The 57671-nt window shown below is 62.6% G+C and carries 50 protein-coding genes and 1 pseudogene (2 of these 51 running past the window's edge); 28 read left to right on the top strand and 23 right to left on the bottom strand.

The features are described 5' to 3' along the window. Window positions 1-758, top strand: partial view of an aminotransferase class V-fold PLP-dependent enzyme gene (locus M5B96_RS14000; protein ID WP_248797247.1) — the 3' portion only. The gene continues 427 nt to the left of window position 1, outside the view; 758 of the gene's 1185 nt are visible here — the last part of the coding sequence; the start codon falls outside the window, past its left edge; its stop codon occupies window positions 756-758. 141 nt (window positions 759-899) lie between these two features. On the opposite strand, the gene M5B96_RS13995 is transcribed toward M5B96_RS14000, so the two are convergent. Genes M5B96_RS13995 through zwf form a run of 3 tightly spaced genes read right to left on the bottom strand, consistent with a single transcriptional unit; the run spans window position 900 to window position 3752 of the window. After that, complete coding sequence (locus tag M5B96_RS13995; RefSeq protein WP_248797246.1) at window positions 900-1565, bottom strand: bifunctional 4-hydroxy-2-oxoglutarate aldolase/2-dehydro-3-deoxy-phosphogluconate aldolase; 666 nt, start codon at window positions 1563-1565, stop codon at window positions 900-902. A 17-nt stretch (window positions 1566-1582) separates the two neighbouring features. Beyond that, window positions 1583-2296 carry a 6-phosphogluconolactonase gene (gene pgl, locus M5B96_RS13990; RefSeq protein WP_248797245.1) on the bottom strand — a complete coding sequence of 238 codons (714 nt, stop codon included), beginning with the start codon at window positions 2294-2296 and terminating at the stop codon, window positions 1583-1585. Further along, window positions 2283-3752 (bottom strand): glucose-6-phosphate dehydrogenase, encoded by a 1470-nt coding sequence (gene zwf, locus M5B96_RS13985; RefSeq protein ID WP_248797244.1) that lies wholly within the window; start codon window positions 3750-3752, stop codon window positions 2283-2285. The genes pgl and zwf overlap by 14 nt, the downstream gene beginning before the upstream one ends. Before the next feature lie 226 nt (window positions 3753-3978). Here zwf and M5B96_RS13980 point away from each other — a divergent pair, with 226 nt between their 5' ends. Next, window positions 3979-4839, top strand: coding sequence for a MurR/RpiR family transcriptional regulator (locus M5B96_RS13980; protein ID WP_191487487.1), 861 nt, complete (start codon window positions 3979-3981; stop codon window positions 4837-4839). Between the two features lie 45 nt (window positions 4840-4884). On the opposite strand, the gene M5B96_RS13975 is transcribed toward M5B96_RS13980, so the two are convergent. The 7 genes from M5B96_RS13975 to M5B96_RS13945 form a co-directional block, all read right to left on the bottom strand. Next, complete coding sequence (locus tag M5B96_RS13975; protein WP_248797243.1) at window positions 4885-5739, bottom strand: D-hexose-6-phosphate mutarotase; 855 nt, start codon at window positions 5737-5739, stop codon at window positions 4885-4887. Window positions 5740-5999: 260 nt separating this feature from the next. Continuing rightward, window positions 6000-7349, bottom strand: a complete 1350-nt coding sequence (locus tag M5B96_RS13970; protein ID WP_248797242.1) for a carbohydrate porin — start codon at window positions 7347-7349, stop codon at window positions 6000-6002. A gap of 162 nt (window positions 7350-7511) precedes the next feature. After that, window positions 7512-8672, bottom strand: coding sequence for an ABC transporter ATP-binding protein (locus M5B96_RS13965; RefSeq protein ID WP_248797241.1), 1161 nt, complete (start codon window positions 8670-8672; stop codon window positions 7512-7514). A 2-nt stretch (window positions 8673-8674) separates the two neighbouring features. Further along, window positions 8675-9520, bottom strand: coding sequence for a carbohydrate ABC transporter permease (locus tag M5B96_RS13960; protein WP_248797240.1), 846 nt, complete (start codon window positions 9518-9520; stop codon window positions 8675-8677). Beyond that, window positions 9513-10421, bottom strand: a complete 909-nt coding sequence (locus tag M5B96_RS13955) for a carbohydrate ABC transporter permease (protein WP_248797239.1) — start codon at window positions 10419-10421, stop codon at window positions 9513-9515. The genes M5B96_RS13960 and M5B96_RS13955 overlap by 8 nt, the downstream gene beginning before the upstream one ends. An 83-nt stretch (window positions 10422-10504) precedes the next feature. After that, window positions 10505-11791, bottom strand: a complete 1287-nt coding sequence (locus M5B96_RS13950) for an ABC transporter substrate-binding protein (protein ID WP_248797238.1) — start codon at window positions 11789-11791, stop codon at window positions 10505-10507. A gap of 105 nt (window positions 11792-11896) precedes the next feature. Further along, on the bottom strand, window positions 11897-13180 hold the full coding sequence (locus M5B96_RS13945; protein ID WP_248797237.1) for an AGE family epimerase/isomerase: 1284 nt from the start codon (window positions 13178-13180) through the stop codon (window positions 11897-11899). A gap of 483 nt (window positions 13181-13663) precedes the next feature. Here M5B96_RS13945 and M5B96_RS13940 point away from each other — a divergent pair, with 483 nt between their 5' ends. Then, complete coding sequence (locus M5B96_RS13940; RefSeq protein ID WP_248797236.1) at window positions 13664-14308, top strand: AP2/ERF family transcription factor; 645 nt, start codon at window positions 13664-13666, stop codon at window positions 14306-14308. On the opposite strand, the gene M5B96_RS13935 is transcribed toward M5B96_RS13940, so the two are convergent. The 4 genes from M5B96_RS13935 to edd all read right to left on the bottom strand — a co-directional run bounded on the left by M5B96_RS13935 (window position 14277) and on the right by edd (window position 19577). Then, a complete protein-coding gene (locus M5B96_RS13935) occupies window positions 14277-15737 on the bottom strand; it encodes a sensor histidine kinase (RefSeq protein ID WP_248797235.1) in 1461 nt (486 codons plus the stop codon). The genes M5B96_RS13940 and M5B96_RS13935 overlap by 32 nt on opposite strands. After that, the gene (locus M5B96_RS13930) at window positions 15727-16458 is read right to left on the bottom strand and encodes a response regulator (RefSeq protein WP_248797234.1); all 732 of its coding nucleotides are present in this window, start codon (window positions 16456-16458) and stop codon (window positions 15727-15729) included. Before M5B96_RS13930 ends, M5B96_RS13935 begins: the two co-directional genes overlap by 11 nt. Before the next feature lie 318 nt (window positions 16459-16776). Then, on the bottom strand, window positions 16777-17754 hold the full coding sequence (locus M5B96_RS13925; RefSeq protein ID WP_248797233.1) for a glucokinase: 978 nt from the start codon (window positions 17752-17754) through the stop codon (window positions 16777-16779). Continuing rightward, window positions 17751-19577 carry a phosphogluconate dehydratase gene (gene edd / locus M5B96_RS13920; RefSeq protein ID WP_248797232.1) on the bottom strand — a complete coding sequence of 609 codons (1827 nt, stop codon included), beginning with the start codon at window positions 19575-19577 and terminating at the stop codon, window positions 17751-17753. Before edd ends, M5B96_RS13925 begins: the two co-directional genes overlap by 4 nt. Before the next feature lie 212 nt (window positions 19578-19789). Here edd and gap point away from each other — a divergent pair, with 212 nt between their 5' ends. Beyond that, on the top strand, window positions 19790-20791 hold the full coding sequence (gap, locus tag M5B96_RS13915; RefSeq protein WP_103494206.1) for a type I glyceraldehyde-3-phosphate dehydrogenase: 1002 nt from the start codon (window positions 19790-19792) through the stop codon (window positions 20789-20791). A 35-nt stretch (window positions 20792-20826) separates the two neighbouring features. Further along, complete coding sequence (locus M5B96_RS13910; RefSeq protein WP_100944170.1) at window positions 20827-21291, top strand: methylglyoxal synthase; 465 nt, start codon at window positions 20827-20829, stop codon at window positions 21289-21291. A gap of 563 nt (window positions 21292-21854) precedes the next feature. Here M5B96_RS13910 and M5B96_RS13905 read toward each other — a convergent pair. Beyond that, on the bottom strand, window positions 21855-22289 hold the full coding sequence (locus M5B96_RS13905) for a hypothetical protein (protein ID WP_248797231.1): 435 nt from the start codon (window positions 22287-22289) through the stop codon (window positions 21855-21857). 282 nt (window positions 22290-22571) lie between these two features. On the opposite strand from M5B96_RS13905, the gene M5B96_RS13900 reads away from it, so the two are divergent. The 18 genes from M5B96_RS13900 to M5B96_RS13815 all read left to right on the top strand — a co-directional run bounded on the left by M5B96_RS13900 (window position 22572) and on the right by M5B96_RS13815 (window position 45178). Then, on the top strand, window positions 22572-23090 hold the full coding sequence (locus tag M5B96_RS13900) for an RNA polymerase sigma factor (RefSeq protein WP_248797230.1): 519 nt from the start codon (window positions 22572-22574) through the stop codon (window positions 23088-23090). A 109-nt stretch (window positions 23091-23199) separates the two neighbouring features. Beyond that, window positions 23200-24165 carry a FecR family protein gene (locus tag M5B96_RS13895; RefSeq protein ID WP_412548606.1) on the top strand — a complete coding sequence of 322 codons (966 nt, stop codon included), beginning with the start codon at window positions 23200-23202 and terminating at the stop codon, window positions 24163-24165. A 172-nt stretch (window positions 24166-24337) separates the two neighbouring features. Continuing rightward, window positions 24338-26869, top strand: a complete 2532-nt coding sequence (locus M5B96_RS13890) for a TonB-dependent receptor (RefSeq protein ID WP_263859576.1) — start codon at window positions 24338-24340, stop codon at window positions 26867-26869. Window positions 26870-26982: 113 nt separating this feature from the next. Next, window positions 26983-27591 carry a biliverdin-producing heme oxygenase gene (locus M5B96_RS13885; protein ID WP_248797229.1) on the top strand — a complete coding sequence of 203 codons (609 nt, stop codon included), beginning with the start codon at window positions 26983-26985 and terminating at the stop codon, window positions 27589-27591. A 372-nt stretch (window positions 27592-27963) separates the two neighbouring features. Beyond that, window positions 27964-28371 carry a YbaN family protein gene (locus tag M5B96_RS13880; protein ID WP_248797328.1) on the top strand — a complete coding sequence of 136 codons (408 nt, stop codon included), beginning with the start codon at window positions 27964-27966 and terminating at the stop codon, window positions 28369-28371. A 121-nt stretch (window positions 28372-28492) separates the two neighbouring features. Next, complete coding sequence (locus tag M5B96_RS13875; protein ID WP_248797228.1) at window positions 28493-29845, top strand: CoA transferase; 1353 nt, start codon at window positions 28493-28495, stop codon at window positions 29843-29845. 663 nt (window positions 29846-30508) lie between these two features. Further along, complete coding sequence (gene arcD, locus M5B96_RS13870) at window positions 30509-31936, top strand: arginine-ornithine antiporter (RefSeq protein ID WP_248797227.1); 1428 nt, start codon at window positions 30509-30511, stop codon at window positions 31934-31936. 35 nt (window positions 31937-31971) lie between these two features. Further along, a complete protein-coding gene (gene arcA / locus M5B96_RS13865; RefSeq protein WP_248797226.1) occupies window positions 31972-33228 on the top strand; it encodes an arginine deiminase in 1257 nt (418 codons plus the stop codon). A gap of 76 nt (window positions 33229-33304) precedes the next feature. Next, a complete protein-coding gene (locus tag M5B96_RS13860; protein ID WP_248797225.1) occupies window positions 33305-34315 on the top strand; it encodes an ornithine carbamoyltransferase in 1011 nt (336 codons plus the stop codon). Between the two features lie 229 nt (window positions 34316-34544). Beyond that, window positions 34545-35474: a carbamate kinase gene (gene arcC / locus M5B96_RS13855; RefSeq protein WP_248797224.1), complete on the top strand. Its 930-nt coding sequence runs from the start codon at window positions 34545-34547 to the stop codon at window positions 35472-35474. Window positions 35475-35529: 55 nt separating this feature from the next. Continuing rightward, entirely contained in the window at window positions 35530-35889 is a 360-nt protein-coding gene (locus M5B96_RS13850; RefSeq protein WP_248797223.1) for a DUF5064 family protein, read from the top strand. Between the two features lie 113 nt (window positions 35890-36002). Further along, the gene (locus tag M5B96_RS13845) at window positions 36003-37511 is read left to right on the top strand and encodes a sigma-54-dependent transcriptional regulator (protein ID WP_248797222.1); all 1509 of its coding nucleotides are present in this window, start codon (window positions 36003-36005) and stop codon (window positions 37509-37511) included. A 395-nt stretch (window positions 37512-37906) separates the two neighbouring features. Further along, window positions 37907-38284, top strand: coding sequence for a glycine cleavage system protein GcvH (gene gcvH / locus M5B96_RS13840; protein ID WP_248797221.1), 378 nt, complete (start codon window positions 37907-37909; stop codon window positions 38282-38284). A 9-nt stretch (window positions 38285-38293) separates the two neighbouring features. Further along, window positions 38294-41143 carry an aminomethyl-transferring glycine dehydrogenase gene (gene gcvP, locus M5B96_RS13835; protein ID WP_248797220.1) on the top strand — a complete coding sequence of 950 codons (2850 nt, stop codon included), beginning with the start codon at window positions 38294-38296 and terminating at the stop codon, window positions 41141-41143. A 237-nt stretch (window positions 41144-41380) separates the two neighbouring features. Continuing rightward, window positions 41381-42757 carry an L-serine ammonia-lyase gene (locus M5B96_RS13830; protein WP_248797219.1) on the top strand — a complete coding sequence of 459 codons (1377 nt, stop codon included), beginning with the start codon at window positions 41381-41383 and terminating at the stop codon, window positions 42755-42757. 57 nt (window positions 42758-42814) lie between these two features. Beyond that, window positions 42815-43939: a glycine cleavage system aminomethyltransferase GcvT gene (gene gcvT, locus M5B96_RS13825; protein ID WP_248797218.1), complete on the top strand. Its 1125-nt coding sequence runs from the start codon at window positions 42815-42817 to the stop codon at window positions 43937-43939. A gap of 425 nt (window positions 43940-44364) precedes the next feature. Then, window positions 44365-44577 (top strand): cold-shock protein, encoded by a 213-nt coding sequence (locus M5B96_RS13820; RefSeq protein ID WP_007977299.1) that lies wholly within the window; start codon window positions 44365-44367, stop codon window positions 44575-44577. Window positions 44578-44692: 115 nt separating this feature from the next. Then, a complete protein-coding gene (locus M5B96_RS13815; RefSeq protein WP_248797217.1) occupies window positions 44693-45178 on the top strand; it encodes an RDD family protein in 486 nt (161 codons plus the stop codon). 63 nt (window positions 45179-45241) lie between these two features. Here the strand turns inward: M5B96_RS13815 and M5B96_RS13810 are convergent, their stop codons facing one another. From M5B96_RS13810 to rpoE, 4 genes are all read right to left on the bottom strand, one after another. Further along, the gene (locus M5B96_RS13810) at window positions 45242-46675 is read right to left on the bottom strand and encodes a DegQ family serine endoprotease (protein ID WP_248797216.1); all 1434 of its coding nucleotides are present in this window, start codon (window positions 46673-46675) and stop codon (window positions 45242-45244) included. Window positions 46676-46881: 206 nt separating this feature from the next. Beyond that, on the bottom strand, window positions 46882-47859 hold the full coding sequence (locus M5B96_RS13805) for a MucB/RseB C-terminal domain-containing protein (RefSeq protein ID WP_248797215.1): 978 nt from the start codon (window positions 47857-47859) through the stop codon (window positions 46882-46884). A gap of 8 nt (window positions 47860-47867) precedes the next feature. Continuing rightward, entirely contained in the window at window positions 47868-48461 is a 594-nt protein-coding gene (locus M5B96_RS13800; RefSeq protein WP_248797214.1) for a sigma-E factor negative regulatory protein, read from the bottom strand. A gap of 31 nt (window positions 48462-48492) precedes the next feature. After that, window positions 48493-49074 carry an RNA polymerase sigma factor RpoE gene (gene rpoE / locus M5B96_RS13795; RefSeq protein ID WP_017127586.1) on the bottom strand — a complete coding sequence of 194 codons (582 nt, stop codon included), beginning with the start codon at window positions 49072-49074 and terminating at the stop codon, window positions 48493-48495. A gap of 541 nt (window positions 49075-49615) precedes the next feature. Here rpoE and nadB point away from each other — a divergent pair. Then, a complete protein-coding gene (gene nadB, locus M5B96_RS13790; RefSeq protein ID WP_248797213.1) occupies window positions 49616-51232 on the top strand; it encodes an L-aspartate oxidase in 1617 nt (538 codons plus the stop codon). On the opposite strand, the gene M5B96_RS13785 is transcribed toward nadB, so the two are convergent. Then, window positions 51201-51653 carry a protein YgfX gene (locus M5B96_RS13785; protein ID WP_248797212.1) on the bottom strand — a complete coding sequence of 151 codons (453 nt, stop codon included), beginning with the start codon at window positions 51651-51653 and terminating at the stop codon, window positions 51201-51203. The two genes, nadB and M5B96_RS13785, sit on opposite strands and share 32 nt — an antisense overlap. Next, window positions 51637-51891, bottom strand: a complete 255-nt coding sequence (locus tag M5B96_RS13780) for a succinate dehydrogenase assembly factor 2 (RefSeq protein ID WP_100944438.1) — start codon at window positions 51889-51891, stop codon at window positions 51637-51639. The genes M5B96_RS13785 and M5B96_RS13780 overlap by 17 nt, the downstream gene beginning before the upstream one ends. 150 nt (window positions 51892-52041) lie before the next feature. Here M5B96_RS13780 and M5B96_RS13775 point away from each other — a divergent pair, with 150 nt between their 5' ends. Beyond that, window positions 52042-52983, top strand: coding sequence for a YgfZ/GcvT domain-containing protein (locus M5B96_RS13775; protein ID WP_248797211.1), 942 nt, complete (start codon window positions 52042-52044; stop codon window positions 52981-52983). A gap of 23 nt (window positions 52984-53006) precedes the next feature. Further along, window positions 53007-53828 carry an HDOD domain-containing protein gene (locus tag M5B96_RS13770; protein WP_248797210.1) on the top strand — a complete coding sequence of 274 codons (822 nt, stop codon included), beginning with the start codon at window positions 53007-53009 and terminating at the stop codon, window positions 53826-53828. Between the two features lie 153 nt (window positions 53829-53981). On the opposite strand, the gene M5B96_RS13765 is transcribed toward M5B96_RS13770, so the two are convergent. Together M5B96_RS13765 and M5B96_RS13760 are read right to left on the bottom strand one after the other, a co-directional pair. Then, complete coding sequence (locus M5B96_RS13765; RefSeq protein ID WP_248797209.1) at window positions 53982-55382, bottom strand: sensor histidine kinase; 1401 nt, start codon at window positions 55380-55382, stop codon at window positions 53982-53984. Further along, window positions 55375-56046, bottom strand: coding sequence for a response regulator (locus M5B96_RS13760; protein ID WP_248797208.1), 672 nt, complete (start codon window positions 56044-56046; stop codon window positions 55375-55377). Before M5B96_RS13760 ends, M5B96_RS13765 begins: the two co-directional genes overlap by 8 nt. A gap of 247 nt (window positions 56047-56293) precedes the next feature. Here M5B96_RS13760 and M5B96_RS13755 point away from each other — a divergent pair, with 247 nt between their 5' ends. Together M5B96_RS13755 and M5B96_RS13745 are read left to right on the top strand one after the other, a co-directional pair. After that, on the top strand, window positions 56294-57271 hold the full coding sequence (locus tag M5B96_RS13755; RefSeq protein ID WP_248797207.1) for a Bug family tripartite tricarboxylate transporter substrate binding protein: 978 nt from the start codon (window positions 56294-56296) through the stop codon (window positions 57269-57271). A 184-nt stretch (window positions 57272-57455) separates the two neighbouring features. Next, window positions 57456-57671 (top strand): annotated as a pseudogene (locus M5B96_RS13745) (tripartite tricarboxylate transporter permease); its annotated part runs 528 nt beyond the window's last position; the annotation flags it as partial.

The following is a 57671-nucleotide window of genomic DNA, read 5'->3' as shown; positions in this document are numbered from 1 at the left end:
GCCATCCGTTCCCGGTGAGCTTCGCCAGCCTGGTGAGTACCTATCAGGAAGCCTTCGAGCGTTATCCCCGGCTGAAGCTGATGGCCCTGACCTACGTCACCCATCGCAGCGGGCTGGTGATGCCGGTGCAGGCCATCGCGGCCGCCGCCCGCAAACACGGGGTGGATGTGATCCTCGACGGCGCCCATGCCCTGGGCCAGATCGATTTCAACCTCGAAGCGCTGGGTATCCTGTTCGCCGGCTTCAACCTGCAGAAATGGATGGGCGCGCCCCTGAGCCTCGGTTTTATCTATATCGATCCGACGCGCCTGGCGGATATCGACCCGGACATGGGCGAGGCGCGCTACCCGCTCAGCGATATCCGCGCCCGCGCGCCCTATGGCACGCCGAATATCCCGGCCTGGATGACCTTGCCCCTGGTCTTCGAGGAACATCGGGCACTCGGCGGCTCGGCGGCCAAGGGCGCACGCCTCAATCACCTGCGGGATATCTGGGTGAGCGCGGCACGCGGGATGCCGGGTATCGAGGTGCTGACTCCGGATGATCCACGGCTGTATTGCGGCATCACCTCGCTGCGCTTTCGGCATGAGCCGGATCAGCAGCGAATGGTCGACCGACTCTTGGCGCAGTACAACCTGTTTACCGTGGTCCGCGAGGGCACGGCCCATGGCAATTGCATCCGGGTCACGCCGGGGTTGGCCAACACGGCCGAAGACCTCAAGCTGCTGGCGCGGGCGCTGGGCGAATTGAGTCGCTGAATGGCCCGCTGCGCGCGAAGGGACCGGCACAAACACCCCGACCTTCGGAGCGGAAGACTTTTCATCGGGCAAAAAAAAACGGCGCGCCGACCAAGCGCACCGTAAAGCCGTAGAACACACAACGAATTCAGTAACGCGCCATCAGTCCAGCAGGGCCAGCGCCTCGGCGGTGCACTCCTGGATCCGCGCCCAGTCGCCGTTCTTGATCCACTCGGGATCGAGCATCCAGCTACCGCCCACGCACATCACGTTTTTCAACGCCATGTAGCTCTTGATATTGGCCGGGCCGACGCCGCCAGTCGGGCAGAATTTCACTTCGCCGAACGGACCGCCCAGGGCCTTGATCGCCGCCACGCCGCCACTGACTTCCGCCGGGAACAGCTTGAAGCGACGATAGCCCAGGCCATAGCCCTCCATGATCCCCGAGGCATTGCTGATGCCGGGCAGCAACGGAATCGGGCTGTCGACGCTGGCTTCCAGCAGGTCGCGGGTAATACCCGGGGTGACGATGAACTGCGAACCCGCCGCCTCCGCCGCCGCCAGCATCTGCCGATCGAGCACGGTGCCGGCGCCGGTCACCAGTTCCGGACGCTGCTCGCGCAGGATCTGGATGGCCTTGAGGCCGAACTGCGAGCGCAAGGTCACTTCCAGCGCGGTCAGGCCGCCGGCGGCCAGGGCATCGGCCAGCGGCAGGACATCCTGCTCGCGGGCAATGGTGATCACCGGAAGAATCCGTGCACGGGCGCAGAGCTCATCGATCAGGACGACCTTGTCTGCCATGGAGACGGTCGGGGCATTTTTTGTCATAGCAGCGGATCCTTGACTCATGGGCACCAGTAGATATTCAGGGTAGGTTGCAAGAAAGCGCGAATCGGCATGGCGGCGAGGTCATCGCCGGCCAATGCGGCATTCAGGGTGTTCAGCTTCGACTGGCCGGAAATCGCCAGTACGGTAAAGGCCGCCGAAGCCAGCAAGGCCCGGCTCATGCTCAAGCGCTGGTGCGGCACGGTCGGTGCCAGCATCGGCCAGATCCGCCGGTTGCCATCCACTTGCAGGGCCGCCGCCAGGTTCGGGCTGCCAGGGAACAGCGAGGCGGTATGACCGTCGTCGCCCATGCCCAGCACCAGCACGTCGATAGCCGGCAGTTCGGCGAGCAGTTGATCGGCCTGTTCGGCCGCCGCTTCCAGGTTCGCCGCGACACTGTACAGGCCGATAAAGCGCGCCTTGGCCGCCGGGCCCTGGAGCAGGTAGCGCTTGAGCAGGCCGGCATTGCTGTCAGCGTGCTCCACCGGCACCCAGCGCTCGTCGGCGAGGCTGACGACCACACGCGACCAGTCCAGCTCCTGTTTCACCAGGCTCTGGAAGAACGCCACCGGGCTGCGCCCGCCGGACACCACCAGGGTCGCCACGCCACGCGCGGCAATCGCCGCCCGCAGTTGCCCGGCCACGGCTTGCGCCTGACCCTCAGCCAGCAGCGCCGGGCTGCGGAACTCGTGCGCCTGCACGCCCTGGGGCAGTTTCAATTCAGATATCGCCATACCACGACCTCCCGTCCCGTGTGATCAGTGCAATGGAACTCATCGGTCCCCAGGACCCGGCCGCGTACGGCTTGGGCGCATCGCCGGATTTCTTCCAACCGGCGATCAGCTGGTCACACCACTTCCACGCGGCTTCGATTTCATCTTTACGGACAAACAGGTTCTGGTTGCCGTGCATCACTTCCAGCAGCAGACGCTCGTAGGCGTCCGGAATCCGCGCACTGCGATAGGTGTCGGAGAAATTCAGTTGCAGCGGCCCGCTGCGCAGTTGCATGCCCTTGTCCAGGCCCTGCTCCTTGGTCATCACCCGCAGGGAAATACCTTCGTCCGGTTGCAGGCGGATGATCAGCTTGTTGCTGATCTGCAGGCGCTGCTCGGGGGCGAAGATATAGTGCGACGGTTCCTTGAAGTGGATGACGATCTGCGACAACTTCTGCGGCATGCGCTTGCCGGTCCGCAGGTAGAACGGCACGCCGGCCCAGCGCCAGTTGCGGATATCGGCGCGCAGGGCGACGAAGGTCTCGGTGTCGCTCTGGGTGTTGGAGTTTTCCTCCTCCAGGTAACCCGGCACCGAATGCCCCTCGCTGTGCCCGGCGATGTACTGGCCGCGCACCACCTGGGTGGTCAGGCCTTCCGGGCTGATCGGCGCCAGGGCCTTGAGCACCTTGACCTTCTCGTCACGGATGCTGTCGGCCGACAGATCGGCCGGCGGGTCCATGGCGATCAGGCAAAGCAGCTGCAGCAGGTGATTCTGGATCATGTCCCGCAGTTGGCCGGCCTTGTCGAAGTAGCCCCAGCGGCCTTCGATACCGACCTTCTCGGCCACGGTGATTTCCACGTGGGAGATGTAGTTCTGGTTCCACTGGGTCTCGAACAGGCTGTTGGCGAAACGCAGGGCGATCAGGTTCTGCACCGTCTCCTTGCCCAGGTAGTGGTCGATGCGATAGGTGCGGTTTTCCGGGAAGAACCGCGCCACGGCGTCGTTGACCTTGCGCGACGACTCAAGGTCCGAACCTATGGGTTTTTCCAGCACCACCCGGGTGTTGTCCGCCAGGCCGACCTTGGCCAGGTTCTCGCAGATCGCGCCATAGACCGAGGCCGGCGTGGCGAAATAAGCGATCAGGCACTGCGCGGTACCGGCCTGCTCGGCCAGGGCGACATAGTCGTCGGGCTTGAGGAAGTCGACATGCAGGTAGCTCAGGCGCGCGAGGAAACGTTCAAGCACGACTTCGTCGATTTCCCGGTCCTCGACAAAGACCCGCAGTTCTTCTTCGATGGTCGCCAGGTGCTCGGCATTGCTGCCAGGCTCGCGGGCCAACGCCAGGATGCGCGTGTTTTCATGCAGCAGGCCCGCGCCATCGAGGTGATACAAAGCAGGAAACAGCTTGCGAAGCGCCAGGTCGCCCAGGGCGCCAAACAAGGCAAAGGTGCACGGTTCAACCGTTATCGAAGGCATGATGTTTGTTCTTTTATCAAGTTAAACGATAAATACCTTTTTTCGAGGCATCACTCAAGGAAAAATGTAGTAATAACCACAACATTTTATCAATATAATGATTCCGAGTGGTGGTCATCACACGCCATCAGTAGGATAGGCCACCGCCAGGAGCCGCCCAAGGGCATTGTTCCGGGCCTTGCAGAACCCAAGTTGCCTCGAATCAAGGAATCACCAAATGGACCGCGTGCGAAATCTCCTGGAGCAGATCCAGGGCCGCCTCGAAGACCTGAACAAGGCCGAGCGCAAAGTCGCCGAAGTCATCCTGCTCAACCCGCAGCAGGCGACCCGTTTCAGCATCGCCGCCCTGGCGCAGGCGGCCTCGGTCAGCGAGCCGACAGTCAACCGCTTCTGCCGTTCGTTCGGTGTCAGCGGTTATCCCGAACTCAAGTTGCAACTGGCCCAGAGCCTGGCCAGTGGCGCGGCCTATGTCAGCCGGGCGGTGGAAGCCGACGACAATCCCGAGGCTTACACGCAAAAGATCTTCGGCAGCGCCATCGCCTCCCTGGACAGCGCCTGCCAGGCCCTGGACCCGAACCTGATCAGCCGCGCCGTCGACCTGCTGATCCAGGCCCGGCAGATCCACTTCTTCGGCCTGGGCGCTTCGGCACCGGTGGCCCTGGATGCCCAGCACAAATTCTTCCGCTTCAACCTGGCGGTCACCGCCCACGCCGATGTACTGATGCAGCGGATGCTCGCTTCGGTGGCCCACACGGGTGAGCTGTTCGTGATCATTTCCTATACCGGGCGCACCCGCGAGCTGGTGGAAGTGGCACGCATCGCCCGGGAGAACGGTGCTTCGGTGCTGGGGTTGACGGCGGCGGGTTCGCCGCTGGCCAAGGCCAGTACCCTGAGCCTGAATATTCCGCTGCCGGAAGACACCGACATCTACATGCCGATGACCTCGCGGATCATCCAGTTGACGGTATTGGACGTGCTGGCCACCGGCATGACCCTGCGCCGTGGCGTGGATTTCCAGCCGCACCTGCGCAAGATCAAGGAGAGCCTCAACGCCAGTCGCTATCCGGTGGGCGACGAGTTCAACTGAGCCTCTGAGTGAGGTGAAACGCTGATATCGCCTTCGCGGGCAAGCTCAAATACTGGCCCGCGCCTGCAAACTCAGATGCGCCCGCTCCCCGGGCGCCAGGCACAGGCTGTCGGTGCCGCCACTGGCGGCCTCGACACAGACAAAACCCATCACTTCGTTCCAGCTCACCCCCAGCAACGGCCGGTGCCCCGGATGCCAGACCACGGTGTCGGCGCTGTCGCCGGTGTCGATGCACAGTTCGCGCTGCCAGGCATGATCCTTGAGCTGCAATTCCCCCTCATGCTGGAATACCCGCTGGCACCCGCCATCAACCCGCAACTCGCCTTCCTGCCGGCACGCCTGGCGATTCAACTGGTCATAACCCTCCGCGCCGTCGAGCCCGGACAGCGCTATCTCACCGACATCGCCAATACGCCAATAGGCGTGCAATGCATGGCTCAACTGGCACGGCTCGCTGTCCTGATGCTCGGTGCTCAGGCGCAGGTCCATGCTGTCGCCCAGGCGCGCATGCAGGTCGACCTGCCAGTCGCAGAGCTGCAAACGCCAGTGCAGGCTGACGCCCTCCTCGTCACTGCTGCTTTCCAGCAGTTTCCAGTCGATCAGCCGTGCCCAGCCATGGGACGGCCAAGCGTTTTCGCTCGGATGCCGGCCATACCAGGGCCAGCATACCGGCACCCCGCCGCGAATCGCCCCGACCTGTGGCCATTTGGCCGCGCACCACAACCAGGGCTTCTGCCCGCTCGGCTGGAAATGCAGCAACTGCGCGCCCTGGCGACTGAACACCGCCTGGCACAAGGGATGGTCGATCACCAGCACTTCACGCTGCTGAAAGCGCTCCCACTGGAACACCGGCTGTTCGCGCCGGGATTTGAAAAAGCGTTGTAGCGGTTGCTCATGCATGTGCCGCGAATCCTGAAAAACGTTTGCCGTATCCATGTGACTGTGGGAACGGTGCTTGCCCGCGAAGCTTTTGGCGGCCCCAAGGGCCCCTTCACGGCGGTGCGGCGATCCGACAAGCCCTGCTCCTACAGGTTACGTAGCGTCTGCGAAAGAGCATTGCTCTGGCGCTTCGCCCTTGCCCCGCACCCAAAAAAAAGCGGACGGTCTGGTGGACCATCCGCAAGATGCGCACATAGAGAGAGAGCTTATCAGTCGAAGCCTTAGAAGACCGACTGAATTTTCAGACCAGCGACCACAGCATTGTCGACTTGATCCACGCCACCCGGGTGGGTGATGTATTGCAGGTTGGGGCGTACGGTCAGCCAGTTGGTGACGTGGAAGCCGTAGTTGATCTCGGTGTTGTACTCGGTGTTGCGCAGCGGCGTGTACAGCGGGTTGTTGTAGTCGTTGACGCCAATGGCATCGTTTTCCAACTCGGCGTTTTTCCTCACGTCCTGATTGACATGGATACGGCCGAAACCGATCCCGACGTCATCCTTCGGACGAGCATCGAACGGCCCCTTGTACACAAACATCACCGACTGGTAGTTGTCGACGACGTTGGTGGCCTTGTCGTGGAAGGTCGCGTTGGCGGCGATGTTCAGACCGCGGGAAGCGTCGCCGTTGTGGCTGGTGAGTTGCTGCTGCGCCACGAACCAGTAACCGTGCTTGCTGTCGTGAACACGATAAGGGGCCCCTGTCGTTGCGGCATTCCCGCCATTGGTGTCCTTGAGCACATCATTGGCCGGGGCCGTGCTTTTGTAGTAACCGACACGGTATTCGCCCGGCAGGTCGTTGACCTTCGGCGACCAGACCAGTTCGACCGGCAACACGGTGCCCTTGGTACCACTGCCGCTGAGCTTGAAGCCGTTACCGTGTTCCAGCTGCGACGGGTTCTGGTTGTACGCACCGATCTGCGCATACAGCTCAGGCGTGATGTTGTACTTCACGCGGATCGCCGCCTGCATGACCGGCCAGTTGTACCAGATACCGGTGGCCCAGTTACCCGCCTGGGAACCGCAGAACGTCAGGTTCTGGAACTCGCAAGGGAAGGTGTTGAAGTCTTCGCCTTCGCCGAAATAACCGGCCTTGACGTCGAGTTTATTGTCGAGGAACTGGTGCTGGATCCACAATTGGGTCAGACGGACCATGTGGCCACGGCCGTAGACTTCCTGGGAGGAACTCAAGGTACCGGCACGCGGGTCGCCGACACGGTCATTGGAGATGTTCTGACCGTTACGGTTGGTCAACTGGATCTTGGCCTGGGTGTTATCCCAGCCCCACAGTTTTTGCAGGTCCAGCGCCACGCCCAGGCCAAACTGGTCGGAATAACGAGAGGTATGGTCGTTGTTGTAGCCACCATGCAGGTTGCTACCGACTTCACCGACGTAGTCCGCCTTGATGTCGATACCTTCTTCGATCAGCTTGGTGCGCTCTCCACCCCAGTCACCGGTCATCCATTTGGAGTTGGCGCTGAACGCATCGTCCGCCATTGCGTTAGCAGCCAGGACCAGTGTTGCCGCCGCCGACAATTGGCAGAACAGGCGGGCATTGGTGTTTTTCTTTTTCATCCCTACATCCTCGTCTTATTGTTATTAACGGTTTTTATCAAACGTGGTTTACATCGTCTGTAATGCGTCAAATCTCTTTGGCAGACGCTTTTCCTGATACATCCCATGCTCAGGTTTCAGGGCCGTTTCGCGGCCCAGCGGGAGCAAGCACCCTCGCCACAATCAGCGGCCCTTGAACTGCGCCACATTGTCGGTATGCACCTGGGCTTGGGGCTTGGCCACCACCCCCAGGCGTTCACCGGTCTGGGCATCGAACAGCAACACCTTGGCCGGATCGAATTGCAGGGTCAGGGTTTCGCCGACCTGCGGCGCCACGTCCGGCGCCAGGCGGCAGCAGACCTTGGTCCCGTTGAGGTTGACGAACACCAGGGTGTCCGGACCGGTCGGTTCGGTGACCTGCACTTCGGCACGGATGCTCGGCAGCCCATTGGACTCGCCCTGCATCAGGCTGATCTGCTCCGGGCGCATGCCAAGGATGATTTCGCGGTCTTCCAGACCGGCGTCGGTCACGCCCAGCGGCAACTCGCAACGGGCCTGGCCGCTGTCGAGCAAGGCCAGCAGGCGACCGTCCTGACGTTGCAGGCGCAGGGGGATGAAGTTCATCGGCGGCGAACCGATGAAGCTGGCGACAAACAGGTTGGCCGGGTCGTTGTAGATCTGCTTGGGCGTGCCGAACTGCTGGATGATGCCGTCCTTCATCACCGCCACCTTGTCGCCCAGGGTCATGGCTTCGATCTGGTCGTGGGTCACGTAGACCGTGGTGGTTTTCAGGCGCTGGTGCATCAGTTTCATTTCGGTGCGCATCTCGACCCGCAGCTTGGCGTCGAGGTTGGACAGCGGTTCGTCGAACAGGTAGATCTTCGGCCGCCGCGCCAGGGCACGGCCCATGGCCACGCGCTGTTGCTGGCCACCGGACAGCTGGCCGGGCTTGCGGTTGAGCAAGTGTTCGATCTGCAGCAGCTTGGCGACCCGCGCGACTTCCTCGTCGATGGCCGACTGGCTCATCTTGCGGATTTTCAGACCGAACTCGATGTTCTCGCGCACGCTCATGGTCGGGTACAGCGCATAGGACTGGAACACCATGGCGATGTCACGATCCTTAGGACTCATGCCGCTGACATCCTGGTCATCGATCATGATCGCGCCGCCGGTGATGTTCTCCAGGCCGGCGATGCAGTTCATCAGCGTCGACTTGCCACAGCCCGAAGGCCCCACCAGGATCAGGAACTCGCCGTCCGAGATCGACAGTTCGATGTTCTTCAGGGTGTCCGGCAGGCCGGCGCCATAGGTCTTGTTTACATTGCGAAGTTCGAGCGTTGCCATGATTACCCCTTGACTGCGCCGGCCGTCAGCCCGCGCACGAAATACTTGCCTGCGACCACATAGACCAGCAGGGTCGGCAGCCCGGCGATCATCGCCGCTGCCATATCAACGTTGTATTCCTTGACCCCGGTACTGGTGTTGACCAAGTTGTTCAGCGCCACCGTGATCGGCTGCGAATCACCGCTGGAGAACACCACGCCGAAGAGGAAGTCGTTCCAGATCTGGGTGAACTGCCAGATCAGGCAGACCATGATGATCGGGGTCGACATCGGCAGGATGATCAGCCGGAAGATGGTGAAGAACCCCGCGCCATCCAGGCGTGCCGCCTTGACCAGCGCATCGGGAATGCTCACGTAGTAGTTACGGAAGAACAGCGTGGTGAACGCCAGGCCGTAGACGATATGCACGAACACCAGGCCGGTGGTGGTACTGGCCAGGCCCATCTTGCCGAGGGTGAACGAGGCCGGCAGCAGCACGGTCTGGAACGGCAGGAAGCAGCCGAACAGCAACAGGCCGAAGAACAACTGCGAACCACGGAAGCGCCACATCGACAGCACATAGCCGTTCAACGCACCGATGGCGGTGGAGATCAGCACCGCTGGCACGGTGATCTTGATCGAGTTCCAGAAGTAGCCGTTGACCGTGGCCCAGGCCTTGATCCAGCCGATGTCGGTAATCACCGTCGGCCAGCTCAGCAGGTTGCCGGTACTGATGTCTTCCGGTGACTTGAAGCTGGTCAACAGCATGACCACCAGCGGTACCAGATAGAGCAGCACGGCGAGTATCAGCACCGCGTAGATGGCGATGCGACTCAGGCTGATAGTCGGTTTGTGGGCGAGACTAGTCATGACGCTTGGTCCTCAGCTCGGAGTACAGGTAAGGCACGATGATCGCGAGAATCGCACCGAGCATCAGAATCGCACTGGCCGAGCCCATGCCCATCTGGCCGCGACTGAAGGTGAAGGAGTACATGAACATGGCGGGCAGGTCGGACGAGTAGCCCGGGCCACCGGCGGTCATCGCCGCGACCAGGTCGAAACTCTTGATCGCGATGTGCGCCAGGATCATCACCGCACTGAAGAACACCGGACGCAGGCTCGGCAGCACCACTTTCCAGTAGATCTTCGGCATGCTCGCGCCATCGATCTGGGCGGCACGGATGATCGATTGATCGACACCGCGCAGGCCGGCCAGGAACATCGCCATGATGAACCCCGAGGCTTGCCAGACTGCCGCGATCACCAGGCAATAGACCACGCGATCCGGGTCGATCAGCCAGTCCAGGCGGAAGCCTTCCCAGCCCCAGTCACGCAGCAGTTTGTCCAGGCCCATGCCCGGGTTGAGCAGCCATTTCCAGGCGGTACCGGTGACGATCATCGAGAGCGCCATCGGATACAGGTAAATGGTGCGGATAAAACCTTCGCGACGGATGCGCTGGTCGAGGAACACCGCCAGCAGCACGCCGATCACCAGGGTGACGCCGATGAACAAGCCGCCGAACAGCGCCAGGTTCTTGCTCGCCACCCACCAACGGTCGTTGTCGAACAAGCGCGCGTATTGCGCCAGGCCGACCCATTTATAGGACGGCAGGAAAGTCGAGTTGGTGAACGACAATACGAACGTCCACAGGATGTAGCCATAGAAGCCCACCAGGACGATAAACATGCTGGGCGCCAGCACCAGTTTGGGTAGCCAGCGCTGCAATGCATCGAACGGCGAGGCTTTGCTGAACACAGCAACAGAACTCATGGGAAAATCCACTACAGGGAAAAGGGACTACATGCAGATCCCTTGTGGGAGCCGGCAAGCCAGCTCCTACAGGGTGCTGAAAGTTACTTGGCGGACTTGACCGCCGCGCCGAGTTTCTTGGCGGCATCGGCCGGGTCGGCTTTCGGGTCGTTGATGTAGTTGGTCACTACGTCAAAGAACGCACCCTGTACCGCCAGCGTGGTCGCCATGTTGTGCGCCATGCTCGGTTGCAGGCCGCCAGTCTTGGCATCGTCCAGGAAGTCCTTGGCCGCTTTCTGCGCGCACCCGTCGAAGCCGAGCTTGTCCATTTCATGGAGCATGTCGTTGCGAACCGGGATCGAGCCTTTGTTGATGCTGAAGACTTTCTGGAAGTTCTCACCCAGGACGACCTTGGCGATGTCCTGCTGGCCCGCCGCGGTGCCCTTGTCTTTCTGCTTGAACACCGCCAGGGAGTCGATGTTGTAAGTGAAGGCTTTTTCGGTGCCCGGGAAGGCTACGCATTCGTAGTCCTTGCCGGCGACTTTCTTGGCCGCTGTCCACTCGCTCTTGGCCCAGTCACCCATGATCTGCATGCCGGCCTTGCCGTTGATGACCTTGGCCGCTTCCAGGTTCCAGTCCTGGCCTTTGCCATCGACATCCATATAGGTCGCGACTTTCTTCAGTTCGGTCAGCGCCTTGACCATTTCCGGACCGGTCAGGCTGGCGTTGTCCAGGTCGACCAGGGCTTTCTTGTAGCCATCAACGCCCATGACCGACAACACCACGGCTTCGAAAACCGTGCTGTCCTGCCAAGGCTGACCGCCGTGGGCAAGCGCAATGAAGCCAGCCGCCTTGAGCTTGTCGCCGGCAGCGTAGAATTCCTCGAGGGTGGTTGGTGCTTTTTCGATACCGGCTTTCTTGAAGACTGCCGGGTTGATCCACAACCAGTTGACGCGGTGGATATTCACCGGCACGGCCACGTAATCACCGTTGAACTTCACGGTATCGGAGACTTTCTTGTCGAGCAGGCTGTCCCACTTCTCTTCTTTGGCGACACCTTTCAGGACGTCGGTGTCGAGCAGCCCGGTGGACGCCCACTCCTGGATATCCGGGCCTTTGATCTGCGCGACACCCGGTGGGTTGCCGGCTACGGCGCGACTCTTGAGCACGGTCATGGCAGTGGCACCGCCGCCGCCGGCTACAGCGCCGTCTTTCCAGGTGAAGCCGTCTTTTTCAACTTGGGCTTTCAGGACATCGACCGCGGCTTTTTCACCACCGGAAGTCCACCAATGGACAACTTCCACGGACCCTTTCGAGTCGGCGGCAAGAGCGCTTAGGGGAAACAACGAGGCGAGAGAAACGACAGCGGCGAGGCGGGAAATCGAATTCATCTGTAGTACCTTTCTTGTTGTTATGCATGCAAGTCTGGTGCTTGCGCTGCATGGGATTCTAGTCAAGGCAAGGCCCCTCGCAGGTAACGAAGGGACGTGCAAATGTCACCGCATGGTTACATGGTTTTCGTTGCCGGGATCAGCCTGAGATTGCCGGGCCAGAGCGCTCGCCAGGCTCGGAGTGAGTGGCAGGCCCGGAAGCAGCACCGCTTGATAGGCATGATAGAGGTCGGGTTTGCCGCCCCAGATCTTCGCATCGGGCCGATTGTGCTCATCCAGTTCGTGATGCCAGCTGCCCAGCGTCTGATCGACGAAGTGCACCTCGATGAAATCCCAGAAGCGTCGATACCAGGCTTCGTACTGCGCCTCTCCGGTACGCCGGAGCAAGGCGGCGGCCGTGGCGCTGGCTTCGGCATGGGTCCAGTGCAGGCGCTGGCGGACCACCGGGCGATTGTCCCAGTCCAGCGTGTAGACGATGCCTGGCAGCCCATCGGTGTGCCAGCCGTGACGACAGGCGCTGTCGAACAAGCCACGGGCATCGTCCAGCAGCCAGTCGGGGGTGGACAGGCCGGCCTGGCGGCGTGCGGCCTCCAGGTGCAAGACCAGCCGCGCCCACTCGAAGCCGTGACCTGGCGTGGTGCCATAAGGGCGGAAGCCGTCCGCCGGGCTGTCGTGGTTGTACTCGCGCAAGGGTTGCCACTGGCGGTCGAAGTGCTCGATGACCATGAAATCGTTGGCGGCGGCGTGAGTGTGGATCACCCGCTCGACGATGCGCAGCGCGCGATCCAGCCAGCGACTGTCACCGGTGACATCGGCCAGGGCGAGAAAGGCCTCGGTACCGTGCATATTGCTGTTGGCGCCACGATAGGCCTCTTCCTGCTGCCAATCGCGGGCGAAGGATTCACGCAGGGTGCCCTCCTCCTCGCTCCAGAAATGCGTCTCGAGCACACGGATCGCTTCGGCCAGCAAGCGCGGCGCATCGGCACTGCCGGCGACCACCGCGGAACTCGCGGCCAGGGCGACAAAAGCGTGCAGGTAGGCGGCCTTGCCGCTGTTGCCGTCGCGGTGATCAGGTGCCGCATACCAACCGCCGTGGGTGGTATCGTGCAACGGGCCCCAGAGGGCGGCGACACCGTGATCGACCAGCCCCAGGCAACCGGGAATCCCCTGGATATGCGCCATGGCGAAACTGTGGGTCATGCGTGCGGTGTTCATGGTTTCGGCCATGGCCCCGTCCGCCAGTTGCCCGCGCTCGTCGAGGTTACCGAAACCTTCGGCCAGGCGTGAAGCCTTGGCAAACGCCAGCAATCGCCGGCCTTCGGCGAGCAACCAGGCACGATGAGCCGGGGCATTGAGCCAACTGCTGAAGGGCAGTTCAAGGGTGTTCATCCGAGTACCTTTCTTGTTGTCAGGATCAAAAGACAAGGCGCACTCCCAAGGCCGTCAAATAAGGAAATGCGACTTTGAAAACATCGCCCTCCCTGTAGGAGCTGGCTTACCAGCGACGGCGGTGGTGAAAGTGACATCGCTATCGCTGGCAAGCCAGCGCCTACAGGTGACCGTGTTCAATCTTGGCTGATCGGCAGTGGAGCGAATGCCTGTCATCGGGCGATTCTAGCCAGCCATCCCACGCAGCCAGGTCACGAAGCCCCGCGCAAATGTCACAAACCAGTGACAAAACCATCAAGGCAGCATCCTTCGGCCCCAGGCTTTGCAGGGTAGGAAAATTGCTGAATAAGTCGTTTCCCTTTCCAATGTAGGAGCGATCCCTAACGTCTTTTCCCACATTGAAGCGCTCCTTTACTTCGGCGAATCTGCTGCACTTCTTCATTTCAGGTGCGCCGGTCGAGCGCCCATCAGGAGGTGTGATCCATGGTTGCCCCCCACCTGCGACCCCCCCGCCAATGTTGCATTTTCCCGGTCTACAACGGGCAAGGGTTATGTGCCTGGAGGGTCGAGGTCGTGCGCGGCGGCGTTCGCCTGGACGGTGTCTTCAGCTTCGTCGAATGCGGCGGCGAGGAGGCGGCCCGGAGCATGGCCGAGTCCTACCGCAACGCCCTGGTACTGAAAATGCAGCCTTCGTTGGGCTACGCCGAGCGCCAGCGCCTGATGCCCCATAACACCAGCGGCCATCCCGGAGTGATCCGGGTCGAGACCAACAACACCGGCTACTGGCGGGCCAGCACGCGGATACATGGCTACTGCCTGAGCCGCAGTTTCAGTGTCCGCCGCCACGGCGAAGAACAGGCCAAGCGCCTGGCGCTGCATGAGCGCGAACGCCAGCTGGCCTTGTGCGGCGAGCCCTACGAACAGGCGATGGAAGCCTTGCAACGCTACTTCAGCCAGAGCAACAACCGCGTGCGCGAACACCGCATCCGCGCCGCCATGGCCCGACCGCGGGAAGCGCCGGCCTCAGCCGATATCCTCACGCCAGAGCCGTTCGAGCCAGCGCTGAACATCAGTGCGGAACAGGCGCTCCTGTCGATCAGTCGGCATTTCGCGGCAAGTACAAAGTAACCCGCAGCCCGCCGTCGCGCAGGTTCTGCAGGCTCACTTCGCCGCCATGGCTGTGGGCGATATTGCGCGCGATGCCCAACCCCAGGCCGTAGCCCTGCTGCTGGCCGGACAAGCGAAAATGCGGTTCGAACACCTGCTCCAGGCGCTGCTCGGGCACCCCGGGACCTTCGTCATCGACATGCAGCACAAAGGCCTCGTCGTCGTCCTCGATATGCAGGTGGGCCTTGTCACCATACTTGAGGGCGTTGTCGATCAGGTTGCCCATGCAGCGCCGCAGCGCCAGTGGTTTGCCGGAAAAGGCCGCATTGGCGCGGCCGTCCAGCGTGACCCGACCGTTGCCATTGGGCGGCAGGTAGGGTTCGATCAGGCAATCGAGGGCGTGGTTGAGGTCCACCGGCTCGATGTTCTCGTGGATATCCGTGTCCTTCACGCATTGCAGTGCGCCCTTGACCAGCATCTCCAGCTCGTCGAGGTCGCGGCCGAACTTGTATTGCAGTTTTTCGTCCTCCAGCAACTCGACCCGCAGGCGCAGGCGGGTGATGGGTGTGCGCAAATCATGGGAAATGGCGCTGAACAATTGGCTGCGCTCGGTCAGGTACCGGCTGATGCGCTCGCGCATGGCGTTGAACGCGCGCCCCACCTCCACCACTTCGCTGCCGCCGCCCTCAGCCACCGGCCGTACCTGCGCATCGCCCAGGGACATGTCTCGCGCCGCCCGCGCCAGGCGTTTGAGGGGCCGACTCTGCCAATGCACCAGGAGGCCGATGAACAACAGCAGGAAACTGCTGGTGAGGACGATAAACCACACCTGCTGGGACGGCAGGCCTTCCTCTTCGAGGCTGGTGTAGGGCTCCGGCAGCAACGAGGCGATATACAGCCATTCGCCGGGGGACATCTGGATCTGCGTCACCAGCACCGGCGGATTGACCGGCTCCAGGGTCAACGCGTAGTGGGCCCAGGAACGTGGCAGTTCGTCGAGTTTCAAGCCACCGTTGAAGATCCGCAGGTCGTCGGGGCTGACGAATTGCACCGAGATATCCACCTCGTTGCCCAGCGCCTGGCGCAGCACCTCGTGCACCGCGTCGAGCACCGCGGTCTTGCGCGGCGTGGCCGGCAGCAGGCGCATATCCAGGGGTTTGTCATTGAGGGTGACGACGAACCGCGTGCCGCCCATGCTGCGCAATTGATCGAGCACCAGCGGGCGATAGGCCAGCGGCAACGAGCGCAGGTAGCTGACACTGGCGGTCATCGAGTGCGCCAGGCTGCGGGCGCTGGTGACCAGGCCTTCAAGCTGCGTCGCGCGCAACTGCGAGAGCCAGATCACGCTGGACAGCGTCTGCGCGATCAACACCGCCAGCAGGGTCAGCAGCAACATCCGCCCGAGCAGCGAGCGCGGAACCGGCAGGCGCCGGCGCAGTTCAGAGAGCATTGGCCGCGGTGACGTTGGCCGCCAACTGATAGCCGCTGCCGCGCACGGTACGAATCAGTCGCGGCGGCTTTTCGGTGTCGCGCAGGCGTTGGCGCAGGCGGCTGACCGCCATGTCGACGATCCGGTCCAGGGGCATCAGGTCGCGCCCACGGGTGGCGTTGCCGATGGTGTCGCGGTCGAGGATTTCCTGAGGGTGATCGAGGAACAGCTTGAGCAGGGCAAAGTCGGCGCCGGAGAGAATCACTTCTTCGCCATCGATGTGGAACAGTCGGTGACTGACCGTGTCCAGGCGCCAGTCGTCGAAGGCCAGGACCTCGCTGCCGTTGCGCTCCTGGCCGAACTGGGCCCGGCGCAACAGGGCCTTGATCCGCGCCTGCAGTTCCCGTGGGCTGAAAGGCTTGCCCAGGTAATCGTCGGCGCCCAGTTCCAGGCCGATGACCCGGTCGGCTTCGTCGGAGCTGGCGGTGAGCATGATGATCGGCACCTGCGCCTGGCGCGGATGCTGGCGGACCCAGCGACAGAGGCTGAAGCCGTCTTCGTCGGGCAGCATGACGTCGAGGATCACCAGGTCGCTGTGGGCATCGTTGAGGGCCTGGCGAAAGCCGGCGCCATCACCGACGGTACGCACCTGGAAACCGGCACGGCTGAGGTAGGTGTCCAGCAACTCACGGATTTCCTGATCGTCGTCGACCAGGAGAATGGACTTACTGAATACGCTCACGGAAATCGTCCTTGTTGTTGTAGGGAGGACTGAAATGCGGATTATGCCTTAATCGATTAAGCCGTGAAGCAGTGTTGCCTGGGTGAATACCTTTGCGGGCAAGCCCATGAATACCAGCCAGTATCAAGTCTGGCCAAGATCTGTGGCGAGCGGGCTTGCCCGCGCTGGGGTGCGAAGCGCCCCTAAAATCGCTGATCACGGTGCATCAGGTAGACCGTGGTGCCTGGTTTTACGGCTGCTTCGCAGCTGAGCGCGGCGGTGCGGCGTTCCGACAAGCCCGCTCGCCACAATGAAAGTCGCGTCTACCTGAAGCCTTACTTAACTCGCCGACACCGGGGTGTGCCCGAAAGCCTGCTGCAACGCCACCCCCGCGCCAATCAGCCCGGAATACGGGGCCGTCACCAGCCACACCGGGATGCCCTTGAAGTAATCGCTCATGCAGCCCTTGTCAGCGAAACTCCTGGCAAACCCGCTGTTGATGAAAAAATCGGCAAACCGTGGGATCACCCCACCGACGATATACACCCCGCCGCGCGCGCCCGTGGTCAGGACGTTGTTGCCCGCCACCCGACCCAGCCAGCAACTGAACTGCTCCAGCACTTCGCGGGCAATCGGATCGCCCGCCAGACCGGCCGCGGTAATCGACTCCGGGGTTTCCAGTACCGGCACATGCCCATCCACCGCGCAGATCGCCCGGTACACCCGTGGCAAACCGCTTCCACTCAAGGCGGTCTCGGCACTGACATGCCCGATTTCACTGTGGATATGCTGCCAGAGCTGGGTTTCACGCAGGCTGCTCAGGGGCAGGTCGACATGCCCGCCTTCCCCCGGCAAGGCCATGAAGTGCTGCTCGCCCAGGTGCAACAAAGTACCGACGCCAAGCCCGGTGCCGGGACCGATCACCACCGCCGGACGCAACGGCTCCGGCGTGCCTTCGCAGACCACACGGTAATCACCCGGCTCAAGCCGGGTCATGCCCAGGGCCATGGCGGAAAAGTCGTTGACCAGCAACAGCTCGTCGACCTGCAAGGTTTCGCAGAACGCCCGGCGGCTCAGCCGCCAGTGGTTATTGGTGAAGCGAAACTCATCGCCGCCCACCGGACCGGCCACCGACAGGCACACCGCGCCGACCGATCCCAACGCCAGGCCGAGGCCGTCGAGGTAGACCTTGATGGCCTCCTCGGGGCTGGCATGATCGACGGTCGCCAGGATCTTCACCGAATCCAGGGCATTGTTCTTCCACAGCGCGAACCGCGCGTTGGTCCCACCAATGTCGCCTACCAACGCCAACTTCATTCAAGGTGCTCCAGGGCCGAGGTGAACGCGCTGGCGCCCTGCTCCGCCGAGCTGAAGGCCATGCGCATGAAGCCGAAGAGTTCACGGCCACAGCCGATATTATTGCCCAACAGGCCGACCGCGGGCTCGCGCGCGGCGAATTCGGCGTCATCCACCAGCACCCGCAAGGTGCCCTTGACCCCGTCCACGCGAATCACATCGCCATCGCGGACCCGCGCCAGCGCCCCGCCGACATGGGCTTCGGGGCAGACATGGATAGCCGCCGGAATCTTGCCCGAGGCCCCGGACATGCGGCCGTCAGTAACCAGCGCGACCTTGAAGCCACGGTCCTGCAATACGCCAAGGAACGGGGTCATCTTGTGCAGTTCGGGCATGCCGTTGGAGCGCGGCCCCTGGAAGCGCATCACCGCGACGAAGTCCTTCTCCAGCAAGCCGGCCTTGAACGCATCAGCCAGGTCCTGCTGGTCCTGGAACACCACCGCCGGTGCTTCGACGATCTGGTGCTCGAGGGCCACCGCGGAGACTTTCATCACCCCACGCCCAAGGTTGCCTTCCATCACCCGCAGGCCACCTTCGGCGGAGAAAGCACGGGCCACGGGGCGCAGGATGTTTTCATCAAGGCTTTCGATCGGACCGTCGCGCCACACCAGCTCGCCGTCCTGCAGGAACGGCTCCTGGGTGTAGCGGCTCAGGCCGTGGCCGGCGACGGTATTCACGTCTTCGTGCAACAGGCCGGCTTCCAGCAGTTCGCGGATCAGGAAGGCCATGCCCCCCGCCGCCTGGAAGTGGTTGATATCGGCCTTGCCGTTCGGATAGACGTGGGACAGGGTCGGCACCACCTCGGAGAGGTCGGCCATATCCTGCCAGGTCAACTGGATACCGGCCGCCTGGGCAATCGCCGGCATGTGCAGGGTATGGTTGGTGGAGCCGCCGGTGGCGTGCAGGGCGACGATCGAGTTGACCAGCGAACGCTCGTCTACAATCTCACCCAGGGGCGTGAAGCTGCCGCTCTGTTTGGTCAGGCGGGTGATCTGGTGCGCCGCTTCGCGGGTCAGGGCATCACGCAGCGGGGTATTCGGGTTGACGAAGGACGAGCCAGGCAAGTGCAGGCCCATGACTTCCATCAGCAACTGGTTGGTGTTGGCGGTGCCGTAGAAGGTGCAGGTGCCGGGGCTGTGGTAGGACTTCATTTCCGACTCCAACAGCTCCTCGCGGCTGGCCTTGCCTTCGGCATAGCGCTGGCGCACATCGGCTTTTTCCTTGTTGGAAATCCCCGAGACCATCGGTCCGCCGGGGACGAAGATGGTCGGCAGGTGGCCGAAGCGCAAGGCGCCCATCAACAGGCCGGGCACGATCTTGTCGCAGATGCCGAGCATCATCGCCGCATCGAACATGTTGTGCGACAGGGCCACGGCGGTGGACATCGCGATCACTTCGCGGCTGGCGATGCCCAGCTCCATGCCCGGCTCACCCTGGGTCACGCCATCGCACATGGCCGGCACGCCACCGGCGAACTGGCCGACCGAGCCGATTTCGCGCAGGGCGTGCTTGATCTGTTGCGGATAGGTCTCGTAAGGCTGGTGCGCGGAGAGCATGTCGTTATAGGACGAAACGATCGCCACGTTGGCGGCGTTCATCAGACGCAGGTTCTGCTTGTCGTCGCTGCCGCAGCCGGCCACGCCGTGGGCGAAGTTCGCGCATTGCAGCTTGCCGCGCATCGGGCCATCACTGGCGGCACCGCGAATCAGTGCCAGATACGCCTGGCGAGTGGCGTGGCTACGGGCGACAAGCCGTTCGGTGACCTCAAGAACGCGGGGATGCATGTGTAGAACTCCAGGCTAACGGATGTGGCGACCTGTGGTTCCAAGCTGACCGAAAGCCTCGTACGACGGGGCTTTTCAATCATCCGGACCCGTTGATCCAGGTCACTCGTTGTAGATAAAACAAAATATTGCCATTAAAAAGGCTTGTTTTCTATTTTTATGCGAATAATCTTGTAATTCCAACAACAAAACTATGACAGGCGCTTCCCTAAATGACTCTACGAATCGCAATCAACGGTTTTGGCCGCATCGGCCGCAACGTACTGCGTGCACTCTATACCCAAGGTTACCGCCAGGACCTGCAGGTCGTCGCCATCAACGACCTGGGCGACAGCGCCATCAATGCGCACCTGCTCAAGTACGACACGGTTCACGGCACCTTCGATGCCAGCGTAGAACATGACAATGAAAGCCTGACCGTCAACGGCGACCGCATCTCGGTCAGCGCGATCCGCAATCCGGCCGAACTGCCCTGGGCCGCCGAGAAGATCGACGTAGTGTTCGAATGCACCGGTCTGTTCACCGACCGTGCCAAGGCTGCCGCGCACCTGACTGCCGGCGCCCGCAAAGTGATTATTTCCGCACCGGCCAAAGGCGCCGATGCCACCGTGGTGTACGGGGTCAACCATGACATCCTGCGCCAATCGCACCAGATCATCTCCAACGCGTCGTGCACCACCAACTGCCTGGCCCCGGTGGCCCAGGTGCTGCACCGCGAACTGGGTATCGAAAGTGGCCTGATGACCACCATCCATGCCTACACCAACGACCAGAACCTGACCGACGTCTACCACACCGACCCGTACCGCGCGCGTTCGGCGACCCAGAACATGATCCCGAGCAAGACCGGCGCCGCCGAAGCCGTGGGCCTGGTGCTGCCGGAACTGGCGGGCAAGCTGACCGGCATGGCCGTGCGCGTGCCGGTGATCAATGTGTCGCTGGTGGACCTGACCGTGCAGCTCAAGCGCGAGGCCACGGCTGAAGAAGTCAACGCCCTGCTCAAGGAAGCCAGCCAGCATTCGAAGATCCTGGGTTACAACACCCTGCCGCTGGTTTCCAGCGACTTCAACCACAACCCGCTGTCGTCGATCTTCGACGCCAACCACACCAAGGCCAGCGGCAAGCTGCTCAAGGTCCTGGCCTGGTACGACAACGAGTGGGGTTTCTCCAACCGCATGCTGGATAACTGCCTGGCGCTATGCAACGCCGAATAAATGCGGAACGAGGAACAGGTGTGGAGCAGGAACCGATGATAGGGATCAGCTTTACCCAGGCCACCATGGCGGCGCGCAAGCGCATCGCCCTGGTGGCCCATGACCATTGCAAAGTGTTCTTGCTGGACTGGGCCGAGCGCCAGAAAGACCGCCTGGCTCAGCATGAGCTCGTGGCCACGGGCACCACGGGGTTGTTGCTGAACAAGCGCCTGGGGCTGGCGGTGGAAAGCATGATCAGCGGCCCATTGGGCGGCGACCAGCAACTGGGTGCCCGCATCGCCGAACAGCGGGTGGACATGCTGGTATTCTTCTGGGATCCGTTCGAGCCGCAGCCTCATGACCCGGATATCAAGGCCTTGCTGCGGGTCGCGGCGGTGTGGAATATTCCCGTGGCCTGTAATGAGTGCACCGCCGACTACCTGCTCAGCAGCCCGATGATGGAACAGGCCCATGAGTATCGGGTGCCGGATTATGAGGCGTATCTGGCGGCACGGCGCTAGCCCCGGCCGGCAGACTGAACACGATCCGTCGTGGACCTTGGCTTGTCGGCACACCCCATCGCAGCAAAGGCGCCCGTGAGATCGCCAAAAGCTTCGCGGGCAAGCCCTGCTCCTACAGTGCGTCGTCGTGCCGCAATTTTGTACATGACACAAAACTGTAGGAGCAGGGCTTGCCCGCGAAGGGGCCCTCGAGTCTTGCGCAGCCCAAACGAACACCATTGCTACGATGCGGCGTCCCGGCAAGCCACCGGGTTAGGTTCTCGGCGAGATTTCGCGATGAAACACCGATTTTGTGGGAGCTGGCTTGCCAGCGATAGCGGTGGTGAATGTGACATAGCCATCGCCGGCAAGCCAGCTCCCACAAAGGCAGGGCACGACGATATTTCGGTGGTGGAACCCTGACCTAATGTGGGAGCGGTGCTTGCCCGCGAAGAGGCCCGTGAGAACGCCAAAAGCTTCTCGGCGGTGCAGCGATCCGACAAGCTCCGCTCCCACTGGGACTGTGTTCAACCGCCCCCATCGGGTGGACAACATTGCACCTTTGCGGACTTTTCCGCTTTCGCCTATCGACCGCCCAACGAAGGTGACCCGGGATCAGTTGCACGCGAACCTTCCAGCAGCGCATCCACCACCGCACGCGCCACCTCCACCGAATGCAGCATGCCCCAGAACAGCGCCCGTTCGACGGGGTTGATATGCAGGCTGATTTCATCGCCATTGAGCTCCGCCGTTTCGAGCAGATTCGAAACGTAGGTCAACGCATCCTGGGCACTGATGCCCGGTTGAATGGCAAATAGTGTGGGCTTGTATGAGGCTTCGGGGATGACCGGTTTGGAGCAGGTGAACGCGAGGGTATCGAGCAAACGGGGTGTACTTGCCGGAAGTCGTTCGGTCTCATGGGCGGGATCATCAGAGACTTTACGAAGATACTTCTCTTTCTCGGCCGTGCTGGGTGCTTTACGGGTGAGAGGCGAATCGGAGATGGTTTTCTTTGTCATGGTGACGCTCCTTAAACCGCTTTCGCGGCGTTGTGCGCCTTTGCTTAACTCCGGGCTGCAAACCCCGTACCGCTGAGTTTTCAGCGACGACCAAATCTAGCGCTCACCTTTTGCGCCTGCAATCTTCTCCCACCTCCGCAGACAGTAGGAAATATCAGATATTTTCGAAATCCATTTAGCCACTCTGTAGGAGCAAGACACCAACGGCGAAATACATTAGGACTTGACCCACAAGGTAGATGATAAGCATTATCATTCGCTTGCAATCGGTCCGGAGCTTCCGTGAGTCAGTCCCACTTCAATAGTGTCTTCCTCGCCCAGCGTGTCACACTGCTGCGGACCTTGCAGCGCATGGTCAACAACCCCAGCACCGCCGAGGACCTGCTGCAGGAAACCTACCTGCGGGTCACCCGCGCCCTGAACGAACGCCCGGTGGATCACCTCGAGCCCTTTGTCTTCCAGACCGCCCGTAACCTGGCGCTGGACCATCTGCGTGCGCTGCGTATCCAGTCGCGCACCCTGATAGACGACGTGCCGCTGGACGTGATGCAAAATATCGCCGCGCCCCTGAGCACGGCGGAAGACGCCGCCCATGCCGAACAGATGCTCAAGCGCCTGAGCGTCAGCCTCGGCCAGTTGAGTGCCCGCCAGCAGCAGATATTCATCCTCAGCCGTCTCCATGGGCGAAGCTACCAGGAGATCGCCGACGAGCTCGACGTGTCCCTGAGCACCGTGCAAAAAGAACTCAAGCTGATCATGGCGATCTGTGTCGGTGTGGCCGAACGCCTGGATCGCCCTTAAGCTCTGGCGCCTGAGCGCGTGGACAGTCCGCGCAAAAGCACTACAGCGGTATCGCGGCAAATCATAAGATCGTTGAACCAGACCGTGGCAAACGCGCCGAGGAACACCCGTGACAGACAGCCAAGACCTGCCCTCCTCCGCCTCCGGGCCGGTGCCCCATGACGCAGCCATGGACCAGGCACTGGACTGGCTGATCCTGATGGAGTGCCCGAGCGCCGAGCAGCAGGCCGCCTTCGACACCTGGCTGGCCGCCGACCCGCGCCATGCCCAGGCCTATGCCCGCGCCAGCGGCGCCTGGAACGCGCCGCCTGTGTTCGCCGCCGCCCAGGTCCTGCAAAAACGGCGGCGCCCGTCACTGCTGCGACACCTGCGCCCACACTGGAAACCCCTGGCCACCGCCGCCGTGCTGCTGATCGCCATCGGCAGCTACAGCAATCTGCCCCTGCGCCTGCAGGCCGATCACCTGACCGTGGCCGGCGAGCGCCAGCATCTGCAACTCGAAGACGGTTCGAAAGTCCTGCTCAATACCAATTCGGCGTTCTCCAGCAACTTCAGCGGCCGCCAGCACAAGGCCCGGCTGTACAAGGGCGAGGCCTTCTTCGAGGTCGCCGCCGAGCGCGAACACCCTCTGGAAGTCGATGCCGGACCGATCCGTGCCAGTGTCAGCGACACCAGCTTTGCCGTGCGTTACCTCGACGGCGAAGCCCAGGTGCAAGTCCAGCGCGGCGATGTCGACCTGCGCACCCTCGACGACAGCGCCCGCCTGCGCCTGTCCGCCGGCAACAGTGTAAAGGTCGGGCCCCATGGCTTCGGGCGCCCGGAAAAACTCGATGCGCAGAAGGACCTGGCCTGGGTCCAGGGCCGCCTGGTGTTCGAAAATTGCCCGGTGGGCCAGGTCCTGGCCGAGCTGCGGCGCTATTACCCCGGCTGGATCGTCAACAACAACGAGCACCTGGCCCAGGTTGCCGTCACCGGCAACTACCGTCTGGACAAACCCCTGGACGTGGTCCGCTCCCTGGCCCAGATCACGTCCGCCAAGGTTTCGGAGTACCCGGCGCTGGTGATTCTCAACTGAGAACAATTATTTTTACGCGATAGCACTCGATGATTCGTCTCGTTATAGCCAATGCAAGTGATTCGCATTTTAAATCACGCAGCGCCTATAACGATTCGTCCACCCGGGAGCGCTATCGATGCCCACTCGTTTTACCTCCAAGACCCGCACTGGCGGCCTGCAATAATGCACCCTGTCCTTGCTGACCGCAGCCATCCTGCTGGCCGGTGCACAAGCAACGCCAGTGCTGGCCGCCGGTAGCGCCGAACAACCGGCCAGGAGCCTGGGCAATTACAGTTTCTCGATCGCGCAACAACCCCTGGTCTCGGCGCTCAACGCCTTCACTTCGATCACCGGCTGGCAGGTCGGCTTGCCCGCCGAACTCGGCCAGGGCGTGGCCTCGCCGGGCGTACGCGGCGCACTGCCGCCGGAAAAGGCCCTTGAGCGCCTGCTGGTCGGCACCAACCTGAGCTACCGCAAAGTCGGCGACAACAGCATCGTCCTGGAAAAACGCGCCAGCGGCAGCACCCTGAACCTGGAGCAGGTGACCATCAGCGCCACCCGCCAGGAGCAGGACGTCAACTCGGTGCCCAATACCGTGACGGTGAAGGGTCGCCAGCAACTCGACCGCCAGAACGTCAACACCCTCAAGCAACTGGTGCGGGACGAACCCGGTGTCTCGGTCGGCGGTACCGGCCAGCGTGGCGGTGGCATCAGCAACTACAACATTCGCGGCATCGACGGCGACCGGATCCTGACCCAGGTCGACGGCGTCGAGATTCCCGACAGTTTCTTCAACGGACCCTACGCCAACACCCAGCGCAATTACGTCGATCCGGAAATCGTCAAGCGCGTGGAGATCCTCCGCGGCCCGGCCTCGGTGCTCTACGGCAGCAACGCCATCGGCGGCGCCGTGAGCTACTACACCCTCGACCCGGACGACATCATCAAGCCGGGCCAGGACGTCGGCGCCCGCCTGAAGAGCGGCTACAGTTCCGTCGATGACAGCTGGCTGACCTCCGGCACCGTCGCCGGCCGCAGCGGTGATTTCGACGGTTTGCTGCACCTGAGCCAGCGCAACGGACGCCAGACCGAGTCCTATGGCGATACCGGCGGTGACGGCCTGAACCGCACCGCCGCGAACCCGGAGAAAGCCCGTGCCACCAACGTATTGGCCAAGCTCGGCTGGAACTACCACGACGACTCGCGCCTGGGCCTGACCTACGAGCGCTACAAGGACTCAGTCGATACCAACCAGCGCAGCGCCGTCGGCGGCCCGTTCAACGTCGGACAGCCGCTGGGCATGTACCGCTCGCGCACCGGCAACGACACCATCAGTCGTGAACGCTTCGGCATCGAGAACAGCTTCGGCCTGGACAACGCCGTGGCCGATCACGTCAAGCTGAGCCTGAACTACCAGATCGCCAAGACCGACCAGAGCACCCTGGAAAACTACTTCCCGTTCACTCGTAACGTCCTGCGCAGCCGCGATACGGTCTACGAAGAAAAGCAGTGGGTCTTCGATGCCCAGGCCGACAAGGCCTTCAATATCGGTGCAACCGATCACCTGCTGACCTACGGCACCACCATCAAGCAGCAGGAAATCACCGGTTCGCGCAGCGGTTCCGGGGTCTGTCTGGCCGTGGGCCGGGGCTGTACCGCCGTGGGCGCCGACAGTCCGTCCGATCGCCTGGTCAAGTCCAGCGACTTCCCGGACCCGACCATCGACAGTTACAGCCTGTTCGCCCAGGACCAGATCAGTTGGAACCAATGGACCTTCCTGCCGGGTCTGCGCTATGACTACACCCAGCTCAAGCCGCATATCACCCAGGAGTTCATCAACACCATCGCCGCGGCGGGCGGCGGCGCCGTCGACGGTTCCAACAAGACCTGGCATCGCGTCTCGCCCAAGTTCGGCCTGACCTACGCCCTGAGCGACCAGTACACCTGGTACGGCCAGTACGCCGAAGGTTTCCGCACCCCGTCGGCCAAGGCCTTGTACGGTCGTTTCCAGAACCTGAGCACTGGCTATCAGGTCGCGCCCAACCCGAACCTGCAACCGGAAAAGAGCAAGAGCTACGAGACCGGCCTGCACGGCAAGTTCGACGCCGGGTCCTTTGATCTGGCGGTGTTCTACAACCAGTACCGCGACTTCATCAATGAAGACGCCATCGCCCCCGGCTACAGCGAGCTGACCTTCCAGACCAACAACATCCGGCACGCCACCATCAAGGGTGCCGAGCTCAAGGGTCGTCTCAACCTGGATGCCTTCGGTGCGCCGCAGGGTCTCTACAGCAAGGGCTCCCTGGCCTATGCCTACGGTCGCAACAACGACACCGGGCAGCCACTCAACAGTGTCAACCCGCTCACCGCCGTCATGGGCCTGGGCTACGACCAGGACAACTACGGCGGCCTGTTGAGCTGGACCCTGGTGCAACGCAAGAACAGCGTCGACAGCAGCAACTTCTTCTCGCCGGACGGCAAGGGCGAGCAGTTCAAGACCCCGGGATATGGCCTGCTGGACCTGACCGGCTACTACAGGGTCACCCATGACATCACCGTCAATGCCGGTCTCTACAACCTGGCCGACAAGAAGTACTGGAACTGGGATGACGTACGCGGCTACGACAGCGTCGGCGAAGCCGGTGTGCTGAACCCGGCCAACCTTGAGCGCCTGACCGCGCCGGGGCGCAACTTCTCGGTCAACCTGATCTGGGATATCTGATCAAGCCGCACCTCACCCGGGCGGACTTCACCGCGCGGGGTGAGTTTTTTTACTGTCGCGCGTCTTCTGATTCGTCTAGTCAAACAGCGTTTCTCATTCTCAAGGACATTGTCATGACCACCCCGGACAACACCCAGCGCCCGAGCCTGCGCTCGCAACGCCTGAACCAGATCACCCACGCGCCACATGCCAAGCTCGACCAGTTGGTCAAGGCCCATGCGCCGTTCGAAACCCAGGCGAATTTCGCCCGTTTCGTGGTCGCCCAGTACCTGTTCCAGGCCGAGTTGGTGGCGCTGTACAACGATCCCGAACTGATCGCCATCGTTCCTGATCTGGCCGCACGTTGCCGCGCTGAAGCGGCCAGGGCCGACCTGGCCGACCTGGACACCGAAGTCCCGGCGCCGCTGGCCGGTGCCGTGCACAACCCGAGCAAGGCCGAGGCCCTGGGCTGGCTCTTCGTTTCCGAGGGCTCCAAGCTCGGCGCCGCGTTCCTGATCAAGCGCGCCGAGGGCCTGGGTCTCAGCGAAACCTTTGGTGCCCGTCACCTGGGCGAACCGGCCGGCGGCCGCGCCGAAGGCTGGAAGCGTTTCACCAGGACCCTCGACGGCCTGGAGCTGAGTGCCGAAGAAGAAGCAGAGGCGGAGAAAGGTGCGATTGACGCGTTCCTGCGCTTCACCCTGTTGCTGGAACAGGCTTACGCCACGGCGCCGGAACTGGCCTGATCAGGCGCCAGATGAAACCTTGTGGCGAGCGGTTACCGCGATATACCCGATGCTACGCGGTCGCAGGTTTTAGGGTTGCTTCGCACCCAGCGCGGGCAAGCCCTGATGCCGTTCAGTCAAGGTGAGTGGGACATTGAAAACGCCACGCCACTGTGGGAGCGGAGCTTGCCCGCGAAGCTTTAAGCGGTCTCAAGGCCCCCTTCGCGAGCAAGCTCAGCTCCCACAGTGACCGTGTTCGGCCTTGATTGAACGGCACCAGCGCAAAACCCGCTCGCCACAAAACTCGTTCGGCTCAAGATCACGTAGAACATGACTAGCCATACAGGACACCAAGACTTGAGCCAATTCGCTCAGCACACCACAATTGACGCCATGACCCAGCCAAAACCCTCCTCCTCGAAACTCGCCCGCGTGCTCTTCGGCCTGCTCGCCTACGTCAGCCTGGGCATCGGCCTGGTCGCCATTGTCATTCCCGGCCTGCCGACCACCGAGTTCATCCTGCTGGCCGCCTGGGCCGCCACCAAGAGTTCGCCGCGCCTGAGCGCCTGGCTGGAAAACCATCGGTTGTTCGGCCCGATCCTGAACAACTGGCGCAACGGCAAGATCATCGCCCGCCGGGCCAAGGTCAGCGCCACTGTGAGCATGTTGCTTTGTGCCACGCTGATGCTGGTGATGCTCGAACACGGCTGGCCGGTGTACCTGGCGATCGCCGGGATGAGCCTGGGCAACCTGTGGATCTGGTCGCGCCCGGAGCGGCTTGCCGTGCCCGACGCGTCCTGACACTCATTCGGCTCCTCCAGAATTCCGGCCCCGGCAATAAGCCCCGGCTCCCAGAATGCTGCCCGAGATCGACAACCGGCGGTATTTCAGGTGCAATGGCCATTCTCTCGGAGGGCCTTCGATGACCGATCTACTGACGTCCATTCAAGCCGCACTCGACCTACCCCTCATGCCCCCGCTGTTCACCGGCAGCGGCGTTCTACCCTCGACTTTTGCCGTCACCGAACTGGCCGGCGCCAGCCTCGCCGGCGCCGGCCAGGCGGTGGCCGAACTGCTGCTGCAACAGAGCGGACAGCGCCCCGCCGTCGAAGTCGACCGGCGCCTGGCCTCGCTCTGGTTCGGCACGGCGGTACAGCCCGTAGGCTGGGAAATCCCACCCCCCTGGGACCCGCTTGCCGGCGACTACGCCGGCACCGACGGCTGGATCCGCCTGCACACCAACGCCCCGCACCACCGCCGCGCCGCCGAACGCGTCCTGGGGCTGGCCACTGATCGCAACGCCATGGCCAGCAAGGTTGCCCAATGGTCCGCCGAGGAACTGGAGCAGGCGGTGGTCGAGGCCGGTGGCTGCGCCGCGCAAATGCGCTCATGGGCGACCTGGAAAGAACATCCCCAAGGACTCGCGGTCAATGCCGAACCGCTGGTCCAGCGCGTCACCCATGACAGCCACGGCTCACGTACCTGGCTGGGCTCGCAGGCCCGCCCGCTGGCCGGCATCAAGGTCCTCGACCTGACCCGCGTACTCGCCGGTCCCGTGGCCAGCCGCCTGCTGGCGGGACTGGGCGCCGAAGTGCTGCGCATCGACCCGCCGAGCTGGGACGAGCCGGCCCTGACGCCAGACGTAACCCTGGGCAAGCACTGCGCCCGCCTGAACCTGCATGACGCCGCTGACCGCGAGGTCTTCGAAGGCTTGCTCGGCGGCGCCGATATCCTCCTGCACGGCTACCGCGCCGATGCACTCGATGGACTCGGCTACGACGCCCGACGGCGCCAGCGCCTGGCCCCGGGACTGATCGATGTGAGCCTGAACGCCTATGGCTGGAGCGGACCGTGGCGCAATCGCCGGGGCTTTGACAGCCTGGTGCAGATGAGCAGCGGTATCGCCCAGGCCGGCATGCTCTGGAAACAGGCGGACCAGCCCGTACCGTTGCCGGTGCAAGCGCTGGACCATGGCACCGGTTACCTGATGGCGGCCGCGGCGATCCGCGCGCTGACCGAACGTTTGCACAGCGGACTGGGCGGCTCGGCGCGCCTGTCGCTGGCCCGTACGGCGAAGTTGTTGGTGGAACAGGGGGCGGTCAATGGGACCGAAGCGCTGTTGCCCATCGGAGTGCAAGACTGGAATCCGCTGCTGGAACAGACCTCCTGGGGGCCGGCGCAGCGTTTGCGGTCGCCGCTGAAGGTCGGGGCAATGCCGTTGCAATGGGCCTGTGCTGCTACGAAGCTGGGGGCTCATCCACCGCAGTGGTGGTGAATTCGAAATCGCTTTCGCGGGCAAGCCCTGCGCCTGCGGTTTGCGTGAAACCGAAAGCTTATGTACGACGTCAAACTGCAGGTGCAGGGCTTGCCCGCGAAGAGGCCCTGGAGATCGCCGACCACCTCAAGATCAGCTTGAGATCGGCATCCCCCCTCTCGCCCCTTCCAGGACAACCAGCACGCCGAGTCGCCATGCCCGGATCGGCCCCGGTATATCAACGCCCTCAATCACTTAATTGTTTCAATATTTAACAAAAGAATAATTGTCCACTCGATGGATTATCCAGTGTGCCACTACGTTTATTCGACAGGGCTGACAAAGATAAGCGCTCAAGACCGATAACGCCTATAAAACCCGCTCGACTCGATGATTGTGCGGGCTGTTTCCAATAAGTCGAACGCGTTTGAAAAAGTGCTATCAGACATTTGCACAATCCACCGGATTGGCTGGTTCACCCCCCCCCGCAGAAATACGAAGCATTCCCTTCAACTCTCACCAGACCGCTCTAGGACAGGCGTCTCAAGGCACAGACCCGCGTATCCGCGCGCCCCCAAGTCGTTCATAAGCAACGGAATGTGCCCATGATCTGATCTATATCATTTTTCGTTTTTACCCCTGACCTACCCTATCGCCTCAACGCCCATGGATCGGAGTCATGCAATGTCTGAAACACCCGGAAAACTGCGATTAGGCGCGCTGGTCGCTCTTGTGGTGGGTTCAATGATCGGTGGCGGTATCTTTTCCCTGCCGCAGAACATGGCCGCCAGTGCCGATGTCGGCGCAGTCCTGATCGGCTGGGCGATTACCGCCGTGGGCATGTTGACCCTGGCCTTCGTGTTCCAGACCCTGGCCAATCGCAAGCCGGAGCTGGACGGCGGGGTCTACGCCTACGCCAAGGCCGGTTTCGGCGACTACATGGGTTTCTCGTCCGCCTGGGGCTACTGGATCAGTGCCTGGTTGGGCAACGTCGGCTACTTCGTCCTGCTGTTCAGCACCCTGGGTTACTTCTTCCCGGTGTTTGGCGAGGGCAATACCGTGGCCGCCGTTGTCGGCGCCTCGCTGCTGCTGTGGGCCGTACACTGGCTGGTCCTGCGCGGCATCAAGGAAGCGGCGTTCATCAACCTGGTCACCACCGTCGCCAAGGTCGTGCCACTGCTGCTGTTCGTGCTGATCGCGCTGTTCGCCTTCAAGCTGGATATCTTCAGCGCCGATATCTGGGGCCTGAAGAACCCGGGCCTGGGCAGCGTCATGAACCAGGTGCGCAACATGATGCTGGTCACCGTCTGGGTGTTCATCGGCATCGAGGGCGCGAGCATCTTCTCCGCCCGCGCGGAACAACGTTCGGATGTGGGCAAGGCCACGGTCATCGGTTTTATCACCGTGCTGCTGTTCCTGGTGCTGGTCAACGTCCTGTCCCTGGGCATCATGACCCAGCCGGAACTGGCGAAACTGCAGAACCCGTCCATGGCCGCCGTGCTCGAACACGTGGTCGGCCACTGGGGCGCGGTGCTGATCAGCGTCGGCCTGGTCATCTCGCTGCTCGGCGCCCTGCTGTCCTGGGTACTGCTGTGCGCGGAGATCATGTTCGCCGCCGCCAAGGACCACACCATGCCGGAGTTCCTGCGCCGGGAAAACGCCAACCAGGTACCGGCCAACGCCCTCTGGCTGACCAACGCCATGGTGCAGATCTTCCTGGTCATCACGCTGTTTTCCGCCAGTACCTACCTGTCGCTGATCTACCTCGCCACCTCGATGATCCTGGTGCCCTACCTCTGGTCGGCGGCCTATGCCGTGCTGCTGGCGGTGCGTGGCGAAAGTTATGAACAGGCCCCCGGCGAACGCCGCAAAGACCTGGTCATCGGCGCCATCGCCCTGGTCTATGCGATCTGGCTGCTGTACGCCGGTGGCGTCAAGTACCTGCTGCTCTCCGCCCTGCTCTACGCCCCCGGCGCGATCCTGTTCGCCCAGGCCAAGCGCGAGCTGGGCAAAGCGATTTTCACCCCTGTCGAGAAGCTGATTTTCGCCGCGGTGGTCATCGGCGCCCTGGTGGCTGCCTATGGCCTGTACGACGGCTTCCTGACCCTTTGACACCCTGATTGTTACGCTCTCTGGAGGATCTGCAAATGACCACGGAAAAAGTGAAATACGGCGTTCATTCCGAAGCCGGCAAGCTGCGCAAGGTGCTGGTCTGCTCACCGGGCCTGGCGCACCAGCGGCTGACCCCGAACAACTGCGACGAACTGCTGTTCGACGATGTGATCTGGGTCGCCCAGGCCAAGCGCGATCACTTCGACTTCGTCACCAAGATGCGCGAACGCGATATCGACGTGCTGGAAATGCACAACCTGCTGACCGACATCGTCGCTCAGAAGGAAGCCCTGGACTGGATCCTTGAACGCAAGATCACCGCCAACCAGGTCGGCCTGGGCCTGGTCCACGAGGTCGACTCATGGCTGCGCAGCCTGGAACCGCGCAAGATCGCCGAGTTCCTGATCGGCGGGGTTTCCGCCGATGACCTGCCGAACAGCTTCGGCGGCAAGACTATCGAGATGTTCCGCGACTTCCTCGGCCACTCCAGCTTTATCCTGCCGCCGCTGCCCAATACCCAGTTCACCCGCGACACCACCTGCTGGATCTTTGGCGGCGTGACCCTCAACCCGATGTATTGGCCGGCGCGACGCCAGGAAACCCTGCTGGCCAGTGCCATCTACAAGTTCCATCCGGAATTCGTCAATGCCGACTTCCAGGTCTGGTACGGCGACCCGGACCAGGAGCACGGCAACGCCACCCTCGAAGGCGGCGACGTGATGCCCCTGGGCAACGGCGTGGTGCTGATCGGCATGGGCGAGCGCTCCTCGCGCCAGGCCATCGGCCAGTTGGCGCTGAACCTGTTCAAGCACAATGCGGTGGAACGGGTGATCGTCGCCGGCCTGCCGAAGTCCCGCGCGGCCATGCACCTGGACACCGTGTTCAGCTTCTGCGACCGCGACCTGGTGACCATCTTCCCGGAAGTGGTGAACCAGATCGTCGCCTTCACCCTGCGTCCCGACGACAGCAAGCCCGGCGGCATCGACGTGCGCCGTGAAGAAACCAACTTCCTCGACACTGTCGCCAAGGCCCTCAATCTCAAGGCCTTGCGCGTGGTGGAAACCGGCGGCAACAGCTTCGCCGCCGAACGCGAACAGTGGGACGACGGCAACAACGTGGTGGCCGTGGAGCCCGGCGTGGTGATCGGCTACGACCGCAACACCTACACCAACACCCTGCTGCGCAAGGCCGGCGTGGAAGTCATCACCATCAGCGCCAGCGAACTGGGCCGCGGTCGCGGCGGTGGTCACTGCATGACCTGCCCGATCATTCGCGACCCGATCGACTACTAACCGATATTCAAACCTGCCCCTGCCCCCACGAAGGGCCACGGCAGGCGGATAACCCATACCCGAGGAGATCCAGGAAATGGCTTTTAACATGCGTAACCGCAGCCTGCTGAGCTTGATGCACCACACCAACCGCGAGCTGCACTACCTGCTCGACCTGTCCCGCGACCTCAAGCGCGCCAAGTACACCGGCACCGAGCAGCAGCACCTCAAGGGCAAGAACATCGCGCTGATCTTCGAAAAGACCTCGACCCGCACCCGCTGCGCCTTCGAAGTCGCGGCCCATGACCAGGGCGCCCACGTCACCTATATCGACCCGGTGTCCTCGCAGATCGGCCACAAGGAAAGCATGAAGGACACCGCCCGCGTACTCGGGCGGATGTTCGACGCCATCGAGTACCGCGGCTTCGAACAGGAAATCGTCGAAGAGCTGGCCAAGTTCGCCGGCGTGCCGGTGTTCAACGGCCTGACCGCCGAATTCCACCCGACCCAGATGATCGCCGACACCCTGACCATGCGCGAGCATAGCGACAAGCCGCTGCATGACATCAGCTATGCCTACCTCGGTGATGCACGCTACAACATGGGCAATTCGCTGCTGATGATCGGCGCCAAGCTCGGCATGGACGTGCGCATCGGCGCGCCGAAGGCCCTCTGGCCCCATGAAGATTTCATCGCCCAGTGCATGGCCTTTGCCGAAGAGAGCGGCGCGCGCATCACCATCACCGAAGACCCGAACGAAGCGGTCAAGGGCGTGGACTTCATCCACACCGATATCTGGGTGTCCATGGGTGAGCCGGTAGAGGCCTGGGACGAGCGTATCGAGCAACTGATGCCTTATCAGGTCAATGCGAAAATGATGAAGGCCGCGGGCAATCCGCGGGTCAAGTTCATGCACTGCCTGCCGGCGTTCCACAACAGTGAAACCAAGGTCGGCAAGGATATCGCGGCGCGTTATCCGCACCTGGCCAACGGGGTTGAAGTGACCGAGGAGGTGTTCGAGTCGCCGGCCAATATCGCCTTCGAGCAGGCGGAAAACCGCATGCACACGATCAAGGCGATCCTGGTCTCGGCGTTGGCGGATATCTGACAAGCCAACCTCAACCCCGTATGGGTGATGAACGTTTTTTTTGTGGCGAGCGGGCTTGCCCGCGCTGGGGTGCGAAGCGCCCCTGAAACCTGGCAACTCGATGCACCTGATAAACCGAGGTTGCAGGTTTTGCGACTGCTTCGCAGCCGAACGGGGGCAAGCCCCCTCGCCACAAGGTCAAGTGCCACAAGGTTCGATCGCTCTCGTTTGCTTTGGAAGGACAGTACTCATGCGTATCGTCGTAGCCCTGGGCGGCAACGCCCTCCTGCGTCGTGGTGACCCCATGACCGCGGACAATCAGCGCGCCAATATCCGGATCGCCACCGAACAGATTGCCAGGATCCACCCCGGCAACCAGTTGGTCATCGCCCACGGCAACGGCCCACAGGTCGGCCTGCTGTCGTTGCAGGCGGCCGCCTACACCCAGGTCTCGCCCTACCCGCTGGACGTGCTCGGCGCCGAAACCGAAGGCATGATCGGCTACATCATCGAACAGGAACTGGGCAACCTGCTGGATTTCGAGGTGCCCTTCGCCACCTTGCTCACCCAGGTCGAGGTCGACCCCAAGGACCCGGCCTTCCAGCACCCGAGCAAACCCATCGGCCCGGTGTACGGCAAAGCCGAAGCGGAACGACTGGCCGCGGAAAAAGGCTGGAGCATCGCCCCGGACGGCGACAAGTTCCGCCGTGTGGTCGCCAGCCCCAAACCCAAGCGCATCTTCGAGATCCGCCCGATCAAATGGCTGCTGGACAAGGGCAGCATCGTCATCTGTGCCGGCGGCGGCGGCATCCCGACCATGTACGGCGAGGACGGCAAGCTCAAAGGGATAGAAGCCGTAATCGACAAGGACCTGTGTTCGGCGCTGCTGGCCGAACAGCTGGACGCCGACCTGCTGGTGATCGCCACGGACGTCAATGCCGCTTTTGTCGACTGGGGCCAGCCGTCCCAGAAGGCGATCATCCAGGCGCACCCGGACGACCTCGAGAAACTCGGTTTCGCCGCCGGCTCCATGGGCCCGAAAGTCCAGGCCGCATGCGAATTCGCCCGGCACACCGGCAAGGTCGCGGTGATCGGTTCGCTGGCGGATATCGAGGCGATAGTCCAAGGTAAGGCAGGAACGCGGATCAGCACGGCGCACCCCGGCATCACCTATTCATGAGAACCATCGGGCAGACCCATGGTCTGCCCTACTCCATGCCTTGAAGGAGAACACCATGGCCACGTTCACGCCCGGTCACTTGCATATCGAACGCCATGCGCTGAACAAGGAGGATTTCAGCTACAACCTGTATATCGACTACGAAGTCGCCCAGGATCCGAAGGACGGCACCGGCATGCGCTTTACCTTGCACGGCACCATCGAGGGCCAGTCCCTCAACGAGCCGTTCTTCATGCCCAAGGACCAGGCCTTTGACTTTGCTCGCGTGGCCAGCCATATCGCGCAGAAGTACGGCATGCCGAAAAATGCCAGCATCATCTCCCTGCATAAATACTACGACGAGATGTTCGAAGATGTGCGGGCCAAGCTCGACGTCAAGTCAGGCGATCCGATAAATTTTGAACATATGGGCTGAGCACAAGCTTCATTCCAGCCGTGAGGGGCATGCCATCGGCGCGCTGGATTTCACCAAACCCTACGCCCCGAGGCATAATTGCCGCCCTCGCGCCCGGAACACCGAATCGCCCCATGCGTATCCACGTCAGTTTCATCGACCGCGTCGGCATCACCCAGGAAGTCCTGGCCCTGCTCGGTGGGCGCAATCTCAACCTGGATGCGGTGGAGATGGTTCCACCCAACGTCTATATCGACGCCCCGACTCTCAGCCCACAAGTGCTCGAGGAGCTGCGTGATGCGCTGTTCAGCGTCCGTGGCGTGCAGGCGGTAACGGTGGTCGACATCCTGCCGGGGCAGCGCCGGCACCTGCAACTCGACGCCCTGCTGGCGGCCATGACCGACCCGGTACTGGCCCTGGACAGCGCCGGCCACGTACTACTGGCCAACCCGGCCCTGATCGCCCTGTATGGTCGCGAGCCGGCCGGTGAAAGCGTCGCAGAACTCTTTGCCGACCCCAAGCTCCTGGACAGCTTGCTGGAAAACGGTTTTCGCCTGCCGCTGCGGGAAATCACCGTCAACGGCCAGACCCTGCTACTGGACGCCACGCCGATCACCGATGCCGGCGCGCTGCTGACCCTCTATCAGCCGAACCGCATCGGCGAGCGCCTGTCGGCCCTGCACCACGACCATGCCGAAGGTTTCGACGCGCTGCTCGGCGAGTCCCCGGCGATCCGCACCCTCAAGGCCCGCGCCCAACGCGTCGCAGCCCTCGACGCACCGCTGCTGATCCAGGGTGAAACCGGCACCGGCAAGGAGCTGGTGGCCCGCGCCTGCCATGCCATCAGCGCACGTCATGGCGCACCGTTCCTGGCCCTGAACTGCGCGGCCCTGCCGGAGAATCTCGCCGAAAGCGAACTGTTCGGCTACGCCCCCGGGGCCTTTACCGGCGCCCAGCGCGGCGGCAAGCCGGGGCTGATGGAGCTGGCGAACCAGGGCACGGTGTTTCTCGATGAAATCGGCGAAATGTCGCCGTACCTGCAGGCCAAGTTGCTGCGCTTCCTCAACGACGGCAGCTTCCGCCGCGTGGGCGGTGACCGCGAGGTCAAGGTCAACGTGCGGATTCTCAGCGCCACCCACCGCAACCTGGAGAAGATGGTCAGCGAGGGCAGCTTTCGCGAAGACCTGTTCTACCGGCTGAACGTGCTCAACGTCGAGGTCCCGCCGCTGCGCGAACGCGGCCAGGACATCCTGCTGCTGGCGCGCTACTTCATGCAGCAGGCCTGTACGCAGATCCAGCGCCCGGTCTGCCGGTTGGCGCCCGGAACCTACCCGGCGCTGCTGGACAACCGCTGGCCGGGCAATGTGCGGCAGTTGCAGAACGTGATCTTCCGCGCGGCGGCGATCTGCGAAAGCAGCGTGGTGGACATCGGCGACCTGGATATCGCCGGGACCTCGGTGGCGCGCCAGAGCGACCCGGAGATCGACAGCCTGGAACAGGCGGTCGAGGATTTCGAGAAGAGCCTGCTGGAAAAACTCTACGTGCAGTACCCCTCGACCCGGCAACTGGCCAGCCGCTTGCAGACCTCCCATACGGCCATTGCCCATCGACTGCGCAAATACGGCATTCCCGGCAAGCCCTGAGAACTGTGGGAGCCCGGCTTGCCGGCGATGGCGTCCTTGGGCTCGCTGCAGGGCTTGAGGACCTCATCGCTGGCAAGCCACACACAGGGTCAGCGACGCCAAAAACGACCTCCATCTGTACTGAAAGCGCTACAGTGGAACGATTTCGCTACACGGCGAGCCGATCCCCATTCCACAAGGCTTTGATCCTGTTGGGCTTTTTTTCCGCTCTCCATCTGTAGCGATTTCGCTACAGCGGTTATCGCCCAGCGTCCATAAAAAACCCGCAATCCCTTGATTTACAAGCCTTGTGCAGTATTGGCCACAAACTTGCTAAGGGAATCCCATTCAGCGGGACGTCGATCCCGCATCCCTGCGTCCACCTGACGACGAGTCTGGCCCCCTTAGGAGTTTCCATGAGCGAGTTGCGTTTTACTGAAGACCACGAATGGCTGCGTACCGAAGCCGATGGCAGCGTCACGGTCGGCATCACGGCTTTCGCCCAGGACGCCCTCGGCGACGTGGTGTTTGTGCAACTGCCGGAGCTGCAGCACTACGACAAAGGCGCCGAAGCCGCCACCGTGGAATCGGTCAAGGCCGCCAGCGGCGTGTACATGCCCCTGGACGGTGAAGTACTCGAATTCAACCCGGTGCTGGCCGACAGCCCCGAACTGGTCAACGAAGATCCGCTGGGTGCCGGCTGGTTTTTCCGCTTCCAGCCTACCGATGCCTCGGCAGTCGCTAGACTGCTGGATCAGGATGCTTACGACCAACTGATCAAAGCCAACGCCTGAGGAATCGTCATGACTGTCAATCTCAGCACCGCCAACGAATTCATCGCCCGTCATATCGGCCCACGCCAGGCGGACGAACAGGCCATGCTCGAAACCCTCGGTTTCGACTCCCTGCAAGCCCTCAGCGCCAGCGTGATCCCCGACAGCATCAAGGGCACCAGCGTCCTTGACCTCGGCGCCGGACAGAGCGAAGCCGACGCCCTGGCGTCGATCAAGGCCATCGCCGCGAAAAACCAGCTGTTCAAGACCTACATCGGCCAGGGCTACTACAACTGCCATACGCCGTCGCCGATCCTGCGCAATCTCCTGGAAAACCCGGCCTGGTACACCGCCTACACGCCCTACCAGCCGGAAATCTCCCAGGGTCGCCTGGAAGCGCTACTGAACTTCCAGACCCTGATCAGCGACCTCACCGGCCTGCCGATCGCCAACGCCTCGCTGCTCGACGAAGCCACCGCTGCCGCCGAAGCCATGACCTTCTGCAAGCGCCTGAGCAAGAACAAGGGCAGCAACGCCTTTTTCGCCTCCGTGCACTGCCATCCGCAGACCCTCGACGTCCTGCGCACCCGGGCCGAGCCCCTGGGCATCAACGTGGTGGTCGGCGATGAACGCCAACTGACCGATCTCAGCCCGTTCTTCGGTGCCCTGCTGCAATACCCGGCGAGCAACGGTGATCTGTTCGACTACCGCGCCCTGACCGAGCGTTTCCACGTCGCCAACGCCCTAGTGGCGGTCGCTGCCGACCTGCTGGCCCTGACCCTGCTGACCCCGCCGGGCGAGTTCGGCGCCGACGTGGCCATCGGCAGCGCCCAGCGCTTCGGCGTGCCGCTGGGCTTCGGTGGCCCGCACGCGGCCTACTTCTCCACCCGCGATGCGTTCAAGCGCGACATGCCCGGCCGTCTGGTCGGCGTCTCGGTGGACCGCTTCGGCAAGCCGGCCCTGCGCCTGGCCATGCAGACCCGCGAGCAACATATCCGTCGCGAGAAAGCCACCAGCAACATCTGCACCGCCCAGGTCCTGCTGGCCAACATCGCCAGCATGTACGCGGTGTATCACGGTCCAAAAGGCCTGATCCAGATCGCCCGGCGCATCCACAGCCTCACCGTGATCCTCGCCAAGGGCCTGGGCGCCCTGGGCTTGGCGGTGGAACAGGACAACTTCTTCGACACCCTGACTCTCGACACTGGCGCCCAGACCGCCGCCCTGCACGAACAGGCCCGCGCCCAGCGCATCAACCTGCGTGTCGTGGATGCCCAGCGCCTGGGCCTGTCGCTGGACGAAACCACCAGCCAGGCCGATATCGAAACCCTGTGGCAACTGCTGGCCGGCGGCAAGGCCGTACCGGACTTCAACGCCCTCGCCGCGTCGGTGGAAAGCCGTATCCCGGCCGCCCTGGTGCGCCAGTCGGCCATCCTCAGCCACCCGGTGTTCAACCGTTATCACTCGGAAACCGAGCTGATGCGCTACCTGCGCAAGCTGGCCGACAAGGACCTGGCCCTGGATCGCACCATGATCCCGCTGGGTTCCTGCACCATGAAGCTCAACGCCGCCAGCGAAATGATCCCGGTGACCTGGGCCGAATTCGGTGCCCTGCACCCGTTCGCCCCGGCCGAGCAGAGCGCCGGCTACCAGCAACTGACCGATGAGCTGGAAGCGATGCTCTGCGCCGCCACCGGCTACGACGCGATTTCCCTGCAACCGAACGCCGGTTCCCAGGGTGAATACGCCGGCCTGCTGGCGATCCGTGCCTACCACCAGAGCCGTGGCGACGAGCGCCGCGATATCTGCCTGATCCCTTCGTCGGCCCACGGCACCAACCCGGCCACGGCGAACATGGCCGGCATGCGCGTGATCGTCACCGCCTGCGATGTCCGCGGCAACGTCGATATCGAAGACCTGCGGGCCAAGGCCATCGAGCACCGCGAACACCTCGCCGCGCTGATGATCACCTACCCGTCGACCCACGGCGTGTTCGAGGAAGGCATCCGCGAAATCTGCGGCATCATCCATGACAACGGCGGCCAGGTGTATATCGACGGCGCCAACATGAACGCCATGGTCGGCCTCTGCGCCCCAGGCAAGTTCGGCGGCGACGTGTCGCACCTGAACCTGCACAAGACCTTCTGTATTCCCCATGGCGGTGGCGGCCCGGGCGTCGGCCCGATCGGCGTGAAATCGCACCTGGCGCCGTTCCTGCCGGGGCACGCCAGCATGGCGCGCAAGGAAGGCGCGGTGTGCGCGGCGCCGTTCGGCAGCGCGAGCATCCTGCCGATCACCTGGATGTACATCCGCATGATGGGTGGCGAAGGCCTCAAGCGCGCCTCGCAACTGGCGATCCTCAATGCCAACTACATCGCTCGACGCCTGGAAGAACACTACCCGGTGCTCTACAGCGGCAGCAATGGCCTGGTGGCGCACGAGTGCATCCTCGACCTGCGTCCATTGAAGGACAGCAGCGGCATCAGCGTCGATGACGTTGCCAAGCGCCTGATCGACTTTGGTTTCCACGCCCCGACCATGTCGTTCCCGGTGGCCGGCACCCTGATGATCGAGCCGACCGAAAGCGAATCCAAGGAAGAGCTGGACCGTTTCTGCGACGCCATGATCCACATCCGCGAAGAAATCCGCGCGGTGGAAAACGGCAGCCTGGACAAGGACGACAACCCGCTGAAGAACGCCCCGCACACCGCGGCGGAGATCGTCGGCGAGTGGTTCCACCCGTACAGCCGCGAACAGGCGGTGTACCCGCTGGCGTCGTTGATCGAGGCCAAGTACTGGCCGCCGGTGGGCCGTGTCGACAACGTGTTCGGCGACCGCAACCTGGTCTGCGCCTGCCCGTCGATCGAGAACTACGCTTAACCCGGTGTAAACATCCGGTTCAGCGGTGCCTGCCCCGACGCCTTCGCGGGCAAGCACCGCTCCCACAGGTTTTTCGTTTGTACAAAAGGTCCGGATTCAACCCGGATATTGTGGGAGCGGAGCTTGCCCGCGAAGCGGCCCCAGAGGCCAGCAAAAACTTCGCGGTCAAACCCGCCCCCATAAGACGCCTGACGTGCTTCCAAGCCGATAATTATTAGAAAAAACCGGAGAACCCATATGTCCCTGAGCGTGTTCGACCTGTTCAAGATCGGCATCGGTCCCTCCAGCTCCCACACCGTCGGACCGATGCGCGCAGCCGCGCGTTTCGTCGAGGGTTTGCGGCGCGAGCAACTGCTGTCACAAACCACCTGCGTCAAAGTCGAGCTGTACGGCTCGCTCGGCGCCACCGGCAAAGGCCACGGCAGCGACAAGGCCGTGCTCCTGGGCCTGGAAGGTGAACACCCGGATACCGTCGACACAGAAACCGTCGCCGCCCGCCTGCAGACCATTCGCAGCAACGGCCGCCTGAATCTGCTCGGCGAACACTCCATCGAATTCAATGAAAAACTGCACCTGGCGATGATCAGGAAACCCCTGGCCTATCACCCCAATGGCATGATCTTCCGTGCCTTCGACACCGCCGGCATCCAGATCCGCAGCCGCGAGTACTACTCGGTGGGCGGCGGGTTCGTGGTCGATGAAGACGCCGCCGGCGCCGACCGCATCGTCGAGGACAGCACACCGCTGACCTTCCCGTTCAAAAGCGCCAAGGAACTGCTCGGCCATTGCACCACCTACGGCCTGTCCATCAGCCAGGTGATGCTGACCAACGAAAGCGCCTGGCGCCCGGAAGCCGAGACCCGAGCCGGCCTGCTGAAGATCTGGCAGGTAATGCAGGACTGCGTCGACGCCGGCTGCCGCAATGAAGGCATCCTACCCGGCGGCTTGAAGGTCAAACGCCGCGCCGCCGCGCTGCACCGGCAATTGTGCAAGCACCCGGAAGCGGCGCTGCGCGATGCGCTATCGGTGCTGGACTGGGTCAACCTCTACGCCCTGGCGGTCAATGAGGAAAACGCCAACGGCGGTCGCGTGGTCACCGCGCCCACCAACGGCGCGGCCGGAATCGTCCCCGCCGTGCTGCATTACTACATGCGCTTCATTGCCGGCGCCAACGAGGACGGCGTGGTGCGCTTCCTCCTCACCGCCGCCGCCATCGGCATTCTCTACAAGGAAAACGCCTCGATCTCCGGCGCCGAAGTCGGCTGCCAGGGCGAAGTCGGCGTGGCCTGCTCGATGGCCGCCGGAGCCTTGTGCGAAGTGCTCGGCGGCAGCGTGCAACAGGTGGAGAACGCCGCCGAGATCGGCATGGAACACAACCTCGGCCTGACCTGCGATCCTATCGGCGGCCTGGTCCAAGTGCCGTGCATCGAGCGCAACGCCATGGGTTCAGTGAAAGCCATCAATGCCGTGCGCATGGCCTTGCGCGGCGACGGCCAGCACTTCGTCTCCCTCGACAAGGTGATTCGCACCATGCGCCAGACCGGCGCCGATATGAAAAGCAAATACAAGGAGACCGCGCGCGGCGGTCTGGCCGTCAACATCATCGAGTGCTGACCCTCATTCAAGGGGAGTGGCCTTGCCCTCCCCTCCACCCCCTATCAAGGAGCTGCAATGTCCACCGAATCCCTCAAGCAAACCCCGCTGCATGCCCTGCACCTGCAACTCGGCGCGCGCATGGTGCCGTTCGCCGGCTACGACATGCCGGTGCAATACCCGCTGGGCGTGATGAAAGAACACCTGCATACCCGTGAAAAAGCCGGGCTGTTCGATGTCTCGCACATGGGCCAGATCCGCCTGGTCGGTGCCGCTGCCGCCAAGGCCCTGGAAGCCCTGGTGCCAGTGGACATCATCGACCTGCCGGTGGGCATGCAGCGCTACGCGATGTTCACCAACGAAGCCGGTGGCATCCTCGATGACCTGATGGTCGCCAACCTGGGCAACGACGAACTGTTCCTGGTGGTCAACGCCGCCTGCAAGGAACAAGACCTGGCGCACCTGCAAAAGCACCTCGGCCAGCTGTGCGAGGTGGTGCCACTGTTCGAAGAGCGCGCCCTGCTCGCCCTGCAAGGCCCGGCCGCGGTCAGCGTCCTGGCGCGCCTGGCCCCGGAAGTCACGAAAATGACCTTCATGCAGTTCGCCAGCGTGCGCCTGCTGGGGGTCGACTGCTATGTCAGCCGCTCCGGCTATACCGGCGAAGACGGTTTCGAGATTTCCGTACCAGCGGCCAGCGCCGAAGCCCTGGCCCGCAGCCTGCTGGCCGAAACCGAGGTCGAGGCCATCGGCCTCGGTGCCCGTGACTCGCTGCGCCTGGAAGCCGGCCTGTGCCTGTACGGGCACGACATGAACAGCGACACCACGCCAGTGGCGGCCAGCCTGCTCTGGGCGATTTCCAAGGCGCGGCGCGCCGACGGTGCGCGGGCCGGTGGCTTCCCCGGGGCCGAGACGATCTTTGCCCAGCAGCAGCAGGGTGTGTCACGCAAACGTGTAGGCCTGTTACCGCAGGAGCGCACACCGGTGCGCGAAGGCGCGGAAATCGTCGATCAGGACGGCAAGGTGATCGGCAACGTCTGCAGCGGCGGCTTCGGTCCGACCCTCGGCGCGCCTCTGGCCATGGGCTATGTAGACAGCTCGCAGGCCGCGTTGGAGAGTGATGTCTGGGCCATCGTGCGCGGCAAGCGCGTCCCCCTGAAGGTGAGCAAAATGCCGTTTGTGCCGCAGCGTTACTACAGGGGCTGATACAAGGTTATCAACAGGGGGCGCCCCCTGTTGATACTTACAGTAACAACTAAGCCACAGGTAAAACAGTGCACTACCTTGTCACGCAACCGCCACAAAACAGTGCATATATTCGGCCATGAACTTGTTTTATAACAGTCGATAATAAGCCCGTCCCCGCGGCGGCATGGCGACACCCTGCAAGGCCGCGCAAGCCCCCGTAAACAGGCATAAACCTGGGGGTTTCGCAGGGCTTGTTTTTTCTCCCGGAGTTGGCGTAGAGTTTCTCTACTGTGTTTGCATGGGTCGCTTGGAACCGTGACCTGGGCAGTAGCCTGAAGTTTGCTACAACCCGTTCGACGTCTCTTACTTTCCTGCAACCCAGCCCAGTACTCTTTCATATTGAAAGGGACTGTCATTAATTTTAGCGTCAAGGAAATAAGAAAATGTCTCAACGTCAGAGCGGTACCGTCAAGTGGTTTAACGACGAGAAAGGGTTTGGTTTTATCACTCCAGAAAGCGGTCCGGATCTGTTCGTCCATTTCCGCGCTATTCAGGGCAACGGCTTCAAGAGCCTGAAAGAAGGCCAGAAAGTGACCTTCATCGCCGTGCAGGGCCAGAAAGGCATGCAGGCTGACGAAGTGCAAGCCGAAGCCTGATCCCCCGGGAACAAGCCTTCTTGCAATGAAAAGCCCCTGATATTGATATCAGGGGCTTTTTTATCGGCGCAATTTCGTAAAATGGCTCTTTTCAGTCCCCACAGAGAGAGCCGCCATGTCGAAACACGCGCTGAGCCCCCAGGGCGATTTTCCCGCTGCCGGCCTGGGCCGTCGCCTCGCCGCGATGTTCTATGATTTCCTGCTGTGCACGGCGCTGCTGATCGTCACCGGGTTTGTCTACAAGCTGGTGCAGATGTCGATCGTCGGCGAGCAGCAACTGCGCAAGCTGTCCGATGCCGGGGCTCTGGACGGCGACCCGTTGCTGTCGACGATCCTGCTGTTCGTGCTGTTCGGCTTTTTTGCCAAGTTCTGGACCTACAAGGGCCAGACCCTGGGCATGCAGGTCTGGGGAATTCGCGTACAGAACGCCGATGGCACGGCCATCAGTCTCTGGCAGGCCCTGCTACGGTTTATCGTGTCCATTGCCTCCTGGATCTTCGGCCTGGGTTTCCTCTGGTCGCTGGTCGACAAGCAAAAACGCAGCTGGCACGACATCTACTCCAACAGCCAGTTGGTCCGCCTACCCAAGCCATCCAGGTAAACAGACGCAAAAAAGCCCGCCTGTTGCCAGGCGGGCTTTTTCATGCGGCGACTTCAGTCGGGCTTATTCAGCCAGTTTGAAGGTAATGAAGCTGGCACGTCCCTGACGCAGCACGCGCATGGACACCGAACGATTCTTCGGCAGGGCCTTGGCAATGTCGGTGAACTGCGCCGCGCTGGTGATCGCCTGGTTGTTCAGGTGGGTGATCACATCGCCCGGCTGCAGGCCGATCAGAGCCGCGGGACCGTCCTGGACATCCTTGATGACCACACCGCCCTTGAGGTCGTTATCCTTCTTCTGGTCATCGCTCAGCTCGACCACGGAAATCCCCAGTCGGTTGCTGCTGCGCTCGGCACCGTTGGTCTTGGCAATATCCATTTCCTTGCCTTCGTCCGGAATCGCACCGACCGTCAGGTCCACGGTCTTGCGCTTACCTTCACGAATCACTTCCAGGGCAGCCTTGTCACCGGCCTTCAAGGCCCCGACCAGATGCGGCAGGTCAGCCGACAGTTCGATTGGCTGGCCGTTCAGGCTGAGGATCACGTCACCGACCTGCAAGCCACCCTTGGCCGCCGGGCCACCATCCTGCACCTGGGCAACCAGGGCACCGGCCGGCTTGTCCAGGCCGAACGACTCGGCCAGGTCCTTGTTGACCTCCTGGATCACCACGCCCAACCAACCGCGGCTGACCTTGCCGCCAGCCTTCAGTTGGTCGGAAACGTCCATGGCCACGTCGATCGGAATCGCGAAGGAGACCCCCATGAAGCCACCGGAGCGGGTATAGATCTGCGAGTTGATCCCGACCACTTCACCCTTGAGGTTGAACAGCGGACCACCGGAGTTACCCGGGTTGATCGGCACGTCGGTCTGGATGAACGGGACATAGTTCTCGTTCGGCAGGCTGCGGCCCACGGCGCTGACTATGCCCTGGGTCACGGTATGGTCAAAGCCAAATGGCGAACCGATGGCCACGACCCACTGGCCGGCTTTCAGGTCCTTTGACTTGCCCAGCTTGAGGGTTGGCAGGTCCTTGCCGTCGATCTTCAACAGCGCCACGTCGGAGCGTGGATCGGTACCCACCAGCTTGGCCTTGAGCTCGCTGCGATCGGCCAGGCGTACCACGATCTCGTCGGCATCGGCGACCACGTGGTTGTTGGTCAGGATGTAGCCGTCCTTGGAGATGATGAAGCCCGAACCCAGGGACTGCGCTTCACGCTGGCGACCACCGCCATTGCCGCCGCCTTTCGGACTGCGCGGCTGCGGGAAACCGCGGAAGAATTGCTGGATTTCCGGCGGCAGGCCTTCAAGGCCCTGCATGTCGGAGACCTTGCGATCCGGCAGTTTCTGGGTGGTGCTGATGTTGACCACCGCCGGCGAAGCCTGCTCCACCAGTTCGGTGAAGTCGGGCAAGTCAGCGGCCTGGGCGGTCAGCGCCTGGCCGAGCACCAGGACGGTGGCGACAATGGACAGATAAGACTTCAAGCGTGGTATCGACATATGGCTCCCGTGAACAACGAGCATGATTAAGCGATAGGCCCTTGCAAAGCCCGGGCATGCAACGCCGGGACTTGCGGACCGGGAACAACAAACAAGGCCAGAGCCGAGAGGCTCTGACCTATAGAAAAACTCAGGGATATTTGCAAATGAATTTGATCACCAAACATTTCTGCACCAGCCCCCGGCAAGCCTCGTGATTCAGCAGTTCACTGCTTGGCCTGAGCGTCGCCGGAACGCATGGACAGCGCAATCCGTTCGGCGGTACCGATGGGAATCTCGCCCACGACCGTGACCATGATATCGCCACCCGGCGTGGTCAGGCGTCGGGACACCGCGACCGTCGGCCCCAATTGGGCCCGGGCATCGGTCACCGCGACCCCGTTGAGGGGCTCGAGGAATACCGAAAAGCGTGACAGGCCGTCGTCATACATCAAGCTGCTGACCTGGACCTTGGTCGCCGGGTCGACCCGCGCCGTGCTGCTGACCAGTTCGAAACCCGGCGGCAGCCAATCCGAATGCCACAACTGCGCCACCGCGGCGCCCAGTGCCTGCACCTTGGGCTGGGCCTGGTTGGTCAACAGGACCACCGGCTTGCATTCGGCACCCGGCTGTACCTGGCTCTCCTCGGGAGGCTGGGCTGTATCCAGCTCGGTGAACTGGAAGCGTTCGAGCAACTGCCCCTTGTCATTGAGCAACAATGACTTCAAGGGCAAGCCGGTCTCACGGTCCAGATGCAGCTCAAAACCATAACGGTGCTGGTCACGCGGCGTCAGCGAGACCACCACGGCCGGACGCCCGGCCACGCGCGACTTGCCGATGACAGCGATGTCGTACCAGGTCTTGAGTATTTGCGGATCCAGCGAGCGGGTATGGGAATCGGGCATATCGCCGAGCCCCGCCACCAGTGCACCACTGACGCACTGGGTGTGACCATCGACGCGAACAACCTCTTGTGCCGAGCCATCGAGCTGGACCAAGCGCTCACGAACCTTGCCATCGCGCACCAGGTGCCAGATGCCATGGGTAGAAAAACTACCGTTGCGCTCGTAGACGAAGGTGCCCTGAAAGCTTTGCTGCTGCTCGGCTTGCCCAAGACGGTTCAACCAGTCCTGGGCTTCATCGGCCTGGGCTGGAAGAACCCACCAGCCACTGAGCACCAGCGTTAGAAGAGGTAGCGCGCGCATGATCCTCCTTAACGGTTTTCCAGGCTGGCGGCACGGGCGTAGGGCAGAGCGCTTTCAGTGCCCTTGAGTGCGGCCTGTTGCGCATGCTGGCGCAGGTAGCCAGGCAGACGCTGATCGTGCCAGCCGGACTGGCCTTGCTGCAGCACGCCATTGGCCATCGGGCCAGTCGCCTGGTCGCTGCTTTCAGTGTAGCCGGCCAGCACCGCCGGGCCTTTGGCCGTCGGCGCAACCAGGCCTGGCTGGTTCGATTGCTGGGCCAGTTGGGCACCGACGATGTCATCCTGATTGTACAGGCGCACACCGGCCAGCACGGCCAAGGTGACCGAAGCCGCCACGGCCAGGCGCCCCAGGGTACGCCAGGGACCGCGAGTGCCTTTCGCCGGAACGTCCTCGCCGGCCAGCGCCGCGGAAACAGCCGAGGCCAGATCCAGGTGCGGGTCCAACAGTTCCTTGTGCATCACTGCCCGGGCGATTTGGTAACGAGACCAGGTGGCACGGGTCTCGGCATCGTCAAGGGCATTGAGCACCCGACGCAATTCCAGTTCATCCGCTTCGTTATCCATCACCGCGGACAGCGATTCCTGCAGGGCTTCACGACTCATGGCGGTTCCTCTCTTGGCTGTCGCCGCTGTCTCAGGTTTCCTGCAACAACGGCTGCAGGGCTTTATCGATGGCCTCCCGAGCGCGGAAAATCCGGGAGCGCACGGTGCCCACCGGACATTGCATGACGGCTGCAATGTCCTCATAACTCAGACCGTCGAATTCACGTAAAGTTAAAGCCGTACGCAAATCTTCGGGCAATTGCTGGATGGTTCGATGGACGGTGCCTTCGATCTCATCCCGCAGCAATGCACGCTCCGGCGACTCGAGATCCTTGAGGCCATGATCGCCGTCGTAGAACTCCGCGTCCTCGGAACTCACATCGCTGTCTGGTGGCCTGCGACCGCGGGATACCAGATAGTTCTTCGCCGTGTTGATGGCGATGCGGTAAAGCCAGGTGTAAAACGCACTGTCACCGCGAAAATTGCCCAATGCACGGTAGGCTTTGATAAAGGCTTCTTGTGCAACGTCTTGGGCTTCATGGGTGTCGTGCACGAATCGCACGATCAACCCGAGAATTTTGTGCTGATACTTCAGCACCAGCAGATCAAATGCCCGCTTGTCGCCGCGTTGAACGCGCTCGACCAGCTGCTGATCCTCTTCCTGGGTTAGCATGAACACTCCTCATAGGACCTGAAGGAGGCGCGCATCGCTAATTGACCAGGCTTGCAAACATAGACTCGGGCTTCTGGCAAAAGTTCTCCCCCTTCAAGCAAGTTTCCTGTGACCCGCTGAACGGACACACACGAAAAACGCAGCACGGCCAGCGCCGACTGCGTGAATAATCTGGTCGTCGAATCTGCTTGCGCGGGCCGTCTCAGGCACCTCGCATAAAGCCGACGCTGTCCCCTTCTTTCAGGCACTTCGCATGGGAGCCTGGAGCCCGGTAAAAGTTCCCGGAACCCCCTGCGGATAATGGCATTTTGATAGTTATGCTGACCGCGGCTGCCTGGGCCTTGGTTATAGCTGAAAAATCATCGCCTTACCCTGCAAAAGCGCATGCATGGCGGCATGGACTGGCGCACACTCAGCGCCCACAGCCCTTTCACAATGCCACAAAGGCCCGGCTATTGTGCCGCTCCCCCCAGCCATATACTAGTGGGCTGTCGGGCGGGGCCCGGTAACTGCCCCCGGGCGCTTTTTTCGGATGTTTCAGATGAGCCGACATTTTCAACACGATGTGCTGGTGATTGGCAGCGGTGCCGCCGGTCTGAGCCTGGCGCTCACCCTGCCCAGCCATCTGCGCATAGCCGTACTGAGCAAGGGCAACCTGGCCAATGGTTCGACGTTCTGGGCCCAGGGCGGGGTCGCCGCGGTGCTCGACGACACCGACACCGTGCAGTCCCATGTCGAGGACACCCTCAACGCCGGCGGTGGCCTGTGCCACGAAGACGCCGTGCGTTTCACCGTCGAGCACAGCCGCGAGGCCATCCAGTGGCTGATCGACCAGGGCGTGCCGTTTACCCGCGACGAAGAGGCCAGCGCCGATGACGGCGGTTTCGAATTCCACCTGACCCGCGAGGGCGGCCACAGCCATCGACGCATCATCCATGCCGCCGACGCCACTGGCGCGGCAATCTTCAAGACCCTGCTCGAACAAGCCCGCCAGCGGCCCAATATCGAGTTGCTGGAACAGCGGGTCGCTGTCGACCTGATCACCGAAAAGCGCCTCGGCCTGGCCGGCGAGCGCTGCCTGGGGGCCTACGTGCTCGACCGCGGCACCGGCGAGGTCGACACCTATGGCGCGCGTTTCACCGTGCTCGCCTCGGGCGGTGCGGCCAAGGTCTACCTCTATACCAGCAACCCCGACGGCGCCTGCGGCGACGGCATCGCCATGGCCTGGCGTTCCGGCTGCCGGGTGGCGAACCTGGAATTCAACCAGTTCCACCCCACCTGCCTGTATCACCCGCAGGCCAAGAGTTTCCTGATCACCGAGGCCCTGCGCGGCGAAGGCGCGTACCTCAAGCTGCCCAACGGCGAACGCTTCATGCCACGCTTCGACCCACGGGCCGAACTGGCGCCACGGGACATCGTCGCCCGGGCCATCGACCATGAGATGAAGCGCCTGGGTATCGACTGCGTCTACCTGGATATCAGTCACAAGTCAGAAGCCTTTATCAAGACCCACTTCCCGACGGTGTACGAACGCTGCCTGGAATTTTCCATCGACATTACCAAGGGCCCGATCCCGGTGGTGCCAGCCGCGCACTACACCTGCGGCGGGGTACTCGTCGACCAGCACGGCCGCACCGATGTGCCTGGCCTGTACGCCATCGGCGAGACCAGCTTCACCGGCCTGCACGGCGCCAATCGCATGGCCAGCAACTCGCTACTGGAATGTTTCGTCTACGCCCGCTCGGCGGCGGCGGACATTCTCCGGCAACTGCCACAGGTCGCCGTGCCGGCTGCTTTGCCAAGCTGGGACGCGAGCCAGGTGACCGACTCCGACGAGGACGTGATCATTGCGCACAACTGGGACGAACTGCGGCGTTTCATGTGGGACTATGTCGGCATCGTGCGCACCAACAAGCGCCTGCAACGGGCACAGCACCGGGTGCGCCTGCTGCTCGACGAAATCGATGAGTTCTACAGCAACTACAAGGTCAGCCGCGACCTGATCGAGTTGCGCAACCTGGCCCAGGTCGCCGAACTGATGATTCGCTCGGCCATGGCACGCAAGGAAAGCCGCGGCCTGCATTACACCCTCGACTACCCGGACCTGCTGCCCGAGGCGCTGGACACTATCCTGGTGCCGCCCACCTACGCCGACTGAACTTCAAGCGTACGCGCAGGCGCCGGTGCACGTCCGCCGCCTGCGCATCGCCGGGCACGCACAACGCGCGGACCCGACGCTCGCCCGGCAAGCGAAAACGCAGCACGACCAGCCACGGCAAGGCCAGGCTGTCGCGGCACAACTGTACCGGCTGCCAGCCACTGGCCTGGTTCCACAGTTGCCAGCCCTGCTCGTCACGGCGCAAGCCGGTAAAAGCCGACGGATGGCTCAGCAGCAACTGCCGCGGCAGCACCCAGGCACCATGCAGCAGGCACAACAAAGCCCCGGACAGACTGGCCCAGGGCGGGACATCCAGCAAACAGAGCGCAACCAACGCCAGGCCCAGGGCCCCGAGATACGCCGCCGGCAGCAGCCGCGAGGCCTGCCAGCGGCATTCGAACAGATTACTTGGGCTGGACACGATCCAGGATCATGCGAACCATTCGCTGCAATTCCGGATCTTCCGACTCGGAACGTTCCATGAACCAGCCGAACATATCCTGGTCTTCGCACTCGAGCAGGTTGCGATAGCAGTCACGGTCGGCCTGGCTCAGATGCGGGTACACCTCCCTGACGAACGGTACCAGCAACACGTCCAGCTCCAGCATGCCGCGGCGGCTGTGCCAATAGAGGCGATTGAGTTCTACATCTTCGACCATGGAGCGCTCCTCAAAGTTGAGCGCAAGTATACAGCCCTGCGCGCGCGCCGACAGTCGGCTTTGGTCGGGGGCGCGGGCGGCGTTGTGAACTACCCATTTGCCAGGCGCCCCTCTATGATGTCTCCCATCCTTTTTCCGCTGCGATGACCCATGGCCGATTCCGCTTTTTTCTGCACGCTGACCCACGAAGGAGTTCTTGCCGTCCGCGGCACCGACGCCGCCAAGTTCCTCCAGGGCCAACTGACCTGCAACCTCAACTACCTGAGTGACGCCCGGGCCAGCCTCGGGGCACGCTGCACGCAAAAAGGCCGCATGCAGTCGAGCTTCCGGATCCTGCTCGAAGGCGACGGCGTGCTGCTGGCGATGGCCGGCGAGCTGCTGGAGCCTCAACTGGCGGACCTGAAAAAATACGCCGTGTTCTCCAAATCCAAGCTCACCGACGAAAGCGCCGGTTGGGTCCGCTTCGGGCTCGGCGACGCCGATGCCGCCTTGCCTGGCCTGGGCCTTGGGCTGCCGGGCGAGACCGACGCCGTGGTCCGCGCGGGCGGACTGATCGCCCTGCGGGTATCCCCGGGGCGTAGCGAACTCTGGGTTCCGGCGGATCAGGCCGCTCGCGTCCGCGAGCATCTGGCCGGGCAGTTGTGCGAAGCCGATCTGAACACCTGGCTGCTCGGCCAGGTGCGCGCCGGTATCGGCCAGGTCATGCCGCAGACCCGTGAACTGTTTATTCCGCAAATGCTCAATTTGCAGGCGGTCGGTGGCGTAAGTTTCAAGAAAGGCTGCTATACCGGGCAGGAAATCGTCGCCCGCATGCAGTACCTGGGCAAGCTCAAGCGGCGCCTTTATCGCCTGGCACTGGTCGCCGAACAACTGCCGGAACCGGGTAGCGCGCTGTTCGCCCCCTCCCATGGCAGCGCCATCGGCGAAGTGGTGATCGCCGCCAGGGCGGAAAATGGCATTGAACTACTGGCCGTGTTGCAGGCCGAAGCTGCAGAAGCCGGTCATGTCCATCTGGGCGATTTGCAAGGTCCGGCCCTGACACTGCTGGACCTGCCCTATCAACTGGACCGCGACAGCGAAATCCAGCGTTAACCGCACCGCCCTAGAGAATTGAAATGAACAAGCTGGCGGAAAAGGTCCAACAGGATTTGGTCAAGGCCATCGACAACGATGACCTGGTTCTGCCGACGCTCCCGGAAGTGGCCCTGAAGATTCGCAAGGCGGCCGAAGATCCGGAGATCAGCGTCAGCACCTTGAGCAAAGTGATCGGCGGCGACACCGCGTTGTCGGCGCGCCTGATCAAGGTGGTCAACAGCCCGCTGCTGCGGGCCAGCCATGAAGTCACCGACCTGCACACCGCCATCACACGGCTGGGGGTCAACTACAGCAGCAACCTGGCCATCGGCCTGGTCATGGAGCAGATTTTCCATGCCCGTTCCGAGGTGGTGGAGCAGAAGATGCGCGAGGTCTGGCGCAAGAGCCTGGAGATCGCCGGGGTCTGCTACGTGCTGTGCCGCAACTTCACCCTGCTCAAGCCGGACCAGGCGGCGCTGGGCGGGCTGGTACACCAGATCGGCGTGCTGCCGATCCTGACCTACGCCGAGGACCACTACGAGTTGCTCGCCGATCCGCTGAGCCTGGATCACGTGATCGAGAGCATCCACCCGTTGCTCGGGGATGAGTTGCTGAAGGTCTGGGAGTTTCCGGAAATGCTCGCCAAGCTGCCCGGGCAATACCTGAACCTGGAACGCGACAGCAAGGGCATCGACTATATCGGCCTGGTGCAGATCGCCAGTGTGTTTTGCCATCAGGGTACCGAGCATCCGTTCGCGCAGATCGCACTGGGCGACTTGAAAGCCTTTATCAAGCTGGGGCTGGATGCTGAAAGCAGTACCCTCAGCGATCAGCTCAACGAAGCGCGGGAGATGTTCCGCTAGTCGGCGCCTGCTGGCTCGGCGTTCTACGCAAACCCCGTGTCCGACGCCGGACTCATGTGGGAGCCGGCTTGCCGGCAATGACGTCAGGACAGGCGCCGCAAGACTCAAGGGCCTCATCGCCGGCAGGCCAGCTCCTACAGGTTTGTGGGATTTTCAAGAGGGTGCGACAGGTCCGGCGATAAAGCTCACGCGGACTTTCAGGCCGTGGGGCTGGGCATCATGCAAAGTGATCTGCGCCAGGTGTGCCCGGCAGATCTCGCCGACAATCGCCAGTCCCAGCCCTGCGCCGACGCCCTGCTGATGGCGCCGGTAGAAGCGCTCGAAGACCCGCTCACGCTCCTCCTGGGCAATCCCCGGTCCGTCGTCCTCCACTTCCAGCACCGCCGGCAAGCCGACCCGCAGGATCACATTGCCGCCCGGCGGCGTATGAGCCAACGCATTGTCCACCAGGTTACTCAAGAGTTCGTTGAGCAAGGTCGGCTCACCCCGTATCCACACGACTTCATCAGCCTCCAGCGCCAATGCCACGCCCCGCGCATGGGCCAGGGGCGCCATCGCCATGCCCAGCTCCCGAGCAAGCTGGCTGAGGTCGAGCAATTGCGCGCCGCCCTCGGCAATCGCCCGTGCGCCATTTTCAATCCGCGCCAGCGACAGCAACTGGTTGGCCAGATGGGTCAGGCGGTCCGTGCCCTGGGTTGCGATCTCCAGAGTCTCGCGCCAGGTCGTCGGTTCCGTCGCTCGCAAGCCCAACTCAAGACGCGCCTTGAGCGCGGCCAGCGGCGTGCGCAACTCATGGGCGGCGTCGGCGATAAACTGCCCCTGGCGCTCGAACTGTCGACGCAGGCGCTCGGTGAAGTGATTGAGCGAGCGCACCAACGGCTGGAGCTCATGCTGCACCTGCACCAGCGGCAAGGGCCGCAGATCATCCGGCTGACGCTCCTCCACAGCCGCGCGCAAACGTTCCAGCGGACGCAACGCCGCGCTCACGGCAAACCCCACCAGCAATAGCGCCCCCAGCGCCAGCATCCCCACGCGCAACAGCGTGTCGGCCATCAGGCTGCGGGCCATGTTCTCCCGGGCCTCAACGGTCTCGGCCACGCGAATTTCCGCCGTGCCGTTCATATTCGGTTCGCTGACCACCTTGAGCAGGCTCACCACCCGCACCTTCTGCCCCCGATATTGGCCATTGTAGAACCGCGCCAGCGCCGGATAGTCATCGGTGCGCGGCGTGCCGGGCGGTGGTGCAGGGAGGTTTTCGTAACCGGAAATCAACTGCCGGTGGATGTCGTCGACCTGATAGTAGATCCGCCCGGCGCTGTCATAGGCAAAAGTGTCCAGAGCGACATACGGCACATTGACGCTCAGGCTGCCGTCGCGTTGCGACAGGCCCGCGGCAATGGTTCGCGCCGAGGCCAGCAGGGTGCGGTCATAAGCCGTGTCCGCCGCCTCGCGACCATTGTAGTAGGCACTCCAACCGCTGGCGAGCATCAACACCACCAGCAACAGCGCCAGGTTGCGCAGCAGCCGCCAACGCAGACTGCCGGCCTTATGCATCGCGATGCTCGAGCAGATAGCCGAGACCGCGAAAGGTGACGATGGCCACCGCCTGGCCGTCGAGCTTCTTGCGCAGACGATGTACGTAGATTTCGATGGCATCGGTGCTGGCCTCCTCGTCCATTCCGAAGACCTGCGCGGCCAACTGCTCCTTGCTCATCACCCGACCGGGTCGGGCAACCAGCGCTTCTAGCACCGCGTGTTCACGAGACGTTAGGGTCAACAGTTCGTCGCCGAGGGCAAAACGCCGGCTGTCCAGATCGTAGACCAACGCACCGCAACGCTGCTGACGCTCACCGCCCAGAACGCTGCGCCGTAACAACGCCTTGACCCGCGCCTCCAGCTCGCTGAGCTCGAACGGCTTGGCCAGGTAATCGTCCGCCCCCAGGTTCAGCCCATGGACGCGGTCCTTCACATCACTACGCGCGGTCAGCATCAGTACCGGCAAGTTCTTGCCCCGCGCACGCAAACGGGCCAGCACCTCGAACCCGTCCAGGCGCGGCAGGCCCACGTCAAGAATCGCCACGGCGTATTCCTGACTGCTCAATGCCAGGTCAGCGGCCACCCCATCGTGCAGCACATCCACGGTCAACCCCGCGCTCTTGAGCGCCTGGGCCACACTTTCAGCCAATTGGGGATGGTCTTCGACCAGAAGCACACGCATGGTTTTCCTACCTAGACAAGGGTGACGTCAAACGCCCTTCCGGGGCCGGAGTCTACCGGATAAACAAACCACCGCTAGCCATCACCGCCTCTGTTTGCAGGGCCTATCACAATGAAAGCATAGTGAAAGATTGAACCGTTATAATCCCTTAACGGGAAGTTACGAGCACTGCCCGCCACCACCCCTGAAGCCGAAAACACTTCAACGTGGTGGCGCCCGCACAAGAACAATAACGGAGTACTCCACCATGCCGCCATTACGCACCTTCGCCCGCGCCGCCGGGTGTTTACTGCTTGCCGGGCAGCTCTTCGCCGCCGAACCCGAACACCCCGAATGCATCGCCCCGGCCGCCCCCGGCGGTGGGTTCGACCTGAGCTGCAAGCTGGCGCAAAGCGCGCTCCTCAATGAACAAATCCTCAGCACGCCCATGCGCGTCACTTATATGCCCGGTGGCGTCGGAGCCGTGGCCTACAACGACGTGATCACCCAGCACCCGGCCGATGCCAACACCCTGGTGGCCTGGTCCAGCGGTTCGCTGCTGAACCTGGCGCAAGGCAAGTTCGGCCGTTTCGATGAAGGCGCCGTGCGCTGGCTGGCCACCGTTGGTACCAGCTACGGCGCCATCGCGGTGAAAAGCGACTCACCGTATAAAACCCTCGCCGACCTGGTCAATGCACTGAAGGCCGACCCGCGCAAGGTGGTCATCGGTTTTAGCGGCACCGTTGGTGGCCAAGACTGGATGCAGGCCGCGCTGATCGCCAAGATTGCCGGGATCAACCCGCGCAACCTGCGTTACGTGGCCCTCGAAGGGGGCGGCGAAATCATCACGGCCTTGCTGGGCGGGCAAACCCAGGTCGGCAGTACCGACACTTCCGACTCCATGCCGTACATCCAGAGCGGCGACATGCGCCTGCTGGCGGTGTTCGCCGAACAACGCCTGGACAAGCCGGAAATGAAGAACATCCCCACCGCCAAGGAGCAAGGCTACGACATCGTCTGGCCGGTGGTGCGCGGTTTCTACCTGGGGCCCAAGGTCAGCGACGAAGACTACGCCTGGTGGAAAGCCGCCTTCGACAAACTCCTGGCCTCGAAAGAATTCGCCAAGCTGCGCGACCAGCGCGCGCTGTTCCCCTTCGCCATGACCGGCCCCGAACTCGACACCTATGTGAAGAAACAGGTCGCCGACTACAAGGTGCTGGCCAAGGAATTCGGCCTGATTCAGTGATCGCCTCCGCCTAGCGTTCGCTCCCCCTGCCAGGGGGCGCGCCACAGGAGTTCGCCCCATGCTTTTACAACGACTGTTCGCCGTCGTGTTGCTGCTGGCCTGCATCGGCCTGGCCCTGATGGCCTGACCCTATCAGGCGGCCTTTTCCTACGAACCGGTCGGCCCGCGCGCCTACCCGCTGCTGATGCTCGGCCTGATGGGCCTGGGCTTGCTGTACCTGCTGCTTCGTCCCAGCCCCATCGTGCACAGTGAAGAAGAGCCGCCGCTGGACCGCGCCACCCTGCACAAGATCGGCATTTGCGTGGTCCTGTTGCTGGTGTTCGCCGGCACCTTCGAATCCGTGGGCTTCATCCTCGGCAGCGTCCTGGTGGGCATCCCCATGGCTCGCCTGTACGGCGTA

Origin of the sequence: Pseudomonas sp. MWU13-2105 (assembly GCF_023242315.1) — a bacterium.
In the GTDB taxonomy this organism is placed as follows: Bacteria; Pseudomonadota; Gammaproteobacteria; order Pseudomonadales; family Pseudomonadaceae; genus Aquipseudomonas.
The sequence above is the reverse complement of the archived record's forward strand: the minus strand, read 5'-3'. Positions and strand labels throughout refer to the sequence as shown.

Excerpts from the sequence above, each read along its gene's own strand:
- M5B96_RS13995 (WP_248797246.1), bottom strand. The coding sequence starts at position 1,565 with ATGACAAAAAATGCCCCGACCGTCTCCATGGCAGACAAGGTCGTCCTG.
- pgl (WP_248797245.1), bottom strand. The coding sequence starts at position 2,296 with ATGGCGATATCTGAATTGAAACTGCCCCAGGGCGTGCAGGCGCACGAG.
- zwf (WP_248797244.1), bottom strand. The coding sequence starts at position 3,752 with ATGCCTTCGATAACGGTTGAACCGTGCACCTTTGCCTTGTTTGGCGCC.
- M5B96_RS13975 (WP_248797243.1), bottom strand. The coding sequence starts at position 5,739 with ATGCATGAGCAACCGCTACAACGCTTTTTCAAATCCCGGCGCGAACAG.
- M5B96_RS13970 (WP_248797242.1), bottom strand. The coding sequence starts at position 7,349 with ATGAAAAAGAAAAACACCAATGCCCGCCTGTTCTGCCAATTGTCGGCG.
- M5B96_RS13965 (WP_248797241.1), bottom strand. The coding sequence starts at position 8,672 with ATGGCAACGCTCGAACTTCGCAATGTAAACAAGACCTATGGCGCCGGC.
- M5B96_RS13960 (WP_248797240.1), bottom strand. The coding sequence starts at position 9,520 with ATGACTAGTCTCGCCCACAAACCGACTATCAGCCTGAGTCGCATCGCC.
- M5B96_RS13955 (WP_248797239.1), bottom strand. The coding sequence starts at position 10,421 with ATGAGTTCTGTTGCTGTGTTCAGCAAAGCCTCGCCGTTCGATGCATTG.
- M5B96_RS13950 (WP_248797238.1), bottom strand. The coding sequence starts at position 11,791 with ATGAATTCGATTTCCCGCCTCGCCGCTGTCGTTTCTCTCGCCTCGTTG.
- M5B96_RS13945 (WP_248797237.1), bottom strand. The coding sequence starts at position 13,180 with ATGAACACCCTTGAACTGCCCTTCAGCAGTTGGCTCAATGCCCCGGCT.
- M5B96_RS13940 (WP_248797236.1), top strand. The coding sequence starts at position 13,664 with ATGGTTGCCCCCCACCTGCGACCCCCCCGCCAATGTTGCATTTTCCCG.
- M5B96_RS13935 (WP_248797235.1), bottom strand. The coding sequence starts at position 15,737 with ATGCTCTCTGAACTGCGCCGGCGCCTGCCGGTTCCGCGCTCGCTGCTC.
- M5B96_RS13925 (WP_248797233.1), bottom strand. The coding sequence starts at position 17,754 with ATGAAGTTGGCGTTGGTAGGCGACATTGGTGGGACCAACGCGCGGTTC.
- edd (WP_248797232.1), bottom strand. The coding sequence starts at position 19,577 with ATGCATCCCCGCGTTCTTGAGGTCACCGAACGGCTTGTCGCCCGTAGC.
- gap (WP_103494206.1), top strand. The coding sequence starts at position 19,790 with ATGACTCTACGAATCGCAATCAACGGTTTTGGCCGCATCGGCCGCAAC.
- M5B96_RS13910 (WP_100944170.1), top strand. The coding sequence starts at position 20,827 with ATGATAGGGATCAGCTTTACCCAGGCCACCATGGCGGCGCGCAAGCGC.
- M5B96_RS13905 (WP_248797231.1), bottom strand. The coding sequence starts at position 22,289 with ATGACAAAGAAAACCATCTCCGATTCGCCTCTCACCCGTAAAGCACCC.
- M5B96_RS13885 (WP_248797229.1), top strand. The coding sequence starts at position 26,983 with ATGACCACCCCGGACAACACCCAGCGCCCGAGCCTGCGCTCGCAACGC.
- M5B96_RS13880 (WP_248797328.1), top strand. The coding sequence starts at position 27,964 with ATGACCCAGCCAAAACCCTCCTCCTCGAAACTCGCCCGCGTGCTCTTC.
- M5B96_RS13875 (WP_248797228.1), top strand. The coding sequence starts at position 28,493 with ATGACCGATCTACTGACGTCCATTCAAGCCGCACTCGACCTACCCCTC.
- arcD (WP_248797227.1), top strand. The coding sequence starts at position 30,509 with ATGTCTGAAACACCCGGAAAACTGCGATTAGGCGCGCTGGTCGCTCTT.
- arcA (WP_248797226.1), top strand. The coding sequence starts at position 31,972 with ATGACCACGGAAAAAGTGAAATACGGCGTTCATTCCGAAGCCGGCAAG.
- M5B96_RS13860 (WP_248797225.1), top strand. The coding sequence starts at position 33,305 with ATGGCTTTTAACATGCGTAACCGCAGCCTGCTGAGCTTGATGCACCAC.
- arcC (WP_248797224.1), top strand. The coding sequence starts at position 34,545 with ATGCGTATCGTCGTAGCCCTGGGCGGCAACGCCCTCCTGCGTCGTGGT.
- M5B96_RS13850 (WP_248797223.1), top strand. The coding sequence starts at position 35,530 with ATGGCCACGTTCACGCCCGGTCACTTGCATATCGAACGCCATGCGCTG.
- M5B96_RS13845 (WP_248797222.1), top strand. The coding sequence starts at position 36,003 with ATGCGTATCCACGTCAGTTTCATCGACCGCGTCGGCATCACCCAGGAA.
- gcvH (WP_248797221.1), top strand. The coding sequence starts at position 37,907 with ATGAGCGAGTTGCGTTTTACTGAAGACCACGAATGGCTGCGTACCGAA.
- gcvP (WP_248797220.1), top strand. The coding sequence starts at position 38,294 with ATGACTGTCAATCTCAGCACCGCCAACGAATTCATCGCCCGTCATATC.
- M5B96_RS13830 (WP_248797219.1), top strand. The coding sequence starts at position 41,381 with ATGTCCCTGAGCGTGTTCGACCTGTTCAAGATCGGCATCGGTCCCTCC.
- gcvT (WP_248797218.1), top strand. The coding sequence starts at position 42,815 with ATGTCCACCGAATCCCTCAAGCAAACCCCGCTGCATGCCCTGCACCTG.
- M5B96_RS13820 (WP_007977299.1), top strand. The coding sequence starts at position 44,365 with ATGTCTCAACGTCAGAGCGGTACCGTCAAGTGGTTTAACGACGAGAAA.
- M5B96_RS13815 (WP_248797217.1), top strand. The coding sequence starts at position 44,693 with ATGTCGAAACACGCGCTGAGCCCCCAGGGCGATTTTCCCGCTGCCGGC.
- M5B96_RS13810 (WP_248797216.1), bottom strand. The coding sequence starts at position 46,675 with ATGTCGATACCACGCTTGAAGTCTTATCTGTCCATTGTCGCCACCGTC.
- M5B96_RS13805 (WP_248797215.1), bottom strand. The coding sequence starts at position 47,859 with ATGCGCGCGCTACCTCTTCTAACGCTGGTGCTCAGTGGCTGGTGGGTT.
- M5B96_RS13800 (WP_248797214.1), bottom strand. The coding sequence starts at position 48,461 with ATGAGTCGTGAAGCCCTGCAGGAATCGCTGTCCGCGGTGATGGATAAC.
- rpoE (WP_017127586.1), bottom strand. The coding sequence starts at position 49,074 with ATGCTAACCCAGGAAGAGGATCAGCAGCTGGTCGAGCGCGTTCAACGC.
- nadB (WP_248797213.1), top strand. The coding sequence starts at position 49,616 with ATGAGCCGACATTTTCAACACGATGTGCTGGTGATTGGCAGCGGTGCC.
- M5B96_RS13780 (WP_100944438.1), bottom strand. The coding sequence starts at position 51,891 with ATGGTCGAAGATGTAGAACTCAATCGCCTCTATTGGCACAGCCGCCGC.
- M5B96_RS13775 (WP_248797211.1), top strand. The coding sequence starts at position 52,042 with ATGGCCGATTCCGCTTTTTTCTGCACGCTGACCCACGAAGGAGTTCTT.
- M5B96_RS13770 (WP_248797210.1), top strand. The coding sequence starts at position 53,007 with ATGAACAAGCTGGCGGAAAAGGTCCAACAGGATTTGGTCAAGGCCATC.
- M5B96_RS13765 (WP_248797209.1), bottom strand. The coding sequence starts at position 55,382 with ATGCATAAGGCCGGCAGTCTGCGTTGGCGGCTGCTGCGCAACCTGGCG.
- M5B96_RS13760 (WP_248797208.1), bottom strand. The coding sequence starts at position 56,046 with ATGCGTGTGCTTCTGGTCGAAGACCATCCCCAATTGGCTGAAAGTGTG.
- M5B96_RS13755 (WP_248797207.1), top strand. The coding sequence starts at position 56,294 with ATGCCGCCATTACGCACCTTCGCCCGCGCCGCCGGGTGTTTACTGCTT.